This window comes from sulfur-oxidizing endosymbiont of Gigantopelta aegis (assembly GCF_016097415.1).
Lineage (GTDB): Bacteria > Pseudomonadota > Gammaproteobacteria > GRL18 > GRL18 > GRL18.
Map to the genome: position 1 here is coordinate 3,120,058 of NZ_JAEHGE010000001.1, position 55,681 is coordinate 3,175,738.

Annotated in this window: 63 protein-coding genes and 18 pseudogenes (2 of these 81 running past the window's edge); 43 read left to right on the top strand and 38 right to left on the bottom strand. The window is 39.5% G+C overall.

The features are described from left to right. Positions 1-290: the 3' portion of a transposase gene (locus JEU79_RS26630; protein WP_198263033.1), read on the top strand. The gene continues 31 nt to the left of window position 1, outside the view; 290 of the gene's 321 nt are visible here — the last part of the coding sequence; the start codon falls outside the window, past its left edge; the stop codon is at positions 288-290. Between the two features lie 30 nt (positions 291-320). Further along, positions 321-1,130: an IS3 family transposase gene (locus JEU79_RS15850; RefSeq protein ID WP_198263365.1), complete on the top strand. Its 810-nt coding sequence runs from the start codon at positions 321-323 to the stop codon at positions 1,128-1,130. 257 nt (positions 1,131-1,387) lie between these two features. Here JEU79_RS15850 and JEU79_RS15855 read toward each other — a convergent pair whose 3' ends face one another. Both JEU79_RS15855 and JEU79_RS15860 read right to left on the bottom strand, forming a co-directional pair. Continuing rightward, complete coding sequence (locus JEU79_RS15855; protein WP_198264892.1) at positions 1,388-3,814, bottom strand: serine/threonine-protein kinase; 2,427 nt, start codon at positions 3,812-3,814, stop codon at positions 1,388-1,390. Between the two features lie 10 nt (positions 3,815-3,824). Next, positions 3,825-4,655 carry a PP2C family protein-serine/threonine phosphatase gene (locus JEU79_RS15860; RefSeq protein WP_246540593.1) on the bottom strand — a complete coding sequence of 277 codons (831 nt, stop codon included), beginning with the start codon at positions 4,653-4,655 and terminating at the stop codon, positions 3,825-3,827. Between the two features lie 74 nt (positions 4,656-4,729). Between JEU79_RS15860 and JEU79_RS15865 the strand changes: the two genes are divergently transcribed. From JEU79_RS15865 to JEU79_RS15875, 3 genes and pseudogenes are all read left to right on the top strand, one after another. Then, positions 4,730-4,972 (top strand): transposase, encoded by a 243-nt coding sequence (locus JEU79_RS15865; RefSeq protein WP_198262486.1) that lies wholly within the window; start codon positions 4,730-4,732, stop codon positions 4,970-4,972. A gap of 106 nt (positions 4,973-5,078) precedes the next feature. Next, entirely contained in the window at positions 5,079-5,258 is a 180-nt protein-coding gene (locus JEU79_RS15870) for a hypothetical protein (RefSeq protein WP_198263032.1), read from the top strand. After that, a pseudogene (locus JEU79_RS15875) lies at positions 5,234-5,560 on the top strand (DDE-type integrase/transposase/recombinase); the annotation flags it as partial. The gene JEU79_RS15870 and the pseudogene JEU79_RS15875, both read left to right, overlap by 25 nt. Positions 5,561-5,850: 290 nt before the next feature. On the opposite strand, the pseudogene JEU79_RS28720 reads toward JEU79_RS15875, so the two are convergent. Beyond that, positions 5,851-6,994: pseudogene (locus JEU79_RS28720) on the bottom strand (IS3 family transposase); the annotation flags it as partial. A gap of 79 nt (positions 6,995-7,073) precedes the next feature. Here JEU79_RS28720 and JEU79_RS15895 point away from each other — a divergent pair. Beyond that, positions 7,074-7,400, top strand: a pseudogene (locus tag JEU79_RS15895) (IS3 family transposase); the annotation flags it as partial. Positions 7,401-7,830: 430 nt separating this feature from the next. On the opposite strand, the pseudogene tagF reads toward JEU79_RS15895, so the two are convergent. Continuing rightward, positions 7,831-8,447 (bottom strand): annotated as a pseudogene (tagF, locus tag JEU79_RS28725) (type VI secretion system-associated protein TagF). Between the two features lie 249 nt (positions 8,448-8,696). Here tagF and JEU79_RS15910 point away from each other — a divergent pair. After that, positions 8,697-9,692 carry an IS30 family transposase gene (locus JEU79_RS15910; protein WP_198263143.1) on the top strand — a complete coding sequence of 332 codons (996 nt, stop codon included), beginning with the start codon at positions 8,697-8,699 and terminating at the stop codon, positions 9,690-9,692. A 76-nt stretch (positions 9,693-9,768) separates the two neighbouring features. Here JEU79_RS15910 and tssM read toward each other — a convergent pair whose 3' ends face one another. Genes tssM through tssK form a run of 3 tightly spaced genes read right to left on the bottom strand, consistent with a single transcriptional unit; the run spans position 9,769 to position 15,645 of the window. Then, positions 9,769-13,329, bottom strand: a complete 3,561-nt coding sequence (gene tssM / locus JEU79_RS15915) for a type VI secretion system membrane subunit TssM (protein WP_198264899.1) — start codon at positions 13,327-13,329, stop codon at positions 9,769-9,771. Continuing rightward, complete coding sequence (icmH, locus tag JEU79_RS15920) at positions 13,326-14,459, bottom strand: type IVB secretion system protein IcmH/DotU (protein ID WP_198264900.1); 1,134 nt, start codon at positions 14,457-14,459, stop codon at positions 13,326-13,328. Before icmH ends, tssM begins: the two co-directional genes overlap by 4 nt. Positions 14,460-14,496: 37 nt before the next feature. Continuing rightward, a complete protein-coding gene (gene tssK / locus JEU79_RS15925; RefSeq protein WP_198264901.1) occupies positions 14,497-15,645 on the bottom strand; it encodes a type VI secretion system baseplate subunit TssK in 1,149 nt (382 codons plus the stop codon). On the opposite strand from tssK, the pseudogene JEU79_RS15930 reads away from it, so the two are divergent. Then, positions 15,632-16,127 (top strand): annotated as a pseudogene (locus JEU79_RS15930) (IS3 family transposase); the annotation flags it as partial. The gene tssK and the pseudogene JEU79_RS15930 overlap by 14 nt on opposite strands. Before the next feature lie 288 nt (positions 16,128-16,415). Here the strand turns inward: JEU79_RS15930 and JEU79_RS15935 are convergent. The 3 genes from JEU79_RS15935 to JEU79_RS15945 form a co-directional block, all read right to left on the bottom strand. Beyond that, positions 16,416-16,592 carry a hypothetical protein gene (locus JEU79_RS15935; RefSeq protein ID WP_198264903.1) on the bottom strand — a complete coding sequence of 59 codons (177 nt, stop codon included), beginning with the start codon at positions 16,590-16,592 and terminating at the stop codon, positions 16,416-16,418. Positions 16,593-17,260: 668 nt separating this feature from the next. Further along, a complete protein-coding gene (locus tag JEU79_RS28730; protein WP_198266037.1) occupies positions 17,261-17,395 on the bottom strand; it encodes a GNVR domain-containing protein in 135 nt (44 codons plus the stop codon). Further along, positions 17,374-17,559 carry a hypothetical protein gene (locus JEU79_RS15945; RefSeq protein WP_198264904.1) on the bottom strand — a complete coding sequence of 62 codons (186 nt, stop codon included), beginning with the start codon at positions 17,557-17,559 and terminating at the stop codon, positions 17,374-17,376. Before JEU79_RS15945 ends, JEU79_RS28730 begins: the two co-directional genes overlap by 22 nt. 54 nt (positions 17,560-17,613) lie before the next feature. Between JEU79_RS15945 and tnpA (JEU79_RS15950) the strand changes: the two genes are divergently transcribed. From tnpA (JEU79_RS15950) to JEU79_RS15960, 3 genes are all read left to right on the top strand, one after another. After that, positions 17,614-17,943, top strand: coding sequence for an IS66 family insertion sequence element accessory protein TnpA (gene tnpA / locus JEU79_RS15950; RefSeq protein ID WP_198262442.1), 330 nt, complete (start codon positions 17,614-17,616; stop codon positions 17,941-17,943). Further along, entirely contained in the window at positions 17,940-18,308 is a 369-nt protein-coding gene (tnpB, locus tag JEU79_RS15955) for an IS66 family insertion sequence element accessory protein TnpB (protein WP_198264905.1), read from the top strand. Before tnpA (JEU79_RS15950) ends, tnpB (JEU79_RS15955) begins: the two co-directional genes overlap by 4 nt. Positions 18,309-18,412: 104 nt before the next feature. Further along, on the top strand, positions 18,413-18,676 hold the full coding sequence (locus tag JEU79_RS15960; protein ID WP_198264906.1) for a transposase: 264 nt from the start codon (positions 18,413-18,415) through the stop codon (positions 18,674-18,676). A gap of 26 nt (positions 18,677-18,702) precedes the next feature. On the opposite strand, the gene JEU79_RS27535 is transcribed toward JEU79_RS15960, so the two are convergent. Further along, positions 18,703-18,828, bottom strand: a complete 126-nt coding sequence (locus JEU79_RS27535) for a hypothetical protein (protein WP_281400931.1) — start codon at positions 18,826-18,828, stop codon at positions 18,703-18,705. Between JEU79_RS27535 and JEU79_RS15965 the strand changes: the two genes are divergently transcribed. After that, the gene (locus tag JEU79_RS15965) at positions 18,827-19,456 is read left to right on the top strand and encodes an IS66 family transposase (RefSeq protein WP_198264907.1); all 630 of its coding nucleotides are present in this window, start codon (positions 18,827-18,829) and stop codon (positions 19,454-19,456) included. The two genes, JEU79_RS27535 and JEU79_RS15965, sit on opposite strands and share 2 nt — an antisense overlap. Before the next feature lie 69 nt (positions 19,457-19,525). Here JEU79_RS15965 and JEU79_RS15970 read toward each other — a convergent pair. Beyond that, positions 19,526-20,234, bottom strand: a pseudogene (locus tag JEU79_RS15970) (IS3 family transposase); the annotation flags it as partial. Positions 20,235-20,373: 139 nt separating this feature from the next. Here JEU79_RS15970 and JEU79_RS15975 point away from each other — a divergent pair. From JEU79_RS15975 to JEU79_RS16005, 7 genes are all read left to right on the top strand, one after another. Then, positions 20,374-20,730: an IS66 family transposase gene (locus tag JEU79_RS15975; RefSeq protein WP_198266039.1), complete on the top strand. Its 357-nt coding sequence runs from the start codon at positions 20,374-20,376 to the stop codon at positions 20,728-20,730. An 80-nt stretch (positions 20,731-20,810) separates the two neighbouring features. Beyond that, positions 20,811-21,140, top strand: coding sequence for an IS66 family insertion sequence element accessory protein TnpA (gene tnpA, locus JEU79_RS15980; RefSeq protein WP_198263024.1), 330 nt, complete (start codon positions 20,811-20,813; stop codon positions 21,138-21,140). Beyond that, a complete protein-coding gene (gene tnpB / locus JEU79_RS15985) occupies positions 21,137-21,394 on the top strand; it encodes an IS66 family insertion sequence element accessory protein TnpB (RefSeq protein WP_198264908.1) in 258 nt (85 codons plus the stop codon). Before tnpA (JEU79_RS15980) ends, tnpB (JEU79_RS15985) begins: the two co-directional genes overlap by 4 nt. Positions 21,395-21,404: 10 nt before the next feature. Continuing rightward, entirely contained in the window at positions 21,405-21,503 is a 99-nt protein-coding gene (locus JEU79_RS15990; RefSeq protein ID WP_198262440.1) for an IS66 family insertion sequence element accessory protein TnpB, read from the top strand. Between the two features lie 106 nt (positions 21,504-21,609). Continuing rightward, positions 21,610-22,014 (top strand): IS66 family transposase, encoded by a 405-nt coding sequence (locus JEU79_RS15995; RefSeq protein ID WP_198264909.1) that lies wholly within the window; start codon positions 21,610-21,612, stop codon positions 22,012-22,014. Beyond that, a complete protein-coding gene (locus JEU79_RS16000) occupies positions 21,951-22,610 on the top strand; it encodes an IS66 family transposase (RefSeq protein ID WP_246540595.1) in 660 nt (219 codons plus the stop codon). The genes JEU79_RS15995 and JEU79_RS16000 overlap by 64 nt, the downstream gene beginning before the upstream one ends. 98 nt (positions 22,611-22,708) lie before the next feature. Beyond that, on the top strand, positions 22,709-22,843 hold the full coding sequence (locus JEU79_RS16005; protein ID WP_425511183.1) for a transposase domain-containing protein: 135 nt from the start codon (positions 22,709-22,711) through the stop codon (positions 22,841-22,843). 4 nt (positions 22,844-22,847) lie between these two features. On the opposite strand, the gene JEU79_RS16010 is transcribed toward JEU79_RS16005, so the two are convergent. From JEU79_RS16010 to JEU79_RS26640, 9 genes and pseudogenes are all read right to left on the bottom strand, one after another. Beyond that, positions 22,848-23,195, bottom strand: coding sequence for a Uma2 family endonuclease (locus JEU79_RS16010; RefSeq protein ID WP_281400932.1), 348 nt, complete (start codon positions 23,193-23,195; stop codon positions 22,848-22,850). A 50-nt stretch (positions 23,196-23,245) separates the two neighbouring features. Next, a pseudogene (locus JEU79_RS28070) lies at positions 23,246-23,452 on the bottom strand (Uma2 family endonuclease); the annotation flags it as partial. A 66-nt stretch (positions 23,453-23,518) separates the two neighbouring features. Continuing rightward, positions 23,519-24,434, bottom strand: a pseudogene (locus JEU79_RS28735) (Rpn family recombination-promoting nuclease/putative transposase). Positions 24,435-24,621: 187 nt separating this feature from the next. Next, entirely contained in the window at positions 24,622-25,032 is a 411-nt protein-coding gene (locus tag JEU79_RS27545) for a PD-(D/E)XK nuclease family transposase (protein ID WP_281400933.1), read from the bottom strand. A 49-nt stretch (positions 25,033-25,081) separates the two neighbouring features. Then, positions 25,082-25,345, bottom strand: coding sequence for a PD-(D/E)XK nuclease family transposase (locus JEU79_RS27550; protein ID WP_343075013.1), 264 nt, complete (start codon positions 25,343-25,345; stop codon positions 25,082-25,084). Positions 25,346-25,375: 30 nt separating this feature from the next. After that, a pseudogene (locus JEU79_RS16025) lies at positions 25,376-25,632 on the bottom strand (PD-(D/E)XK nuclease family transposase). Then, positions 25,608-25,708: pseudogene (locus JEU79_RS28740) on the bottom strand (PD-(D/E)XK nuclease family transposase); the annotation flags it as partial. The pseudogenes JEU79_RS28740 and JEU79_RS16025, both read right to left, overlap by 25 nt. A 209-nt stretch (positions 25,709-25,917) precedes the next feature. Further along, positions 25,918-26,133, bottom strand: a complete 216-nt coding sequence (locus JEU79_RS26635; RefSeq protein WP_246540336.1) for an Rpn family recombination-promoting nuclease/putative transposase — start codon at positions 26,131-26,133, stop codon at positions 25,918-25,920. Beyond that, positions 26,094-26,669: an Rpn family recombination-promoting nuclease/putative transposase gene (locus JEU79_RS26640; RefSeq protein WP_343075014.1), complete on the bottom strand. Its 576-nt coding sequence runs from the start codon at positions 26,667-26,669 to the stop codon at positions 26,094-26,096. The genes JEU79_RS26635 and JEU79_RS26640 overlap by 40 nt, the downstream gene beginning before the upstream one ends. Before the next feature lie 216 nt (positions 26,670-26,885). Here JEU79_RS26640 and JEU79_RS16035 point away from each other — a divergent pair, with 216 nt between their 5' ends. Both JEU79_RS16035 and tnpA (JEU79_RS28745) read left to right on the top strand, forming a co-directional pair. Then, positions 26,886-27,137 (top strand): PD-(D/E)XK nuclease family transposase, encoded by a 252-nt coding sequence (locus tag JEU79_RS16035; RefSeq protein WP_198264911.1) that lies wholly within the window; start codon positions 26,886-26,888, stop codon positions 27,135-27,137. 63 nt (positions 27,138-27,200) lie between these two features. Further along, positions 27,201-27,311, top strand: a complete 111-nt coding sequence (gene tnpA, locus JEU79_RS28745; protein WP_425511150.1) for an IS66 family insertion sequence element accessory protein TnpA — start codon at positions 27,201-27,203, stop codon at positions 27,309-27,311. Between the two features lie 162 nt (positions 27,312-27,473). On the opposite strand, the gene JEU79_RS27555 is transcribed toward tnpA (JEU79_RS28745), so the two are convergent. Continuing rightward, positions 27,474-27,602, bottom strand: a complete 129-nt coding sequence (locus JEU79_RS27555) for a hypothetical protein (protein ID WP_281400858.1) — start codon at positions 27,600-27,602, stop codon at positions 27,474-27,476. Here JEU79_RS27555 and JEU79_RS16040 point away from each other — a divergent pair. The 3 genes and pseudogenes from JEU79_RS16040 (at position 27,601) to JEU79_RS27565 (ending at position 28,234) form a co-directional block, all read left to right on the top strand. Continuing rightward, positions 27,601-27,762, top strand: coding sequence for a transposase (locus tag JEU79_RS16040; RefSeq protein ID WP_214660601.1), 162 nt, complete (start codon positions 27,601-27,603; stop codon positions 27,760-27,762). The two genes, JEU79_RS27555 and JEU79_RS16040, sit on opposite strands and share 2 nt — an antisense overlap. A gap of 61 nt (positions 27,763-27,823) precedes the next feature. Continuing rightward, a pseudogene (locus tag JEU79_RS27560) lies at positions 27,824-28,057 on the top strand (IS66 family transposase); the annotation flags it as partial. Positions 28,058-28,093: 36 nt separating this feature from the next. Beyond that, a complete protein-coding gene (locus JEU79_RS27565) occupies positions 28,094-28,234 on the top strand; it encodes a transposase domain-containing protein (RefSeq protein WP_281401073.1) in 141 nt (46 codons plus the stop codon). A 21-nt stretch (positions 28,235-28,255) separates the two neighbouring features. On the opposite strand, the gene JEU79_RS16050 is transcribed toward JEU79_RS27565, so the two are convergent. The 3 genes and pseudogenes from JEU79_RS16050 to JEU79_RS16060 form a co-directional block, all read right to left on the bottom strand. Beyond that, positions 28,256-28,597, bottom strand: a complete 342-nt coding sequence (locus tag JEU79_RS16050) for an AAA family ATPase (protein WP_198264914.1) — start codon at positions 28,595-28,597, stop codon at positions 28,256-28,258. Between the two features lie 319 nt (positions 28,598-28,916). Next, a pseudogene (locus tag JEU79_RS16055) lies at positions 28,917-29,412 on the bottom strand (IS3 family transposase); the annotation flags it as partial. Between the two features lie 268 nt (positions 29,413-29,680). Then, positions 29,681-29,938: pseudogene (locus tag JEU79_RS16060) on the bottom strand (helix-turn-helix domain-containing protein); the annotation flags it as partial. Between the two features lie 141 nt (positions 29,939-30,079). Between JEU79_RS16060 and JEU79_RS16065 the strand changes: the two are divergent. The 6 genes from JEU79_RS16065 to JEU79_RS16090 all read left to right on the top strand — a co-directional run bounded on the left by JEU79_RS16065 (position 30,080) and on the right by JEU79_RS16090 (position 32,454). Beyond that, complete coding sequence (locus tag JEU79_RS16065) at positions 30,080-30,340, top strand: type II toxin-antitoxin system Phd/YefM family antitoxin (protein ID WP_198264915.1); 261 nt, start codon at positions 30,080-30,082, stop codon at positions 30,338-30,340. Next, on the top strand, positions 30,340-30,648 hold the full coding sequence (locus tag JEU79_RS16070) for a type II toxin-antitoxin system RelE/ParE family toxin (protein WP_198264916.1): 309 nt from the start codon (positions 30,340-30,342) through the stop codon (positions 30,646-30,648). The genes JEU79_RS16065 and JEU79_RS16070 overlap by 1 nt, the downstream gene beginning before the upstream one ends. Before the next feature lie 137 nt (positions 30,649-30,785). Continuing rightward, the gene (locus JEU79_RS16075; RefSeq protein ID WP_246540599.1) at positions 30,786-31,064 is read left to right on the top strand and encodes a PAAR domain-containing protein; all 279 of its coding nucleotides are present in this window, start codon (positions 30,786-30,788) and stop codon (positions 31,062-31,064) included. A 251-nt stretch (positions 31,065-31,315) separates the two neighbouring features. Further along, positions 31,316-31,660 carry a transposase gene (locus JEU79_RS16080; protein ID WP_214660602.1) on the top strand — a complete coding sequence of 115 codons (345 nt, stop codon included), beginning with the start codon at positions 31,316-31,318 and terminating at the stop codon, positions 31,658-31,660. Positions 31,661-31,817: 157 nt separating this feature from the next. Further along, positions 31,818-32,048 (top strand): type II toxin-antitoxin system Phd/YefM family antitoxin, encoded by a 231-nt coding sequence (locus JEU79_RS16085; protein ID WP_198264918.1) that lies wholly within the window; start codon positions 31,818-31,820, stop codon positions 32,046-32,048. Positions 32,049-32,061: 13 nt separating this feature from the next. Continuing rightward, positions 32,062-32,454: a type II toxin-antitoxin system VapC family toxin gene (locus JEU79_RS16090; protein WP_198264919.1), complete on the top strand. Its 393-nt coding sequence runs from the start codon at positions 32,062-32,064 to the stop codon at positions 32,452-32,454. Positions 32,455-32,634: 180 nt separating this feature from the next. Here JEU79_RS16090 and tnpC read toward each other — a convergent pair. The 3 genes and pseudogenes from tnpC to tnpA (JEU79_RS16105) all read right to left on the bottom strand — a co-directional run bounded on the left by tnpC (position 32,635) and on the right by tnpA (JEU79_RS16105) (position 34,861). After that, a pseudogene (tnpC, locus tag JEU79_RS16095) lies at positions 32,635-34,111 on the bottom strand (IS66 family transposase). Between the two features lie 74 nt (positions 34,112-34,185). Then, positions 34,186-34,541 (bottom strand): annotated as a pseudogene (gene tnpB / locus JEU79_RS28750) (IS66 family insertion sequence element accessory protein TnpB). Beyond that, positions 34,538-34,861 (bottom strand): IS66 family insertion sequence element accessory protein TnpA, encoded by a 324-nt coding sequence (gene tnpA / locus JEU79_RS16105; protein WP_198262602.1) that lies wholly within the window; start codon positions 34,859-34,861, stop codon positions 34,538-34,540. Before tnpA (JEU79_RS16105) ends, tnpB (JEU79_RS28750) begins: the two are co-directional and overlap by 4 nt. A gap of 299 nt (positions 34,862-35,160) precedes the next feature. Between tnpA (JEU79_RS16105) and JEU79_RS16110 the strand changes: the two genes are divergently transcribed. Next, positions 35,161-35,619: a DUF302 domain-containing protein gene (locus JEU79_RS16110; RefSeq protein ID WP_198266043.1), complete on the top strand. Its 459-nt coding sequence runs from the start codon at positions 35,161-35,163 to the stop codon at positions 35,617-35,619. A 118-nt stretch (positions 35,620-35,737) separates the two neighbouring features. Here the strand turns inward: JEU79_RS16110 and JEU79_RS16115 are convergent, their stop codons facing one another. After that, positions 35,738-36,409, bottom strand: a complete 672-nt coding sequence (locus JEU79_RS16115) for a ferritin family protein (protein ID WP_198264920.1) — start codon at positions 36,407-36,409, stop codon at positions 35,738-35,740. Between the two features lie 53 nt (positions 36,410-36,462). Next, a complete protein-coding gene (gene oxyR, locus JEU79_RS16120; RefSeq protein ID WP_198264921.1) occupies positions 36,463-37,362 on the bottom strand; it encodes a DNA-binding transcriptional regulator OxyR in 900 nt (299 codons plus the stop codon). Positions 37,363-37,640: 278 nt separating this feature from the next. On the opposite strand from oxyR, the gene gorA reads away from it, so the two are divergent. Next, positions 37,641-39,059, top strand: coding sequence for a glutathione-disulfide reductase (gorA, locus tag JEU79_RS16125; RefSeq protein WP_198264922.1), 1,419 nt, complete (start codon positions 37,641-37,643; stop codon positions 39,057-39,059). A 110-nt stretch (positions 39,060-39,169) separates the two neighbouring features. On the opposite strand, the gene JEU79_RS16130 is transcribed toward gorA, so the two are convergent. The 3 genes from JEU79_RS16130 to JEU79_RS16140 form a co-directional block, all read right to left on the bottom strand. Further along, positions 39,170-39,478 (bottom strand): hypothetical protein, encoded by a 309-nt coding sequence (locus JEU79_RS16130; protein ID WP_198264923.1) that lies wholly within the window; start codon positions 39,476-39,478, stop codon positions 39,170-39,172. A gap of 330 nt (positions 39,479-39,808) precedes the next feature. Next, the gene (locus JEU79_RS16135; RefSeq protein WP_246540600.1) at positions 39,809-42,331 is read right to left on the bottom strand and encodes an ABC transporter permease; all 2,523 of its coding nucleotides are present in this window, start codon (positions 42,329-42,331) and stop codon (positions 39,809-39,811) included. Between the two features lie 15 nt (positions 42,332-42,346). Further along, positions 42,347-43,015 (bottom strand): ABC transporter ATP-binding protein, encoded by a 669-nt coding sequence (locus JEU79_RS16140; protein WP_425511151.1) that lies wholly within the window; start codon positions 43,013-43,015, stop codon positions 42,347-42,349. Between the two features lie 55 nt (positions 43,016-43,070). Here JEU79_RS16140 and JEU79_RS16145 point away from each other — a divergent pair, with 55 nt between their 5' ends. Both JEU79_RS16145 and JEU79_RS16150 read left to right on the top strand, forming a co-directional pair. Further along, entirely contained in the window at positions 43,071-43,742 is a 672-nt protein-coding gene (locus JEU79_RS16145) for an arylesterase (RefSeq protein WP_246540337.1), read from the top strand. Between the two features lie 363 nt (positions 43,743-44,105). Continuing rightward, positions 44,106-44,684 (top strand): sulfur globule family protein, encoded by a 579-nt coding sequence (locus tag JEU79_RS16150; RefSeq protein ID WP_198264925.1) that lies wholly within the window; start codon positions 44,106-44,108, stop codon positions 44,682-44,684. Positions 44,685-44,796: 112 nt separating this feature from the next. On the opposite strand, the gene JEU79_RS16155 is transcribed toward JEU79_RS16150, so the two are convergent. Next, positions 44,797-45,675 carry a GGDEF domain-containing response regulator gene (locus JEU79_RS16155; protein ID WP_198264926.1) on the bottom strand — a complete coding sequence of 293 codons (879 nt, stop codon included), beginning with the start codon at positions 45,673-45,675 and terminating at the stop codon, positions 44,797-44,799. 360 nt (positions 45,676-46,035) lie between these two features. Here JEU79_RS16155 and JEU79_RS16160 point away from each other — a divergent pair, with 360 nt between their 5' ends. The 4 genes and pseudogenes from JEU79_RS16160 (at position 46,036) to JEU79_RS16195 (ending at position 48,506) form a co-directional block, all read left to right on the top strand. Continuing rightward, the gene (locus tag JEU79_RS16160) at positions 46,036-46,263 is read left to right on the top strand and encodes a response regulator (protein WP_198264927.1); all 228 of its coding nucleotides are present in this window, start codon (positions 46,036-46,038) and stop codon (positions 46,261-46,263) included. 31 nt (positions 46,264-46,294) lie between these two features. Beyond that, positions 46,295-47,434: pseudogene (locus JEU79_RS28755) on the top strand (IS3 family transposase). A 503-nt stretch (positions 47,435-47,937) separates the two neighbouring features. Further along, on the top strand, positions 47,938-48,090 hold the full coding sequence (locus tag JEU79_RS16190; RefSeq protein WP_198264933.1) for a hypothetical protein: 153 nt from the start codon (positions 47,938-47,940) through the stop codon (positions 48,088-48,090). Positions 48,091-48,101: 11 nt separating this feature from the next. Then, the gene (locus tag JEU79_RS16195; RefSeq protein ID WP_198264934.1) at positions 48,102-48,506 is read left to right on the top strand and encodes a diguanylate cyclase domain-containing protein; all 405 of its coding nucleotides are present in this window, start codon (positions 48,102-48,104) and stop codon (positions 48,504-48,506) included. 491 nt (positions 48,507-48,997) lie between these two features. Here JEU79_RS16195 and JEU79_RS16200 read toward each other — a convergent pair whose 3' ends face one another. The 3 genes and pseudogenes from JEU79_RS16200 to JEU79_RS16210 form a co-directional block, all read right to left on the bottom strand. Then, complete coding sequence (locus tag JEU79_RS16200) at positions 48,998-49,699, bottom strand: IS3 family transposase (RefSeq protein ID WP_198266046.1); 702 nt, start codon at positions 49,697-49,699, stop codon at positions 48,998-49,000. Then, on the bottom strand, positions 49,657-49,857 hold the full coding sequence (locus JEU79_RS16205; protein WP_198264935.1) for a hypothetical protein: 201 nt from the start codon (positions 49,855-49,857) through the stop codon (positions 49,657-49,659). Before JEU79_RS16205 ends, JEU79_RS16200 begins: the two co-directional genes overlap by 43 nt. 39 nt (positions 49,858-49,896) lie before the next feature. Further along, a pseudogene (locus tag JEU79_RS16210) lies at positions 49,897-50,067 on the bottom strand (transposase); the annotation flags it as partial. Between the two features lie 181 nt (positions 50,068-50,248). Here JEU79_RS16210 and JEU79_RS16215 point away from each other — a divergent pair. The 5 genes and pseudogenes from JEU79_RS16215 (at position 50,249) to JEU79_RS27585 (ending at position 55,566) form a co-directional block, all read left to right on the top strand. After that, on the top strand, positions 50,249-51,274 hold the full coding sequence (locus JEU79_RS16215; RefSeq protein WP_214660603.1) for an efflux RND transporter periplasmic adaptor subunit: 1,026 nt from the start codon (positions 50,249-50,251) through the stop codon (positions 51,272-51,274). A 19-nt stretch (positions 51,275-51,293) separates the two neighbouring features. Further along, positions 51,294-52,244: an efflux RND transporter permease subunit gene (locus JEU79_RS16220; RefSeq protein ID WP_198264937.1), complete on the top strand. Its 951-nt coding sequence runs from the start codon at positions 51,294-51,296 to the stop codon at positions 52,242-52,244. An 84-nt stretch (positions 52,245-52,328) separates the two neighbouring features. Beyond that, positions 52,329-53,275 (top strand): annotated as a pseudogene (locus JEU79_RS16225) (IS1595 family transposase). 12 nt (positions 53,276-53,287) lie between these two features. After that, positions 53,288-54,721: an efflux RND transporter permease subunit gene (locus tag JEU79_RS27580; RefSeq protein WP_198264938.1), complete on the top strand. Its 1,434-nt coding sequence runs from the start codon at positions 53,288-53,290 to the stop codon at positions 54,719-54,721. A gap of 5 nt (positions 54,722-54,726) precedes the next feature. Next, the gene (locus JEU79_RS27585) at positions 54,727-55,566 is read left to right on the top strand and encodes an efflux RND transporter permease subunit (RefSeq protein ID WP_198264939.1); all 840 of its coding nucleotides are present in this window, start codon (positions 54,727-54,729) and stop codon (positions 55,564-55,566) included. Between the two features lie 82 nt (positions 55,567-55,648). Here the strand turns inward: JEU79_RS27585 and JEU79_RS16240 are convergent, their stop codons facing one another. Next, positions 55,649-55,681 carry the 3' portion of a hypothetical protein gene (locus tag JEU79_RS16240; RefSeq protein WP_198264940.1) on the bottom strand. 261 nt of this gene lie beyond the right edge of the window, so only the last 33 of its 294 coding nucleotides appear in the window; the start codon falls outside the window, past its right edge — the gene reads right to left on this strand; its stop codon occupies positions 55,649-55,651.

Consider the following 55,681-nt stretch of genomic DNA (forward strand, 5'->3'; position numbering starts at 1 on the left):
GCTATACATCAGAATTTAAAGAATCAGCTGTCAAATTAGCTAATGAGACGGATCAACCCGTTTCTCAGACTGCCAGGGAGCTAGGTGTTAATGTAAATACTCTACATACCTGGATCAGTAAATATTCCAAACCGGTGAAGACGGTAGCCAATAGAAGTGATGAACACATTTATGATGAAGTAAAACGTCTGAAAAAAGAATTGGCAAAAGTGATTCAGGAGCGTGATTTATTAAAAAGGCCACAGCGTACTTTGCAAGGGAAACTTTGTGAAGTACGCATGGATAACTGATCAGGCTAAAGATTACCCGGTAACGATTCTGTGCCGTTTTATGGATGTTTCCGTAGTTGCTATTATGATTGGGTTAGCTCTCCTAAAACGGATAGAGAGAAAGAAAATGAAGCGCTTACTGAGCAGCTAAAAAACTGTTTGAAGACAGTCGCAAGACTTATGGAACCCGTCGTCTTAAAAAGAAAACTGGCTGAAAAAGGCGTTCATATAAGCCGCCGGAGAATTGGTCGATTAATGAAAAAAGCCGGTTTGTTTTGTAAAACGAAGAGACGCTTTAAAGCGACGACTAATTCCAAGCATAATAAGCGTATATCTCCAAATTTACTGGAAAGAGAGTTTACTGTCTCTCAACCTGATCGCTACTATGTGGGTGATATTACCTATATTGCCACCAAGGAAGGCTGGTTATATTTAGCGGTTGTCATTGACTTATTCTCTAGGCAAATTGTTGGCTGGTCGATGGATGAGCGAATGAAAGCCAAGCTAGTCAATGATGCTTTACTGATGGCCATATGGAAGCGTAAACCAATGGATGGATTGCTTTGGCATACTGACCGAGGTAGCCAATATGCCTCTGATAGTCATAGAAAAATATTGTCGGATCATAACATAATTCAGTCTATGAGCCGCAAAGGAAATTGCTGGGACAATGCTGTATCAGAGAGCTTCTTTCATAGTTTGAAAACTGAATTGACGCACCATTGTCGATTCAAAACCAGAGTAGAAGCAAAGCAGGCAATATTTGAATATATTGAGGTATTTTATAATCGGGAGCGACTTCATTCGGCTAATGATTATTTGTCACCAGTCGATTATGAAATACAGCAGGAAATAGCTTAAATCGATTGATTGAAGAGGGGTAAAAGGCGACATAAATGCCGCCCATTACCGTTGACGGCCATCGGCTCCTCAGCCTGTGCCGTGAAGATATTGTAACAGGATCATTACCGTTGTGAAAATACCTTGGGTGAATGGAACGGCTCTATCGTTCCAGAGGGCAAAGCCCTTTCTCTTCATCTGTTTAAAGTTAACATGAGAAACTAAAATGATAGGAAATACAAAATGACAAAAATCACTTGAAACAGCCAAAAAAATATTTAGAAAACTGTCCGGAAAAGTGTTGACACATCAACTTGCATTTCCTGCGCTTTAAGCTGGGTCGTTAAGGATGTTTTCAAACCTGCAATTTTTGCCAGACGTTGTTTTGCCTTATGTTTAACCCTAACAATATTTTCTAAGGCCAATAGAATGGCTTCTTCATCTTCAATACCAAAGATACTACTATTATATTGTTTTGCTTTTTCCAGAAAACGCCGAGCTTCAATTAAACGTTCCTTATCACGCATGATTACTGACTGTTGCATATATAAAGAAGCCAGGGTTTGTTTCTTCTCATTCAACCAGGTAGACCTTTTACCTAACTTGCTATTAAGTTGGGTGTAAATTTGTGTCACGTCAGCATCCCATTCATCACTTAAATCAGACTCTTCCAAGCGTTTAACTAATTTCTGTTTAAGATTTGAAATACTGAACGAACTCAATTTATTTTTGACTTTATTATCGAATGCATGTCCATCATTATTTAATAGCTTATTATCATTTGATAGTTCCAGGGACTTCGATTTATCCACTAAGTTTTGTAGTAATATCTCATCAGGAAATATTAATTCAGCTTTAACTAGCAAGCTATTAGCTTCTTCAAGATTATACTCATTTAACAAACGTTCTATATTGCTTTGATAAACCAATAACAAACGCTGATCTTTAACTAATGGGTGTGTTTCTTCTATGCCTTTAACCGCATTAATTATTTTAAATATTTCAGCTTGCTCACTACTTTGACTGCTTAATTCAGACACTTGTAAGTTTTCTAATAACTCATTAAATTGACTATTAAGGCGATTTATTTCAACAAATTTTTGTTTTTCAAAGCTTTCAAATAGTCGGGCAACTCTGGCAGAATCTGGATAGTAAGTCTGTGTCATTTTCAACAAAATAGAGTCATGTTCAAAGTATTCATTATAATGATTACCTTTGAGTAAAGCCTCGATCCTATTTTCTACTAAGCTTAACCAATGTGATTTTATATTTTCTAACACATATTCTTTAGTCTTCACATCCAATGAAATAATATGTTCATTGATAGATAAAAATTCATTTTGTTGTGAATCTACTTGTAGTGATTGCACCATAGCAATAAAGTGTGCCTGCTGCTTAAAATAGTATTCTTCTTGAATCTTGGGATAAAAAATGATACCTAAAATAATAACCAAGGCTAATACAGAAACAATAAAAGGGGTTTTACTTTTTTTCTTATAATTATACGCTTGAATAAATAGCTCTAAATTATCAAAACGATCTTTTCCAGAAATTTCTAATGCTTTTAGTATTGCTTTATTTTTCTCTTTATGAAAAGATTTTCGTAGTGCAGCTATTTTTTTTATCCGCAGTGATTTATTAGCAATTTTATCTTTTGCTTTATCCGCTGGCATCCTCTGATAAGGATGTTCTCCTGTTAATAATTCATAAAACACACAGGCAATAGAATAGATATCATCATGTGGTTCTGGTGCTTCACCTTGTAACATTTCCAAACTGGCATAGGTTGGTGTCAATGCTCCCAATTCGGTCGGGTCAAATAGTGTTTTATCACGTGTATGCGTGCTATCAATTTGTTCCTGAGATATTTTACAGGCTCTTGCTATACCAAAATCAAATATTTTTGCTTTGTTATCATCGGTAATAAAGATATTACTTGGTTTTAAGTCTGAGTGAACAATAGCATGTTGATGTGCATATAATACTGCATTGGCAATCGCGTTAATAATGGGTGTGGCTTGTTCTTCTGTCATGCCATGCGGATAATCATTGGCAATGACCTCATCCAGCGAACGCCCTTGCAGTAGTTCCATGGTCATATAAACAACATCACCATCTCGATCAAAATCATGCACATTGACAATATTAGGATGTGATAATTGCTGTGATTTTCTCGCCTCACGTTGTAAGGCAATCAATGATTCGGGGTGTTCTCGAAATTCGTCATTTAAGACTTTAATGGCAATATACGGGTTCTTATCACGTGCTTCTTTTTTTCTTAGGTCAACCGCCTTATAAACCTTACCCATACCACCAACGCCCAAGACCTCTTCTAGGACAAAACGATTATTGATAATACTGCCAGTGGTGAGTTTTGTTGCATCACTGGCACGATTTTTTTTCCCTGACATGATGCGTGTCGAATTATCGCTGGATGTCGATTTTTTTAATATTCTGGTTTTGTCCGCAAGCTCTTGCTTTAATTTTACTGCATCGACCGCTTCAGGTTTAACGATAATCGTTCTATCCTGATTTTCATATTGGTTTTTATGTTTTGCTTTAAGACGGGTTTTATCACGCTGTTGTGATAGTTTTTTTGCGGTAGAGGAAACACCGGCTGATTTAACTTGAATGATGGTTAAACTATCATCCAAACTCTCACCTAAGCTATTAGATTCATCTGTTTTACGGCTATTATTTTTCATAAATGATCAATCACTGCTTCTCTACAACAATAATGGAGACATTATCCGAAGCTTCACGTAATAATACTTCACCTAAGAGTTTATTAGCAATATGATCCGTTTTATCTTCCTGTAAACTGGCAACGATAATTTCACTGGTGAGCTCATTGTATAAACCATCACTGCATAATAGTAATTTATCGCCCTTTTGAATTGTAAATTGATTAATATCTATTTTTAAATGCTCTTCTACACCGATAGCACGTGTAATAACATTGGATTGTGGATGTAAAACGGCTTCGTCTTGTGTCAATTCACCATTATCCAACATCTCTTGTACCAGAGAGTGATCTTTTGTTATTTGATATAACTTGTCATTTCTATAGATATAGAGCCGACTATCCCCTACCCATAAGCAACTACACAAATCATCAACAATGTAAGCAATAACAACCGTACTACCAGCAACTCTAATTTGTTGTTGTTCTTCTCCTTCGGTCTCTTTGTTAGCATCTGATTTCTTTTTTAAGGGATTTTTAAGCAGTTTTAAACTGCTGAGTTTATTATGTTTTAATTTATATTTTTTAGGTTTATTAGTCTCAAATAAACGTCCTGAATGAATATTATCATTGGCTTTAAGCAATGCAGCTTCAATTTGATCCAGTGAGCACTGTAAGTCTTTTTCTTCTAATTGTAATTGTAATAGTTCTTCAACGATTGACTGGCTGGCCAAATCACCCGCAGAATGTCCTCCCATACCATCGGCTACGACAAACATATTATAGTCAGGATGGCATAAAATAGAGTCTTCGTTTTGTTTGCGAATATAACCACGATGCGTTCTTTGTGCGCTACTAATCATAATCAAACTAATGTGGCTATACTTAACCGGACACACAACTTAAAATAACTAAAAGATAAAAAGTGTGACCTAAAATGAATGATCAAACAAAAAAACCGAACAAAAGCTATACATCAGAATTTAAAGAATCAGCTGTCAAATTAGCTAATGAGACGGATCAACCCGTTTCTCAGACTGCCAGGGAGCTAGGTGTTAATGTAAATACTCTACATACCTGGATCAGTAAATATTCCAAACCGGTGAAGACGGTAGCCAATAGAAGTGATGAACACATTTATGATGAAGTAAAACGTCTGAAAAAGAATTGGCAAAAGTGATTCAGGAGCGTGATTTATTAAAAGGCCACAGCGTACTTTGCAAGGGAAACTTTGTGAAGTACGCATGGATAACTGATCAGGCTAAAGATTACCCGGTAACGATTCTGTGCCGTTTTATGGATGTTTCCGTAGTTGCTATTATGATTGGGTTAGCTCTCCTAAAACGGATAGAGAGAAAGAAAATGAAGCGCTTACTGAGCAGCTAAAAAACTGTTTGAAGACAGTCGCAAGACTTATGGAACCCGTCGTCTTAAAAGAAAACTGGCTGAAAAAGGCGTTCATATAAGCCGCCGGAGAATTGGTCGATTAATGAAAAAAGCCGGTTTGTTTTGTAAAACGAAGAGACGCTTTAAAGCGACGACTAATTCCAAGCATAATAAGCGTATATCTCCAAATTTACTGGAAAGAGAGTTTACTGTCTCTCAACCTGATCGCTACTATGTGGGTGATATTACCTATATTGCCACCAAGGAAGGCTGGTTATATTTAGCGGTTGTCATTGACTTATTCTCTAGGCAAATTGTTGGCTGGTCGATGGATGAGCGAATGAAAGCCAAGCTAGTCAATGATGCTTTACTGATGGCCATATGATGTGTCAACACTTTTCCGGACAGTTTTCTAAATATTTTTTGGCTGTTTCAAGTGATTTTTGTCATTTTGTATTTCCTATCATTTTAGTTTCTCATGTTAACTTTAAATAGATGAAGAGAAAGGGCTTTGCCCTCTGGAACGATAGAGCCGTTCCATTCACCCAAGGTATTTTCACAACGGTAATGATCCTGTTACAATATCTTCACGGCACAGGCTGAGGAGCCGATGGCCGTCAACGGTAATGGGCGGCATTTATGTCGCCTTTTACCCCTCTTCAATCAATCGATTTAAGCTATTTCCTGCTGTATTTCATAATCGACTGGTGACAAATAATCATTAGCCGAATGAAGTCGCTCCCGATTATAAAATACCTCAATATATTCAAATATTGCCTGCTTTGCTTCTACTCTGGTTTTGAATCGACAATGGTGCGTCAATTCAGTTTTCAAACTATGAAAGAAGCTCTCTGATACAGCATTGTCCCAGCAATTTCCTTTGCGGCTCATAGACTGAATTATGTTATGATCCGACAATATTTTTCTATGACTATCAGAGGCATATTGGCTACCTCGGTCAGTATGCCAAAGCAATCCATCCATTGGTTTACGCTTCCATATGGCCATCAGTAAAGCATCATTGACTAGCTTGGCTTTCATTCGCTCATCCATCGACCAGCCAACAATTTGCCTAGAGAATAAGTCAATGACAACCGCTAAATATAACCAGCCTTCCTTGGTGGCAATATAGGTAATATCACCCACATAGTAGCGATCAGGTTGAGAGACAGTAAACTCTCTTTCCAGTAAATTTGGAGATATACGCTTATTATGCTTGGAATTAGTCGTCGCTTTAAAGCGTCTCTTCGTTTTACAAAACAAACCGGCTTTTTTCATTAATCGACCAATTCTCCGGCGGCTTATATGAACGCCTTTTCAGCCAGTTTTCTTTTAAGACGACGGGTTCCATAAGTCTTGCGACTGTCTTCAAACAGTTTTTTAGCTGCTCAGTAAGCGCTTCATTTTCTTTCTCTCTATCCGTTTTAGGAGAGCTAACCCAATCATAATAGCAACTACGGAAACATCCATAAAACGGCACAGAATCGTTACCGGGTAATCTTTAGCCTGATCAGTTATCCATGCGTACTTCACAAAGTTTCCCTTGCAAAGTACGCTGTGGCCTTTTAATAAATCACGCTCCTGAATCACTTTTGCCAATTCTTTTTCAGACGTTTTACTTCATCATAAATGTGTTCATCACTTCTATTGGCTACCGTCTTCACCGGTTTGGAATATTTACTGATCAGGTATGTAGAGTATTTACATTAACACCTAGCTCCCTGGCAGTCTGAGAAACAGGTTGATCCGTCTCATTAGCTAATTTGACAGCTGATTCTTTAAATTCTGATGTATAGCTTTTATTCGGTTTTTTGTTTGATCATTCATTTTAGGTCACACTTTTTATCTTTTAGTTATTTTAAGTTGTGTGTCCGGTTAAGTATAGCCCATTAATATGGAAGCGTAAACCAATGGATGGATTGCTTTGGCATACTGACCGAGGTAGCCAATATGCCTCTGATAGTCATAGAAAAATATTGTCGGATCATAACATAATTCAGTCTATGAGCCGCAAAGGAAATTGCTGGGACAATGCTGTATCAGAGAGCTTCTTTCATAGTTTGAAAACTGAATTGACGCACCATTGTCGATTCAAAACCAGAGTAGAAGCAAAGCAGGCAATATTTGAATATATTGAGGTATTTTATAATCGGGAGCGACTTCATTCGGCTAATGATTATTTGTCACCAGTCGATTATGAAATACAGCAGGAAATAGCTTAAATCGATTGATTGAAGAGGGGTAAAAGGCGACATAAATGCCGCCCATTACCGTTGACGGCCATCGGCTCCTCAGCCTGTGCCGTGAAGATATTGTAACAGGATCATTACCGTTGTGAAAATACCTTGGGTGAATGGAACGGCTCTATCGTTCCAGAGGGCAAAGCCCTTTCTCTTCATCTGTTTAAAGTTAACATGAGAAACTAAAATGATAGGAAATACAAAATGACAAAAATCACTTGAAACAGCCAAAAAATATTTAGAAAACTGTCCGGAAAAGTGTTGACACATCAAACACCTATTAAGGCAGGTGTATCACCCACAACGAATAATGATTTAATGTTATGCCAAACCTCTCGATCCCAGTCACCATCTAGAAATGATGCAAAGCCATCACGCTCTGGTAAACCTTCACAAACTAAAAATGAGGGTTTTATTTCTTCAGAACCTGATGTCCACCAGAAACTATAGGTGGGAAAGGCTTGTTCGATAAAAAATGACTAATGGCAGGGAATGAACTGAGTGGGTTTGAATTCACCGGATCCATTAGAAAATGGCCTTGAAACCGCTTTTCTTTATGGATTTCATTGATTGCTTCATTGGGATTAATCCGACTCACAACCGGCTCACCTAATGCAGCAAGACTTTGCTCCAGATCCTCTAATTGAAAATCATCTTCCAGTGTTGATAAGGCAATTTCTTCAGCTTGCTCCAACCAATGATGACATTCATCAATCAAAGCAACGGGCTTTACCGCTTCGGTGATATGCGATGCAATCGTTAAGGGGAAATAGCGTCCCACGCGATCAACACTGGGAATAATGACTCCGACCCAAGCACTTTCCCGCAATTACCATCAGAAAGTATAAACTTCCAAACCGGAGCAACCATAAAATAATCCAGCCATTGCTCACCGAGTTGTTCCTGACTCGCGGCCATTGCAGTTTGCAGCCAATTATCCCAGGGATCAATAAATGTTCTTGGGAGATTTCTTGAAAGAAAGTCGCCATGAGTAGGTAACTTGCCATAAAATCCATTTAATTTACTCATAAGAGTTTTAAACCTCTTAGATTCAACTCATAAGTGCAACACTATTTGGTTGTATTTGTGATATTTGCTGGTTTATCGCTGGCTCATGAAATTCCGGGGTGGCCGAGCGTAGCGATGGCCACCGAATTTCATGAGCCACGACGCCTGACGGCGCTACTAAAAAATCATAAGTACAGCAATGATTTGCTCGAAAAAATGGCCAATTGCTTGTAAAATCGGCCATTTTCTCCTGCAAGAGTAAAGTGACTTATGAGAACTTACAAGCAATTGACACAAGAACAAAGATACTACATTTCGACTGAGATTAAAAATGGCATTTCCCAGTCTAAAATTGCTCAGGCGATTGAGGTGAGTAAATCTACTATATGCCGTGAAATTAAACGCAACGCTGGTTTACGTGGCTATCGATTTAAGCAAGCTCAAGAAAAAGCCGTTAAGCGTCGCTACAATGCTTCTAAAGCAATTAAAATGACGGATGACATGATTGCCCTTATTGATGAAAAGCTTTCACAGCACCAGTGGAGTCCTGAACAGATATCAGGTTGGTTACTGAATGACAAAATGCTACTTCTTAGCCATGAACGTATTTATCAACACATATGGGATGATAAGAAGCAAGGTGGTGATTTACATCAGTATTTAAGGCGTCAGGGAAAGAAATACCAAAAGCGTGGTAGTAACGGTAAAAGCAGTCGAGGACAAATAATTAATCGAATTTCCATTGATGACCGTCCTAAGATTGTTGATGATAAACGTCGTGTTGGTGACTGGGAAATTGATACAGTGATCGGTAAAGGACACAGTGGTGCTCTGGTCACGATTGTAGAAAGAAAAACGCTTTACACATTAGTAGCAAGAGTGAATGGCAAACAGGCTGATTGGGTGACACAAGCAACAATACAATTGCTTAAACCCTTTAAAGACAGGCTTCATAGTATTACCGCAGACAATGGTAAAGAGTTTGCTTATCATGAGCAGGTAAGCAAAGCTCTTGATACAGCATTTTATTTTGCCCACCCTTATTCTTCATGGGAGCGAGGGTTAAATGAAAATACTAATGGACTGATTAGACAATATTTTCCTAAAGATACAGACTTTAAAGAAGTGACTGATAAAGAGGTTTACAACATGATGGAAAAACTTAATAATAGACCTAGAAAGGCACTCGGCTTTCAAACACCATTCCAGGCAATGAAAAAATCATTTGCAAGAACTGGAATTTCCTGCGTTGCACTTCAGAGTTGAATCCGCGCCTTATATCCGTATCAATTTGGGTCAGTTAAAAAATATTATTTTAGCGGTTTGTTAGTTCAATGACTTGTTAATTCAATGAATTGGGCGCTCTATAACGTTTTAGTAAATTATTACTAAAAGGATTTTTCACACTATTAGCAATTAGTTCAAATTTTGCTTTTTTACCTTCTAATACATAATCAACAATAAAATGATCATTTAATTTAGTATTTTGCAGTTCATAATTATCCATTATCCTAAAAAATGCCCACGGACCTTGTTCTTTATAAGCCACTCGATCACCATGTAAATCTTCAAAGATAATTTTTGCTTCACTATAATCTGTATTACCCGGCCAGGTCATTTTGCTCGGGATTAGGGGGCCATGTTGATAGGTGACTTTTTGATCACCTTGACGCAATTCAAACCGAGCAATATTAGAATCCAGATACATTGGCCGAAGTGAATAATTAATAGTGGGAAAGTCCTTATCATTTTTGAAGAAAACTTTACGGATATTTTCTGCTCGTTCAAATTGTCGCAGGGCTTTATTGCTCACACTAAGAGTAAAACCCTCAACTCGTTTCAAGGTCCATGGCTTCCTTCGAGTATTAACAAAATCTTTTAAATAGGTGTTAAAGAAAGTAGACTCTATGCCATCGGGTTTAAAATATTCAGTGAAATCTGCCAATGATGCTTCATTAGTTGCCTTAGAATGCAAGGGATAACGATCTTTCATGCTGCGTTTATAAAAGGGTATCACACTAGCCTGGTATACAGTATTTAAGTATTTATTAGAATCTTTTAATACCAACCCCCAAGAGTTTCGGGAAATATCTTTGAGCCATTTTTTCAGTGGTTCAGGTGAACGAGAAGCTAACAATTTAAGTTTACCTACCGGATCTTGCGCTCCCCCCTTCAATCTATCCTTAGCTAAACGATAGGCGGTTTCGCCATCATCCATCGTGCTGGCGAGATTATTCAAATAACCTTGTAATTCAGCCAATGCCATCATTATTTCACTCAAATGTGCCGGACGATTATTTTTTTGCTCTATGGTTTTATTCAGATCAAAAAATTGTTTTTCAACAATATCCGTAGGCTGATCAGGTAGGTTAATTAAATTTCGATCAGAAGCACGTCTTACCATACGTAATACTGAACCCGTTCGACCAGTCACTTTACGACTTAACTCACTCGCCATTGATTTATTTTTTTCTAGCATCTCTGTATCAACAGGCAACTGGCTTAAGCGGGTATTTTCAGCGACATTTTCTATCACTCCTCTAAAAGGCGAATAAGGTCCGGTTATTTGTGTTAATGCCGTAATAGCCTGATTGACATTGGAGAAATTATTAACCGTCAAATCATTGAGGGCATTATTCCAATAACGCGCATAGTCTTCCAGATAGAGTGATTTAACTTTATCATTAAAAAGAGCAATATCAGCTGAGGTAAAATCACCTTTTTGAGTGCCTAGCACCCAGTTCTCTTGTGCTATTTCTTTAACATAAAGATGACTGTCTTTTTTGAAGATATTTTTATAACCATTATAAGTGTATAAATAAGGTATCGAACTAGTGGTACCAGAAAATACCATATTCATTTCCGGGCCGACTTGTGCCGAAAAGGTAAAGGCTTCATCATTGGCATTTTTTGCTTCGGTCTTAATACGATTATAAATTTGTTGATGCAAGGGGACTTTGCGTAACACCAATCGTGCTTTTTCTACCAAGGCCTGATTAATGCGAATGGCTGCAAAATCTGAAGACAACAAAACATCTAAATGTGCCTTCAAGTCATCTTGCAGCGTTGCTTCACCAGCAAGGTTAGTGCTCCAGTCAAGTTCCATCCATTGATCGATAAATTCTTTTTCAAAACGTTTCGGCAGACTCATCATTAAATATGCTTTTAAGGCTTCAAATAAATAATCAGGATGACCAATACTTAAACGTATCTGCTCTTCAAGACGATGCTTGAGCGCTGGCATAAAGAGTTGATTTAACTGTTCTATATAGGCAACATTCATGAGTTCATGAAAATTTTCACCTTGATACAAACCTAGCTTCATTGTTGTTGGTATTGAGTCATCCTTTGGAAAAATGGCATCAGCAGCATTTAAGCGTTCTAATTGTGCATTGACATCATTGAAGTTAGTTCGCTTTAATCCTATTAAATTCTCATTATATTGAGCCAGTTGCTCATCAACTTCCTTAATGTTTCTTTCATTGAGTGTAAAACTGGTAGACCAGGCTAAGGCACTTGCCGTCGCAGCTATAATTGCCGTGGCATAAGAGGCACGTTGTAACCAAAGAATTTTGTTTTCAAAACGACGATTAACGCAGACTAAGTTGGCTTCTGTAAAAATAACTTGTTGTAAAAGGGTTTTTATAAAATAGCTCTTCCCTTGCGATTGCATGACCGGCAAGGCCTGGCGATCGATATCAAATGAATCAATTAAATTACCCATTATGCGATCAATTGGTGTCCCTTCTTGAGTACCACTGGTTAAGTATACACCGCGTAAATTAGGCCGTTCATGAAAACGAGAAGAAGAAAAAGTTTGTTCAATAAAACTATTCAGTGAGGCTTTTATTGCTTCCAATTGCACTGGAAATTCAACAATTTTTCCTCTGCGTTGTGGATCACGTTCATAGTTTAATCGCCACAACAGTCTATCATTGACATTTTTAAGTAATAGGTCGAATTGTTCATTGAACAAATAGCCCGGCGCTTGTTCAGCATCACCATTAGGGCTATAATTTTCTGGGAATGTCATTCCCCAAACCTGTTCTCTTTCATCACGCCCTAAATCATCAAAAAATTCCGAAAATCCAGCAATCATATCGCCTTTCGTGATCAGGAGATAAACAGGAAATTGTATATTCAACTGATTTTGTAATTCTAAAAGTCGGCTTCTTATGGCATGAACATGAGCGGTTCTTTCTTGTTCCGTCTGAGTAAGAATATCTTGAATGCTAATCGCCACCATAACCCCATTGATTGGGCGACGCTTACGATGCTTTTTCAGTAGTTTGAGAAAACCGCCCCAGGCCGCAGAATCATTTGCCGCATGACTATCCTGAGTCGTGTAACGACCCGCAGTATCAATTAGTACAGCTTCATCAGTAAACCACCAATCACAGTTGCGAGTACCACCAACGCCCTTAACAGCCTCATGGCCATATTTTTCAGCTAATGGAAAACGTAAACCTGAATTGATTAGCGCAGTAGTCTTACCTGATCCCGGTGGGCCAATAATGACATACCAGGGTAAATCGTAAATATATTGCTTGCCATTGGTATTTTTTGATGAATGTTTTAAAACATGCATTGCATCATCAAAACGTTCACCAAGAATTTTTACTTCTTCATCAGAAGCATCTTCATCAACATGACTATCTTCTTTAAGACCTTCAATTAATTCTTCATTATTCTTCTTTGCTTGCGCTTGAATGCGCAGGTTATTTAAGCCCCATAATAATAATAGGATCATAATAGTGACCAGGCGTACCGTTTCTGAGGCCAGTGGTATTTTTCCTGCTATAGCCACAAGGGGGCCAACAAACCAGATTAGAATAGATAGTGCAATAACACCTAATAGTGTTACCAACCATTTTTTGGTAAAGATTGCTTTTAATGTTTTCATACATTAGCCCCTAAAAACAATCCATCATTTAGCATAGTCGATTGTGTTGAACGTTGTGGTGGTCTTACTAAACGCTCTTTTTTTAGCTCAGATTTTGATTCAGGATGCTTGTCATCAAGTAGAGGCTCATTAGTCTCCAATTCAAGCTGAAGTTCTTCTGGTCCTAGCTTAATAATCTCATTCAAAACAGGGGTTGATGATTGATCCAGCATATAGGTAAAACTGGAAAACATAGCCAACAAAATAACACCCGATAAAGCACCAACAACCCATAAAGGGACATAACGAATCAAAGCACCACGTCGGTCAGAAACCCCACGCCAATTAGAAGACAACTCTTTATTGAAATCATTTCTTAAACTGCGCAATTGTCGATAAAGGTCTTCTCTTAACTGCTCTACCTGACCATGGCCATTATCAATGACTCGATACTTGCCCTGGAAACCAATGCTGATACAGATATACATTAATTCCAATATATCTAGATTTTTTGCTGGCTCTTTTAATAAACGTTCTAATAACAAATAAAATTTCTCACCACCCCAGGTTTCCCCATGAAAAAGACTGAGTAAACTTTGCTGACTCCAATTGCTTTCCTGCCCCCAAGGCGTACTGGCAACAATTTCATCCATTGAAGTACAGATAATATAGCGGGCTTGAAGAATTTTATCGTTGACGATGCCCGCACGACTACAATTTATCTCAAACTGTTTAATTTCATCTTGCAGTTTAAATTTAAGCTGTTGCACATCATTGTGCATAATTGAATTTGATAGTTTGATCATTAATGACAGTAAAGTAGAAGCACAATGAACCAACTCATTTAAACTACTTAAATGTGAATATTGCTCAGACGATTCAGGTGAATTATTACCATAATCCTGGCGACTATAATCCTTACTACCATATCCATCAGACTTTGGCATTTGACGATAATCAGCCATGACATCGCGTGATGAAGGTGAATAATTCACGGGCGCAGCGGAATTATTCTGCTGTCTATTCTTAAAATTAATTTGCGTTTTATTTGAATCCGTTTCAGAATTAACGCTTGACTGTCTTTTGCCGCCAGGCCTAGGCCTAACCACAGTATTATCGTTGGGAAAACGAATGACTGTTTTATCATCCATAATAATTATTATCCATGCTCTTGATTAGTGAAAGTCATCAGTGCTTAATAGCCCAAAATTCCATATCCAAGTCAGGGAAATTACCGCTGACATGAATTGCAAAGCCACCTGAATTAGCCAATTGTGACCAGGTTTCAGATTGACTATCCAATTGAAAATACGTATAGCCAGAGTGATAAGGTATTTGTCGTGGTGCAATTGGTAGCACTTGTATTTTGACACCGGGTAATTGTAAATTAACCAGATCTCGTATATGTTCGACTGGACCAATTTTGACCTGTGTTGGAAAGCTGCTACGTACTACTTCATTGGCAATGCTTGCTTTAACCGCAATCACAAAATGTGCTGTTTTAAGCAGATTTTTATCATTAATTGCCGCCACACTGATGCCATAATTTCTATCCTGAAGCGGTATTTGGATAGCATTTTGTTCCAGCACCATACTCAATGACTGACGTATCCCTGACATGATTTTTGCATAGCAATCCGTTAATGCTTCATGCGTATAAGGTGCGTAAAATTCAGGGCGTCTTGATGAAACAGTAAAGGTCGATAATTCACCATAGAGGGATACTAAATTTTGATATAAATACTCAGGGTGTAAAATTTCTTTATCTAATAAGTGCCGAAAAAGTGCCTCGTTTTTATTAACTAATTGTAAGAGTAAAAAATCAGTAATATCAGAGGTGCCACCCTTGCCTGTTGCAGTAATGCGACCAGCAACTGATTCTGCACGATGAGATAATAGACTAATGACTTCTTTATGGTAGTTAGTAATATTGGTCGAAGCGCTACTGTCCAAGGTGGTTGGAATGAAATCATCATCCAGGATAATGCTTTTGTCTGATCTGGATTCGACAATTTTGCAAAGGCTCAGAGCAATAAAATCACCTTTTAAATCATTTTCGGTTAATACGTCAAACTTGAGATAACCCAGATCAACTCGAGCAATAGAATCATTGCCAACATTATTGTCACGCACATCATGTTCTTCAATAAGAAAACGGGTATTATTTTTTTCCTTGGCCGATTTTTTTTGCGCCTCAGGAGTCCCCTGTGAACTCACAGGAAGTACAAGATAAACCACCTCATCTTTAATTTGCTCTTCGATATCCAGGATTAGGGGTAACTCATCAGTATTTTTAACAGAAAAAACAGTACCATAATGTGGAAGTGATGAACACATTTATGATGAAGTAAAACGTCTGAAAAAAGAATTGGCAAAAGTGATTCAGGAGCGTGATTTATTAAAAAGGCCACAGCGTACTTTGCAAGGGAAACTTTGTGAAGTACGCATGGATAACTGATCAGGCTAAAGATTACCCGGTAACGATTCTGTGCCGTTTTATGGATGTTTCCCGTAGTTGCTATTATGATTGGGTTAGCTCTCCTAAAACGGATAGAGAGAAAGAAAATGAAGCGCTTACTGAGCAGCTAAAAAACTGTTTGAAGACAGTCGCAAGACTTATGGAACCCGTCGTCTTAAAAAGAAAACTGGCTGAAAAAGGCGTTCATATAAGCCGCCGGAGAATTGGTCGATTAATGAAAAAAGCCGGTTTGTTTTGTAAAACGAAGAGACGCTTTAAAGCGACGACTAATTCCAAGCATAATAAGCGTATATCTCCAAATTTACTGGAAAGAGAGTTTACTGTCTCTCAACCTGATCGCTAGTTGACACATCAGTCATATAGATCAAGATTATCAAAGATAATAAAAAATAACAGACAATGATAAATGTTTTTTTTTCATAACAATCAAACAATTCAATCCAGTTTAATAAAGATCGATTCGGGATGCATAACAATATGTATTATGTTTTTTTTGAGTCATCTACAATTAACATTACTTGTTTATTCAAAGCCATTGCTATTTGTGCCTGATCTAATTGTCTAAATGCAATATCCTTATTACCATAGGTTCCATCACAACTAAAAGACACCCAATTTGCTGGACAATTTAATCCCGAAACTGCAGGTGCTTTGTCCAACAACACCATACAACCACCAAAAAAGAAACATTATCAATTAATATTCTTTTAATAGTCACGTTATCAATTATTGAACGTGCAGAAACCGCCACCTGAGAAACACCCAAAACAGCCACTGCAACCAAACCCATTATTAATTTTTTCATTGTATCACTCCAAAACTTTAAAATTAGAACATTTGTTTGATACTGCTATGAGCGAGTACCGCTTATTGTGTCTATCCGTTTACTTACCGCTTCGCCCACTTATGATGTAAATGGGAGTAGAAAATGAATATTGAGAAATTTTCTCGTTTATGACCACCCTAGATGGCCATCGAATAACGAATCAAATTAACTTCGTTATTCGGTTAATCATTGAAGTTATAGATAATATCATGAACAAGTACTGTTTTATAAGTATTGGTTCTCAGTTTTATCTCTAACTTAGGTACTACTTTAATACGATAAAACGCTAAATTCTGAGAAGTAATTCAAATTATGATTTATAAATATCAACAAAGCGTCTAAAGTGAGACATAATCGTGGAAATAACATAAATATGTCACTTAATGACATGGTTTTACTCAGATTTTGACTTCAATTGAATGTATTTTCTCTTAAAAATCAATGTTGATGAAAAATATTGTTTAAAATACCCCGTTTTTTAAACTTAAAGTCAAAAATACGATGACTCAACTCAAAAGTCATGGTTGCTAACTTTGTTTAGCTTTATGTGTTTCTTTCTGTTCAGTTTATAAAGTATAGCTGTATTTTCATATTGATCAACCAGGTTTAATCTGTGCAAGCATTGTCAATATTTTTGGTTATTAGCATTAAATGGTATCAGTTTTGGTTTTGTTCATAATATTTCTGATAAATGCTATCAATATGCCAAAGATTAGTCCCAAAAACAAACCTAAAATGACGATTAATGCCCGCTTGGGCTTTATCTTCTTATCCGGGGAAATGCCGCTTGGTCTAAATGGGCGACTCTTACCGTTTCTGGATCAATGCTTATGCTTTCAAGATAGGCGAGCTTCTTTTCTTTTTCTCTCAGCTCTTTTACGAAAGGAGTATCATCCGTTCTATTTTTTAATTGTTCGTAAGCGCTTAACCATCTAGCGTTATTCAAAAAATATCTCCCCTGCCTCATAATCAATCCATCGATTAATTATGAGGCACATCAATGAAACCAGAAACCCAAGCCAACTCAAAACAATTTTGGCAAGACCACGTTAATCAATGGAATGAAAACAGTATCAGCCAGGCATCCTATTGTCAGGAACATGGGCTACCCATCAAACGTTTTGGCTATTACAAGCGTAAGTTGCTGGGTGCAACAACGCAAACCAGTGCGATGACAAAGGGGAATGGTTTTATTCAACTATCTTCCCCGACACACTATTCAGCCCGCACCTCAGCATTAATTGTAGAATTACCCAATCAGCTACGCATTGAAGGGGTGACTGCCGATAATGTACAGCTGGTAAAACAATTAGCAGGATTGTTCCAATGAAGTCAGCCATACTTCCATCACTCAGCCTGCCACAGGTGTATCTCTATCTGAAGCCTGTTGATTTTCGTAAAAGTTTTATTGGCCTCAGTGCCATTGTTGAATGTGAATTAGGTCATAATCCTTTTGCAGGCCATCTGTATGCCTTTACCAATCGTCAGCGTAATAAAATTAAATGCCTCTTCTGGGATAATACCGGTTTTGTACTCTATTACAAAAGTCTCTCAGAAGAAAAGTTCAAATGGCCAAAAAAGGGTGAAGATGACCTGATGAATATCACCGGACAACAAATCAACTGGCTATTAGACGGCTATGATATCAGTGTCATGAAACCGCATAAGAAATTGCATTATGAGTCTGTATTTTAAGTACTTTTAGTATTTTTTGTTATAATAAAGCCATGCAAAACAAGGCTGAATCCACAAAAAACGACTCTATATTTTCCGCTTTTTCACACGCGGACAAGAATGAATTGTTGAGTGTCATTGAACAGAAAAACCACCGTATAAAAATACTGGAAGAAGCCCTTCGTCTGGCTCGTAGTAAACGCTTTGCACCCAGCAGTGAAAAAAGTGATGGTCAGGAACGCTTATTTGATGAAGCTGAGCAGGCGGCTGACGATGAGGGGCTCCCTGAACCTAAAACCACTTCGCCTAAGAAGAAAGAAAAAAACAGGCAGGAAGCCTTTCTCAAAGACTATTCCAAGAGTCCCTGTCTTCATCGATCTGACAGATGAAGAAAAAGCCGGTGCCATTGAGGTTTTTACACTAAAGTCAGAGAAGAGCTGGATATCATTCCAGCTAAAGTCCAAATACTGGAATACTTCCAGGAAAAAGCCGTCTTTGCAGGCACCAATGACACAGACAGTCGTTCAATAGCTGCGGTCATGCCAAAACATCCATTACCTAAATCAATGGGCAGTATTCACCTGATGGCACACATCATTATCTCAAAATATGCCGATGGTTTGCCTCTGTATCGAATGGAAGGCATATTATCACGCTATGGCGGCGATATAACCCGAGCCACCATGGCCAATTGGGCTATTAAACTGGCTCATCAGTTCCAGCCGCTCATCAACCTCATGCGAGAACATCAACTGTCGGGTGACATCATCCAAATGGATGAAACGGTGCTCAAAGTATTAAAAGAGCCGGGACTCAGTGCTCATTCGAACAAATACATGTGGGTCAGTCGTGGCGGGCCACCTGGACAACCCAGTGTGCTGTTTGAATACGATCCTTCTCGTAAGAAGGAAGTACCACTGCGCCTGCTTGATGGCTTTAGCGGCTATCTGCAAACCGAACACTTTTCCGGACAGTTTTCTAAATATTTTTTGGCTGTTTCAAGTGATTTTTGTCATTTTGTATTTCCTATCATTTTAGTTTCTCATGTTAACTTTAAACAGATGAAGAGAAAGGGCTTTGCCCTCTGGAACGATAGAGCCGTTCCATTCACCCAAGGTATTTTCACAACGGTAATGATCCTGTTACAATATCTTCACGGCACAGGCTGAGGAGCCGATGGCCGTCAACGGTAATGGGCGGCATTTATGTCGCCTTTTACCCCTCTTCAATCAATCGATTTAAGCTATTTCCTGCTGTATTTCATAATCGACTGGTGACAAATAATCATTAGCCGAATGAAGTCGCTCCCGATTATAAAATACCTCAATATATTCAAATATTGCCTGCTTTGCTTCTACTCTGGTTTTGAATCGACAATGGTGCGTCAATTCAGTTTTCAAACTATGAAAGAAGCTCTCTGATACAGCATTGTCCCAGCAATTTCCTTTGCGGCTCATAGACTGAATTATGTTATGATCCGACAATATTTTTCTATGACTATCAGAGGCATATTGGCTACCTCGGTCAGTATGCCAAAGCAATCCATCCATTGGTTTACGCTTCCATATGGCCATCAGTAAAGCATCATTGACTAGCTTGGCTTTCATTCGCTCATCCATCGACCAGCCAACAATTTGCCTAGAGAATAAGTCAATGACAACCGCTAAATATAACCAGCCTTCCTTGGTGGCAATATAGGTAATATCACCCACATAGTAGCGATCAGGTTGAGAGACAGTAAACTCTCTTTCCAGTAAATTTGGAGATATACGCTTATTATGCTTGGAATTAGTCGTCGCTTTAAAGCGTCTCTTCGTTTTACAAAACAAACCGGCTTTTTTCATTAATCGACCAATTCTCCGGCGGCTTATATGAACGCCTTTTTCAGCCAGTTTTCTTTTTTAGACGACGGGTTCCATAAGTCTTGCGACTGTCTTCAAACAGTTTTTTAGCTGCTCTTTGACAGCTGATTCTTTAAATTCTGATGTATAGCTTTTATTCGGTTTTTTTTGTTTGATCATTCATTTTAGGTCACACTTTTTATCTTTTAGTTGTTTTAAGTTGTGTGTCCGGTTAAGTATACCACATTAGGGATCACACTCGCCGTAAATTCAAAGATTCTCAGACGGCACAACCAAAGAAAAAGAGCAATCAAAAGCCTACAAAAGCCGATGTGGCACTGGCCCATATCAATAAGCTGTATTTAATTGAGCGTGAGATAAAAGAAGCCAGTGTTAATGAAAAATTTAAGGTTCGTCAGAAACAGAGCCTGCCGCTTCTTGAGAAAATAAGAACATGGGTCGATAACACCCTGGGCAAAGTGCCGAACGACAGCTTGACAGGAAAAGCACTCACCTATATTAATAATCAATGGCCTAAGCTGACTGTTTATTGTGAAGATGGTCGGTTGAATATCAGTAATGTGCTGGCAGAAAATGCGTAAGCGCTTAACCATCTAGCGTTATTCAAAAAATATCTCCCCTGCCTCATAATCAATCCATCGATTAATTATGAGGCACATCAATGAAACCAGAAACCCAAGCCAACTCAAAACAATTTTGGCAAGACCACGTTAATCAATGGAATGAAAACAGTATCAGCCAGGCATCCTATTGTCAGGAACATGGGCTACCCATCAAACGTTTTGGCTATTACAAGCGTAAGTTGCTGGGTGCAACAACGCAAACCAGTGCGATGACAAAGGGGAATGGTTTTATTCAACTATCCTCCCCGAAACACTATTCAGCCCGCACCTCAGCATTAATTGTAGAATTACCCAATCAGCTACGCATTGAAGGGGTGACTGCCGATAATGTACAGCTGGTAAAACAATTAGCAGGACTGTTCCAATGAAGTCAGCCATACGTCCATCACTCAGCCTGCCACAGGTGTATCTCTATCTGAAGCCTGTTGATTTTCGTAAAAGTTTTATTGGCCTCAGTGCCATTGTTGAATGTGAATTAGGTCATAATCCTTTTGCAGGCCATCTGTATGCCTTTACCAATCGTCAGCGTAATAAAATTAAATGCCTCTTCTGGGATAATACCGGTTTTGTACTCTATTACAAAAGTCTCTCAGAAGAAAAGTTCAAATGGCCAAAAGGGTGAAGATGACCTGATGAATATCACCGGACAACAAATCAACTGGCTATTAGACGGCTATGATATCAGTGTCATGAAACCGCATAAGAAATTGCATTATGAGTCTGTATTTTAAGTACTTTTAGTCTATTTTTTGTTATAATAAAGCCATGCAAAACAAGGCTGAATCCACAAAAAACGACTCTATATTTTCCGCTTTTTCACACGCGGACAAGAATGAATTGTTGAGTGTCATTGAACAGAAAAACCACCGTATAAAAATACTGGAAGAAGCCCTTCGTCTGGCTCGTAGTAAACGCTTTGCACCCAGCAGTGAAAAAAGTGATGGTCAGGAACGCTTATTTGATGAAGCTGAGCAGGCGGCTGACGATGAGGGGCTCCCTGAACCTAAAACCACTTCGCCTAAGAAGAAAGAAAAAACAGGCAGGAAGCCTTTCTCAAAGACTATTCCAAGAGTCCCTGTCTTCATCGATCTGACAGATGAAGAAAAAGCCGGTGCCATTGAGGTTTTTACACTAAAGTCAGAGAAGAGCTGGATATCATTCCAGCTAAAGTCCAAATACTGGAATACTTCCAGGAAAAAGCCGTCTTTGCAGGCACCAATGACACAGACAGTCGTTCAATGAAAGCTGCGGTCATGCCAAAACATCCATTACCTAAATCAATGGGCAGTATTCACCTGATGGCACACATCATTATCTCAAAATATGCCGATGGTTTGCCTCTGTATCGAATGGAAGGCATATTATCACGCTATGGCGGCGATATAACCCGAGCCACCATGGCCAATTGGGCTATTAAACTGGCTCATCAGTTCCAGCCGCTCATCAACCTCATGCGAGAACATCAACTGTCGGGTGACATCATCCAAATGGATGAAACGGTGCTCAAAGTATTAAAAGAGCCGGGACTCAGTGCTCATTCGAACAAATACATGTGGGTCAGTCGTGGCGGGCCACCTGGACAACCCAGTGTGCTGTTTGAATACGATCCTTCTCGTAAGAAGGAAGTACCACTGCGCCTGCTTGATGGCTTTAGCGGCTATCTGCAAACCGATGGCTATGCCGGTTACAATGCCGTGTGTGCACAAAATAATGCCACATCGGTCGGCTGCTGGGATCACACTCGCCGTAAATTCAAAAGATTCTCAGACGGCACAACCAAAGAAAAAGAGCAATCAAAAGCCTACAAAAGCCGATGTGGCACTGGCCCATATCAATAAGCTGTATTTAATTGAGCGTGAGATAAAAAGAAGCCAGTGTTAATGAAAAATTTAAGGTTCGTCAGAAACAGAGCCTGCCGCTTCCTAAGGCCAATGATATTGAGCCATATACGTATATGGTCTATGTATTAACCCAATTACCTTATGCGGATACGGTTGAAAAGCTGGAAGCATTGCTTCCCTGGAATTTTAAAAAAGCAGAATTGGAAAAGGTAAAGAACGCTGTTCGTTAAGCGCTTACGGATAAGGGGAGGGGATGTATTTGACGTCAACTACTTTGTCCGGTCGATAGAGAACGTGTTTAAAACCATATTTTTTGAATTCAAAGTCAAAAATGCAATTATCCAGCTCAAAAGTCACGGTTTCACTATTGACTTCATTTAGCTTTATGTATTTTCCTTTGTCCAGCTTATAAACTATAGCGGTATTCTCATATTGGTCAACAAGGATGTAAAACTTTACACCTTCGGCTTCGTACAAATGGAACTTGGTGGTGCGGTCTTTATGCGCAGTAGATTTTGAGAGCACTTCAAAAATAATGTCTGGCGCTTTACTAAGGTATTGCTCGTTATCGGTTGATGGCAAATAACCATATTGTCAGGCTGCACAACAGTATCATCGGTAATTTTCCAATCGACTGGCAATAACGCAAAACATTGTTCGCAATTGGACAATTGTTCTTCTAATATCTGCGCTATTCGACTGCTGATCTGTTGGTGTTTTATGCTAGGTGCTGGCGACATGGCATAGGGCAAGCCACTGATAATTTCCCATCGACCTTCCCACAAAATATAGTCATCATAGCTATAATGTGGTAAATCATCGGGCTGTAGCTTATACATTTTCAAATTACCCTTGTCAGTATCCACGTTTTTATAAAATTATAGCACAAACGTAAATAAGCTATTTTAATGTTTTATTAAGGCTTTGATTTCGTCATGGGTCAGTCCGCTTACCTCAGCAATGAAATTGATGTCAGCTCCAGCTTGATGCATTTTTAGCACGGTTTGTTCTAACCCTAATGCAATTCCTTCTTCTCTGCCTTCTTCTCTGCCTTCTTCTCTGCCTTCTTCTCTGCCTTCTTCTCTGCCTTCTTCTTTACCGTCATCATAAGCTGTATCAATAACATTCTTTGAATCACGATAATGCTTCAGGCTTTCTTCATATTGCTGATTTTCTAGTGGGTTGAATTGAGCGATTTCTGCTTGCTCAAACAATTGGTTAAATATTTTTCCTGAAGCTTTTGAGGTCTGGAAGTAAAATTTTCCAGATTTTTTAGAATATAGAGCCATTTTTCAAAGTGGGTTTCCAGTTCTGCCTCGGTTTTCTTAAATTTGGGCATTTCCAGATAAATGTAGGTCAGTTTGTCAAAGAAAACTTTACCTGTTTTGGTGTCAACCATTTTAACTTCATGATGAAAAACATCGTTATCCATTTTGTCTTCTGCAAAAATAAAGTCCAGTATGCCGATGGTATAAACGGCTTTAAGTTTGAAGTTCAATTGCCCTTTTCGGCTTGTTGCTGGATAGGAAAGGTGGAATAGTAAACGCTGCGGTCTTTAAAGTAGTTTTGTTTGGCTTTTTGCATTTCAACTATGAATTTTTCGCCCCGTTCATTTTCACAGTAAATATCGAAAATCGCTTTACGGTCATCATCACAATGAGGGAACTGTTCGGTTGATAGGTATTGCAGTGCGACAATTTGGCCTGTTTCTGAGCCTATAACTTCATTGAGAAAGTCGATGAGCAGCGGCTTATTGAACTCGGTACCAAAGAGTTTTTTAAAACCAAAGTCAGTAAAAGGATTGATGTATTTGTCTTTCATGCACTTATATTAAGGGAGTTGGATGCTAAGTTCAATATTTAACCTCAGTCTTGGCGATAAAAACCATCTGGCGCTTATTCGGCTACTGATTTAATTAATGCTTTGATTTCGTCATGGGTCAGCCCGCTTACCTCAGCAATGAAGTTGATGTCAGCTCCCGTTTGATGCATTTTTAGCACGATTTTTTCTACCCTAAGGCAATCCCTTCTTCCCTACCCTCTTCTCTTCCTTCCTCCCTACCCTCTTCTCTGCCTTCTTCTTTACCATCATCATAAGCTGTATCAATAACATTCTTTGAATCACGATAATGCTTCAGGCTTTCTTCATATTGCTGATTTTCTAGTGGGTTGAATTGAGCGATTTCTGCTTGCTCAAACAATTGGTTAAATATTTTTTCCTGAAGTTTTTGAGGTCTGGAAGTAAAATTTTCCAGATTTTTTAGAATATAGAGCCATTTTTCAAAGTGGGTTTCCAGTTCTGCCTCAGTTTTCTTAAATTTGGGCATTTCCAGATAAATGTAGGTTAGTTTGTCAAAAAAGACTTTGCCTGTTTTAGTATCAACCATTTTAACTTCATGATGAAAAACATCATTATCCATTTTGTCTTCGGCAAAAATAAAGTCCAGTATGCCGATGGTATAAACGGCTTTAAGTTTGAAGTTCAATTACCTTTTTCGGCTTGTTGCTGGATAGGAAAGGTGGAATAGTAAACACTGCGGTCTTTAAAGTAGTTTTGTTTGGCTTTTTGCATTCGACTATGAATTTTTCGCCCTGTTCGTTTTCGCAGTAAATATCGAAAATCGCTTTGCGATCGTCATTGCAATGAGGGAGTTGTTCGGTTGATAGGTATTGCAGTGCGATAATTGGGCCTGTTTCTGAGCCTATTACTTCATTGAGAAAGTCGATGAGCAGCGGTTTGTTGAACTCGGTACCAAAGAGTTTTTATTTTTCTTTCAAATCCAAAGTCAGTAAATGGATAGGAAAGGTGGAATAGTAAACGCTGCGGTCTTTAAAGTAGTTTTGTTTGGCTTTTTGCATTTCAACTATGAATTTTTCGCCCCGTTCATTTTCACAGTAAATATCGAAAATCGCTTTACGGTCATCATCACAATGAGGAACTGTTCGGTTGATAGGTATTGCAGTGCGACAATTTGGCCTGTTTCTGAGCCTATTACTTCATTGAGAAAGTCGATGAGCAGCGACTTATTGAACTCGGTACCAAAGAGTTTTTTTAAAACCAAAGTCAGTAAAAGGATTGATGTATTTGTCTTTCATGCACTTATATTAAGGGAGTTGGATGCTAAGTTCAATATTTAACCTCAGTCTTGGCGATAAAAACCATCTGGCGCTTATTCGGCTACTGCTCTTTTAAGGTTTTAATTAGTACTTTGACTTCGTCACAAGTCAGACCAGTCACCTCGGCTATAAAATGGAGTTCAGCCCCAGCCTGATGCATGTTTAGAACGATTTGCTTTTCTTTTTTTCTACCCTAAGGCAATTCCTTCTTCCCTACCCTCTTCTCTTCCTTCTTCCCTACCCTCTTCTCTTCCTTCCTCCCTACCCTCTTCTCTGCCTTCTTCTTTACCATCATCATAAGCTGTATCAATAACATTCTTTGAATCACGATAATGTTTCAGGCTTTCTTCATATTGCTGACTTTCTAGTGGATTAAATTGAGCAATCTCTGCTTGCTCAAACAATTGATTAAATATTTTTTTTCTTGAAGTTTTTGAGGTCTGGAAGTAAAATTTTCCAGATTTTTTAGGATATAGAGCCATTTTTCAAAGTGGTTTTCCAGTTCTGCCTCGGTTTTCTTAAATTTGGGCATTTCCAGATAAATGTAGGTCAGTTTGTCAAAAAGACTTTTGCCTGTTTTGGTATCAACCATTTTAACTTCATGATGAAAAACATCATTATCCATTTTGTCTTCTGCAAAAATAAAGTCCAGTATGCCGATGGTATAAACGGCTTTAAGTTTGAAGTTCCAATTACCTTTTTCGGCTTGTTGCTGGATGGGAAAGGTGGAATAGTAAACACTGCGGTCTTTAAAGTAGTTTTGTTTGGCTTTTTGCATTTCAACTATGAATTTTTCGCCCTGTTCGTTTTCACAGTAAATATCGAAAATTGCTTTGCGATCGTCATTACAATGAGGGAACTGTTCGGTTGATAGGTATTGTAGTGCGACAATTTGGCCTGTTTCTGAGCCTATTACTTCATTGAGAAAGTCGATGAGCAGCGGTTTATTGAACTCGGTACCAAAGAGTTTTTAAAACCAAAATCAGTAAAAGGATTGATGTATTTTTCTTTCATGCACTTATATTAAGGGAGTTGGATGCTAAGTTCAATATTTAACCTCGGCTATAAACAATAATAGCTTTCCAGTTGATATTTGTACAATTATATTTTATAGTTTGTTTGCCGTACTTTTATCAAATAAGGATATTTATGAAACATGCTATTGACCCAACGATTGATTGTGTTTTTTAAGGCGATTCTCGGTTCTAATAAACATATTAATTTATTACTCAATTTTTTGAATGCCACCTGCAAAGATGATCTCGATGCCCCCATCATTGGTTTAACCATTCTCAACCCCTATAGTGAAAAAGAGTTTCTAAGCGATAAATTGAGTATCGTTGATATTAAGGCGAATGATAAGGCTGGGAATACTTTTCAGATCGAAAGTAAGCGCTTAACCATCTAGCGTTATTCAAAAATATCTCCCCTGCCTCATAATCAATCCATCGATTAATTATGAGGCACATCAATGAAACCAGAAACCCAAGCCAACTCAAAACAATTTTGGCAAGACCACGTTAATCAATGGAATGAAAACAGTATCAGCCAGGCATCCTATTGTCAGGAAACGCTTATTTGATGAAGCTGAGCAGGCGGCTGACGATGAGGGCTCCCTGAACCTAAAACCACTTCGCCTAAGAAGAAAGAAAAAACAGGCAGGAAGCCTTTCTCAAAGACTATTCAAGAGTCCCTGTCTTCATCGATCTGACAGATGAAGAAAAAGCCAGTGCCATTGAGGTTTTTACACTAAAGTCAGAGAAGAGCTGGATATCATTCCAGCTAAAGTCCAAATACTGGAATACTTCCAGGAAAAAGCCGTCTTTGCAGGCACCAATGACACAGACAGTCGTTCAATGAAAGCTGCGGTCATGCCAAAACATCCATTTGCCGTGTGTGCACAAAATAATGCCACATCGGTCGGCTGCTGGGATCACACTCGCCGTAAATTCAAAAGATTCTCAGACGGCACAACCAAAGAAAAAGAGCAAAAAGCCTACAAAAGCCGATGTGGCACTGGCCCATATCAATAAGCTGTATTTAATTGAGCGTGAGATAAAAAGAAGCCAGTGTTAATGAAAATTTAAGGTTCGTCAGAAACAGAGCCTGCCGCTTCTTGAGAAAATAAGAACATGGGTCGATAACACCCTGGGCAAAGTGCCGAACGACAGCTTGACAGGAAAAGCACTCACCTATATTGATAATCAATGGCCTAAGCTGACTGTTTATTGTGAAGATGGTCGGTTGAATATCAGTAATGTGCTGGCAGAAAATGCTATCCGTCCATTCTGCGTGGGTAGAAAGGCCTGGTTATTTTCAGATACGCCAAAGGGTGCACATGCCAGTGCAGTTCATTATAGTTTTATTGAAACCGCTAAGGCCAATGATATTGAGCCATATGCGTATATGGTCTATGTATTAACCCAATTACCTTATGCGGATACGGTTGAAAAGCTGGAAGCATTGCTTCCCTGGAATTTTTTAAATCAGAATTGGAAAAGGTAAAGAACGCTGTTCGTTAAGCGCTTACCCTTTAACAATTTCTGGTGAACTTGAACCGGTAATTATAAAGCGCCCTTTTCGCTTTCTATTGGAGTCTATAACCCCGCGTAATACTTTAAAAAGTTCAGGGTATTGCTGAGCTTCATCAATGATGATGTGTTCTTCATTCATAGAAAAAAAAGCAAGCGGATCACTGGTAATAAGTTGGTAATCATCAGGCTGTTCCAGATCATAGTATTTCCAATCCGGCCTCATTTTTTTTGCCAGGGTTGATTTACCACTTTGGCGCGCACCAATAATTGTGACAACGGGAAAGAATACCAGCAATTGGTTGATTTTATCTTCTAGAAACCTATTTTTATCCATGATTCTTTAACTATACTCATAAAATTCATGGCTAACAAGTTTTTTATGAAACATGTTATCGACAAAATAGCTTCTTTAATCGGGTAGCCCGTGGACATGTGGAATATGAGGATAAGACTCATAACAAATATCCCCATTAGGGGGCCAATGGAAGCCCCCCAAAAAAAAATGACAAGCTTAGAGTTCTCACCAAGAACGATCAGTTCCAACTTCTGAAAAACTGCATTGCTCACAACAGTTTTCTAAATTTTTTGGCTGTTTCAAGATCATTTTGTATTTCTATCATTTTAGTTTCTCATGTTAACTTTAAACAGATTACAGCATTGTCCCAGCAATTTCCTTTGCGGCTCATAGACTGAATTATGTTATGATCCGACAATATTTTTCTATGACTATCAGAGGCATATTGGCTACCTCGGTCAGTATGCCAAAGCAATCCATCCATTGGTTTACGCTTCCATATGGCCATCAGTAAAGCATCATTGACTAGCTTGGCTTTCATTCGCTCATCCATCGACCAGCCAACAATTTGCCTAGAGAATAAGTCAATGACAACCGCTAAATATAACCAGCCTTCCTTGGTGGCAATATAGGTAATATCACCCACATAGTAGCGATCAGGTTGAGAGACAGTAAACTCTCTTTCCAGTAAATTTGGAGATATACGCTTATTATGCTTGGAATTAGTCGTCGCTTTAAAGCGTCTCTTCGTTTACAAAACAAACCGGCTTTTTCATTAATCGACCAATTCTCCGGCGGCTTATATGAACGCCTTTTTCAGCCAGTTTTCTTTTAAGACGACGGGTTCCATAAGTCAATATTTACTGATCATTTCAGCTCCCTGGCAGTCTGAGAAAGCTCATAAATTTGATTATCTAAATCCTCATCATCCTCAAATTCAAACGTAAGCTCATACTCCCAACCCTTTTTATCTAATTTTTTTGCGTTATAGTTTGAGAGGCAGTAGTCTTCAATATGCCTTCGTGACTTACCTTTTTTCCCCCGAACAAACTTGCTGTTATTTTCAACGCATAACCAGAGTATTATTTTTGTGGTTTTTATTTGCGGTGGTGAACTGAACTGTTTAACTGCATTCAACGCTCGGTAGATTGTTGCTTCTCCTAAGCTAAATTCTTTTGCCAATTGACCAATAGTGGTTCCTGAGAGTCGCCTTGAGTAAATTTCGTGTTTTTTGGTTTCAGTTAATTTCACAGGCCTGCCAAACTTAACACCATTCTCATGAGCTTTAGCAATTCCTTCAGCCTGTCGTTCGGTGCGTAGATCATTTTCAAACTCAGCAATTGAGGCGAACATATTAAACATAAGTCGGCCCGTGGAACTGACTCGGGCGTACCCAATTCTTGGCATTTTCTATCATATCTCTTAAAAGGTTTTGATTGAGCACTTATGATAGTCGTTTTGACTTGATTGGCATGATTCGATTACAATGAGCGAATCGAACGATATGGTGAGGATACAAAAATGGATGCTCTTTCTGCCAATGAAGCCAAAACACAATTTGGCGATCTATTGTTAAAAGCACAGCGTGCACCGGTGCAGATCAACAAAAATGGAAAACCCGTTGTTGTTGTCATGTCGATGGATGAATACGAAAATATTGAAGCACTCAAACTTCGGTATTTACAATCAAGAGCAGCTCAGGCCAAAGTGGATATTGAAGCAGGCAACCTCACCAATGGAGATGTTTTTTTTGATGCTTTAGAAAAAGGTCAATTTGATTAGTGACTCACTTTCGTTTAATACCTGATGCCGAATCAGATCTCATAGAAATACGTCGTTTTACCATACAGCAATGGGACAATACACAATCAAACAAATACCTATCAGAACTTCGACAAATCTTATGTTTATTGGCCGAAACACCCTCTATGGGTAAGTCAAGGACAGATATTGGAGTGGGTGTACTGAGTTTTCCCTATGTGAGCCATGTTATTTATTATGTGCTGCATGAGCAAGAGCTGATTGTCTTTGGTGTATTGCATAAACGAATGGTTCCACTGAACCACCTGGAAGATCGAGATGTTTTTTAATTATGTTACGGTGTAACTTATTGTGCTTTGCATATTTTGGAACTAAGCAATAGAATAGAAGCATTCAGTCATATTGCATGGAGCAATAAAAACTGAGCTTTAAATGGAATTCAATACAAGACAAGACAGGAGTCAGTATACCTAAAGCCGCTCGTGTAGGTGATCCCCTTGCACCCCATGGATGCGGTAATTGTTCACCTCATGGCCGTACTATTGCATCAGGTTCCAGTACCGTTTTTATTAATGGTGTTCCTGCTACCAGACTGGGTGATGCTATCAGTTGCGGTGGTGTCATTATTGCGGGTTCAGGTGATGTCATCATTGGTGATGGTGGAGGTTCTGGTTCTTCAGGCGGTGCAAGTTTTTTTGATACCGCAGTTACGATGATGTCAGCAATGACATTCAGTTTATCATGAATGCCTATATCCTAAAATAATCAGTTGAATCGTAGCGAGAGCGACTTAGGTGCTGAAGATTAAGGGTTTTACAGGTTATTTTGGCTTTATTCGTAGTCACCCTACGGGTGAAGTCAAAATGTTCTGGAAAATCCTTAAGATTCAGTGCATAAGGCGGTCGCAGTAGGTTCAACTGATTTTTTTAGGATTATCCTGACTTAAAAATCTGCGATGATCTTGGGCTTACGATCCCCAAAAGCATGACTAAATACTTGAAGCGAAAGCCTACTGATATTCATATTGACCCGTATTTATTTGAGTTTTTTGTTTACCAAAAAATCCATCATGAAATAGACCGTAGCAGGTTATATTGTAATGACAGCGTGTCCTATTGCGATCAACATCTTGATGAAGCACTTCAAGAGCTTAGTGATACTTGGGCTAAAACGACTGGAAATATTATTGATGAGTTCACCCGGATATCACCCATTGTCTGGACACACACTTTGTTTACAGGGCGTTACAGCTTCAAAACAAGCAAGGGTAATATTGATGTTGAGGAGATGGCCAAGATACTTGAGACTCATGTGAAACAGCATTTCTGGAGTGAGGAATAAACAGTTTTAAGGCTAACTTGTCATTTTTTTTTTGGGGGGGGGGCTGCCATTGAACCCCCATTAATGAATTGCTTTATAAATAGTGTGATTAGCATTTATTTTAACTTTTCACAATGCTATACTTTTTGCTTAATAATTAAACAAGGATGGTTAAATTATGATCATAGTCAATTCTCATGAAGCTAAAATCAATTTTTCCCGACTAATGACCCAAATTGCCAATGGTCAAGAAATCATTATCACCCGTTCCGGCCAAGATTTTGCTAAAGTCGTACCGATTAAAAAAATCAATCATAAGCGAACCCCTGGTCAGGATAAAGATTCTGCTTGGGTAGCCGATGATTTTGATGCAGCATTGCCCGATGAACTGCAGAAATATTTTGTCTAAGAAGGAAGATCACATGGATAAACAATACCTTTTAGACACGCAATGCTGGCTTTATTGGAATATTAGTCCAGACAAACTCAGTGATGAGCAATATAGCATTATTGAAGATGGCGAGAATGACATTTATTTTTCGACTGTGAGTGCATGGGAAATCATGATCAAACACAAACTAAAAAAAATTAAGTTACCCGCCTTACCTTTTCGCTATATTCCTGATCGCATCAATAAAGATAAGCTGAAAGTACTCCCTTTTTCCTTGGAAAACTCGCTACGCATCGAGAACTTACCCGACCATCATGCCGATCCCTTCGATCGCTTTCTAATCACTCAGGCGCAAACCAGTGACATGATTATTATCACTACCGATCCTATTTTTGAGCTTTATGATGTCAAAATAATACGTTAATGTTGTCAATTAATAGCAAGTCATATTTATTGATATTTGTACGGTTATGACCTATAGTTTATTTACTGTACTTTTATCGAATAAGGCACAGATCAAACCTTGTTTACACTTCAGGTGTAGGATGTGGTGAGTGCAACGAACCGCATCAATGTATACGTCAAAACTTCCCACGTTGACGTATCATTCCACTTTATTTAAAGGCTGAATTTTTTCAGTCAAATTCCATGGCAACAATTGCTCTAAAGCCTCATCATCATAATGCCTGCCCAGCTTAGGTAACTCAGTCAGAATGTGTGTTAAAAAGGCAAAGGGCTCTAGGTTGTTTGCTTTCGCTGTTTGCACGATTGAATATAAAATAGCACTGGCCTCAGCACCACGAGGATTTTGGTTCATGACCCAGTTTTTGCGCCCAATCACAAAGGGTTTGATCCGCCGCTCTGCCATATTATTATCAATCTGGAGGTTGCCCTCTTCAAGATAGACAGTCAGATACTTCCATTGATTGATCACATAACGAATAGCGACACCCAACTTACTGTCTTTTGTTGTTTTAGTCACTTTATCATCACACCACTTTTTAAAGTCATCCAGTAGTGGTTTGCTTTTTTCCTGACGGATCAGGTAACGTTGTTCAGCATTGAGCGGTTTGATTTGTTTTCAATCGCATACAATTTAGCAATTTTACTGATCGCCATTTGTACCATGCCAGGCTTTTCTGACTGTTCTTGGGTAATGCTTTTAAGGCATCATGGAACTTGCGACGAGCATGTATATGATAACCGGGAAAGCCATCCGTTTGCAGGTAACCTGAAAACCCCGTTAAAAAGGTTTTGGCATGTTGGCCTGCACGAGTAGGCTGATACTCATACAAAACAATGGGACACTTGGAATGATAGCCGCCACTTTGATAGAGCCACATATAAGATTTAGGGCAATTCTCACGTCCATCATGGATCACTCGCATCGTTGTTTCATCGGCCTGGATGATTTTCTGCCTAATGAGATAATACAACAACCGATTATAAAAGGGTTTGAGTAATTCAGCTGATTTAAGCACCCAGTTGGACATACTGGCTCTGGAAAGTGTTATCTTATAGCGTTTAAATATCGCTTCCTGTCGATAGAGAGGCAAGCTGTCTAGGAATTTAGAAACAATATAGGCCAGCAGGCTGGGTGATGCAAAACTTCTAGGAATGGGCTGTGCAGGCTTAGGAGCAGTTTTAACGCCTTCCTCACAAGCACGACAGGCATATTTAACCTGAACATGTTCTACAACATATACCTGAGCAGGAACAATTTCCAGTTGCTCTGAGGTCTCTTCACCAATTTCATGCAAGTGATGACCGCAGTCACAGACTTGTTCTGCTTCAGATAACTCATGACGAACAACTTTACGAGGTAGGTCTTTAGGTAAAGGCTTACCGGGCTTTTTACGCTCATAAGTAATGGTTTCACGGACTTCCGGTGCTTCTTCGGCGAACGTTTCTGCCTCATTAAAGAAGTCGGGGTGGGCTTCTTTTTCACTGGAAGTACCAAACCGTTTGTGTTGCAATAGACGAAATTGTTCCTCATACCAGTCCACTTTTGACTGGAGTTCAAGCACCCTGTTTTTGAGCGTTGGTATCTCTTCTGGTAGTATTTTGTCTGTTGAACTCATGCGTTATATTATACTAAAAATGAGCGTTAAATGCTTGTATTTATTCTGTTTAATGCGCATCTAAAGGGACTTTTTTAGTTGTTTTCCAGACCATGAATTTCAGGGTGAGCATGGTGTTGTGTGCAAGATAAACCATCCAGTAACCACTGTAATTCTCTCAGTGTTAACGAAAGAGTGGGTTGTTCTTTTTCCATCGGCCACTGGAATTTCCCTTTTTCAAGTGTACGATAGTAAAGCCAGAAACCATTACGCTCCCAGTACAGTATTTTAAGTTTATCTCGCTGACGATTACAAAAACAAAGACACTGCCATCAAAGGGATTGTGTTCCAATTGCTCTGAGACAATCAGTGATAGCCCATTGGTTGCTTTTCTCATATCGGTAACACCAGAAACCAGATAAACCTGATTGACTGTGATGCCCGTTATCATGAAACAGTCCTGAGCAAATCCAGAATGGACTTGAGCTGATTCAGGTTCGTATCAGAATTGATTTCCAAACTGAAACCATTGGTATGGCTTACTTTAATTGCATTGCTTGTGGGGGAATTGGCCAGTAAATTAATGGGAATGAGTTGATTGTTGGTGTTGACCTGTTTTGATGAGCTAACATAACCCAACTTCTTTCGATAATAGCTAAAAATATGAGAGGGTATCTTATGTTGTTGACAATAAACTGCCTGGCTTAAGTTACTGGCTTGGCAGGCCTCTATGTGTTGCTTCATCGAAGCATCTTTTGAATGGTTGCTCATTTGTATCTCCAAATTACGAATTGAAGATCATAGTTTGAGCTAACTGAAGCTTATTGTGAACGTGGGTTTTAATTGACGTTTACGCATCAATGGTTTAAATGTACGTCCTTGATGCGGTTCGTTCCTCACCACATCCTACCAATGTAGGATAAATTGGCTTGTTTGATCTGTCCCCAAATAAACACACAATCCCTTACTTGTTTTGTAACTAATGTCACTTTTAAAGCTCCCGAATATATGACATGATGGCTACTCGTTGATGGATTTAAAAAATTTAATAAGGATCACTAATGAAAATAATAAAAAAACTGCTTATACTGCTTGCTCTAATACTGGCATTAACACCCATTGCACAGGCTGATGATAAAGGGATGATCAGCAAGAAAAGTCAATATTCGGTCAAGGTGACACTTGATCGTCTTGAAGAAGTACTAACAAAGAAAGGAATTACGATTGTCACTCGTTGGAGTCATTCTGATGGTGCAAAGAAAGTGGGAATTCCTCTGCGTGACACAGAATTATTGATTTTTGGCAATCCTAAATTAGGCAGTCACTTTTTTACCAGTAGTCAAACTGCCGGTATTGATTTGCCGATGAAAGCACTGGCTTGGAAGGATGCGAAAGGCCAGGTTTGGCTAACGTATAACGATCCTCAATACATGGCTGATCGCCATGGTATCAATGATCGTCCAGAGATTGTGAAGAAAATGACCGGTGCTTTAAATAAATTATCGAATGTTGCCACCGGTAACAAATAAGCACATTTAATTATAAACCGCTATTAACGCCTACCCTGTCCCAGAATTTTATATTCATACTTTCAGCGTGGGCAGATAAAGCCATGCCCACACTAGGTTTTAACTGTTTTGGCTTGCACTATTTTTGTGCATTAAAGCGTGATTGATATTCTTGAGGGTGGTAACACACTGGACACACTTTCAGGGCTTTTTTACCATAATGAATATGCCCGCAGACTTCACAAATCCAAGCTTCATTCTCATCATCACTGACAAATTCAGCACCCGCTTCAAGGCGTTCAAGGAGCATTTTATACATATTCTCATGCTCTACTTCAATTTTCCCAATGCCGGTAAATAGGCGTTCTGCTTCAGCATGTCCTTCAGCCTTGGCCACGGCGGCAAAATCCGGATACATGGTCAGGTTTTCATAGCTTTCACCGGCAATCGCCATTTGTAAGTTTTCATTGGTCTTAGCAAAGCTATTATCAAAATTATTCGCATCACCACTGCTCATACGATTATGCAAAGCCAATTCTAGCTTAGCATGTGTTTTCTCATTATTGGCAGCACGCTGAAAATGCTCGGCAATGTCCCGGAAGCCTTCTTTTTGTGCCACTTTAGCGAAGTACTCATACTTATTTCTGGCCATGGATTCACCGGCAAAGGCTTTCATCAAGTTGACTAGGGTCAAGTCCTCTGTTGACATTGCCATCGCTTCGCCACAGCAGGTCAATGTGCCACCGCCCACCGTTTGTACTTCAACAACATTGCCACAATGTTTACAGGTATAAGTTTCGTATTGTCTCATCATTCACTCCGCGCAAATCTTTCTTAATAAGTTTAACTTTATCACAGTATAGATTATTTTCGTTGTGATAGGTCAAGATTTTTAATCACCTGAGCTATCTGTTGATAGCTGGCTTCTCGATAGCTTCCTTTGCGATGTAACATGCCAATACGACGACTGGGCTTAGGCTCACTAAAAGGAATATACTGAATCGAATCATCGGCACTACGTTTTTTTGGCACGGCTAACGCTGGCAACAAGGTCATACCGATACCTTCACTCACCATGTGGCGTAAAGTTTCTAAGCTAGTGGCTCGAAAAGCATTATTTTCCCTAGCTCCGGCACTAAAACAAACATCCAGCGCCTGCCCGCGCAGACAATGCCCTTCTTCGAGCAAAAACATTTCCTGTTGATTCAAATCCATGAGTTGGATGTCTTTCTTTTTACTGAGGTGTTCATTATTGGGTGCCGCCAACCAAAAAGCCTCCGAAAACAGGTCGATTTCAGCAAATTCATCGGTATTAACTGGCAAGGCAAGTATTAATAAATCCAGCTCAGCATTTTTGAGTTTTTCCAACAAAATAGATGTCTGATATTCATGCAGCCATAGGGTCAAATGAGGGAAGTTGGTTTTTAACGGGCTTATAATTTCCGGCAATAAATAAGGCGCCAAGGTTGGGATTAGCCCTAGGTTCAGTTCACCTGCCATGGGATCGGAAAAACTTTGAGTAATTTCCTTTATCGCTTTGACCTCTTTTAAGATATGCCGTGCCTGTTGCGCCACGGCAGTCCCCACATCAGTCATAGCAACATGACGGGTGCTACGTTCAATCAATAACACGCCCAGTTCTTCTTCGAGTTTTTTCAACTGCCCGCTCAGGGTTGGCTGGCTGACAAAGCAACGCTCTGCAGCACGATTGAAGTGCTGCTCTTCATCGACAGCCACTAAATATTCTAATTCCCGTAAATTCATCGTGTATTACCTCCTCTAAACAGAGCAAATAAGCCCATTTATTCTTCATTGGTAGGATGTGGTGAGGAACGAACCGCATCAAATAGGCATCTTTGATGCGGTTCGTTCCTCACCACATCCTACGGTGCGAAGCGTATTTATAATAAAAATCAAAAATAAATAGATAATAGCTATTAGTATAGTAGAAATAAACGATTTCAACAATTAGTTCAATTCATAGATACTAGCTTCATCTTAAAAACAAGCAAACATTTTTATACCAACGAGTGGAGACAGCCATGATAAAGCAGATAAACGTAAAACAATTTGATTTAATTACTATTGGTGGTGGGAGTGGCGGTTTAGCCGTCGCAGAAACAGCGGCACAACTTGGCAAGCGTGTCGCCATTGTTGAAGCCTCTTTTATGGGTGGTACTTGTGTCAATCAAGGCTGTGTGCCGAAAAAAGTCATGTGGTATGCGGCCCATCTTAGCCATGCTAATCACGATGCTCAGGGCTTTGGTATTCAGGTCAAGCATGAGGGTGTGGACTGGTCAAAATTAGTTCAGGGACGGAACCAATATGTGAACGATATCGTCAGCTATTGGGATAATTATGTTGATGAAAGTGGCATAGAGCATATCAATGGCTATGGCCACATGCTGGAGTCCATAGAAGGTCAACATCGAGTTGAGGTTAATGGTGAAATTTATAGTGCTGAACACGTTGTCATTGCCACGGGAGGTCAGCCTATGGTGCCACCGATTCCCGGTGTAGAATTAGGCATGACATCCGATGACTTCTTTAAACTTGAGCAGCACCCCAAGCGTATTGCCTTAATTGGCGGCGGCTTTATCGGCGTAGAGTTGAGTGGTGTGATGAATACTCTAGAGTCTGATGTCAGCCTTTACGCCCGTGAAGCGCGTTTATTGGAACATTTTGATCCCATGATAGGTAAAGTTTTGATGCAAGAAATGACTCGTCAGGGCGTTGATTTGAATATGCAGGCCAATATTTCTGCCTTGCGGAAAACCGATCAGGGCATTGAAATCATCAATGGCGATGAGAGCAAAACCTTTGATGTGGTCATTTGGGCAATTGGTCGTGCGCCGAATACCCGCACCTTGAATCTGTCAGTGGCAGACGTTGAAGTACAAGCCAATGGAATGATTCCCGTTGATGCCTATGAAAACACCAATATTAACGGTATTTATGCCATCGGTGATATTACTGGTCGTCCGGCACTGACACCTGTGGCAGTGGATGCGGGTCGTAAATTAGCAGCTCGCTTATTCAATGAGCAACATGATGCCAAAGTGGATTATGATAAAATTCCCAGTGTGGTTTTCAGTCATCCACCGATTGCCACCATGGGTATGACTGAGTGCAAAGCACGACAGGCATTTGCTGATGATGTGAGCATTTATCAGTCCAGTTTTACGCCAATGCGCTATGCCTTGTCAGACAACAAGAGCACCACTGCAATGAAACTTGTCTGCGTTGGCAGTGATGAAAAAGTCGTGGGTATTCACCTGATTGGTGATGGTGTGGATGAAATGTTACAGGGCTTTGCGGTAGCAATCACCATGGGTGCAACCAAGGCCGATTTTGATGCTACGATGGCCATTCACCCGACCAGTAGTGAGGAATTGGTTACGATGAAGCATCCTGTGGCTGACATTGAGGCTGAATGTATGCCGGTACAGGTGGCCTGTTAGGGTTCATCGTGAATAGGGTTCTTCGCGCTTTCAGCGTGGGCACAAAAAACGTGCCCACCCTACTCCTGCATTTTTTATGAGAAGGGGGTAGAGAAAGAGGAAAGCTAAATTTAGTCAGAGTTATCAACAAAAAGTTGATCAAAAAATAAACGTTCTTCTTTGGTCAGTAACTCACTGCTATAATCATCTTTGCTGTTTTTGCTCTGGTTAAGGCTTTTGGCGTTTTGAAAGACTTGTCGCCTTTCACCAGTACGCCGCAGTGATTCACGGCGATCATTTTTTGGCCATGCCACATAGTTTTCTTTGACATAGGCTATCCATTCGGAGCTGCCGAAGTCTAAACCAGCCTGACGTCTGTCTTCAAGACGACGTTCCGGTTTTTTACGATCATTTTTTCTATTTTGTGTCTGCATATTCATATTATATTCTTATTATTAAATATGAGTTGATTAATGTCCTTTGCGATTAAAAATCCTTGCACTTCCAAGAGTCACGGGTATACCTTTTCACTTTAAAAATAATGACGAAATAGCGTCATAAAAAGAATAAGGTGAAGCTATTATAACCAATTTTGACCACTATCACAAAAAAACCCATTGACGACATATTATCCTAAAATAATCAGTTGAATCAACATGAAAAATTTACAACAAATACAAGCCTTACAGCAAAAACTGGAACAATGTACTCTTTGCCCAAAGATGTTTGGCCCGGCAGCGCATGGTTTAGCCGTTGATTCCAAGGTCATGTTAATCACTAAACTGCTTAAGCAGAGCATCGGCAGGCTGGGTAAAGAGTTTATTGACGACGAACATTCCCAAGCCGCACACCAGTAGTAATGAAATCAAACTGATACCAAGCCATATTTCAGGATGCAATGAAAAGGCAATATCAAAGATACGTTGATACAAAACATAAGCCGCCACTTCGGAGAGTAAAATAGCAATAAAAGCACTGAGCAAGGCAACAACAATAAACTCCACCAACAAGTAACGTCTAAGTTGTTTGGCACTGGCACCCAGGGTGCGAATCACAGCATTTTCATACATCCTTGTTGCTAAAGTTGATGTGAGTGATGAGCTCAGGATCAACGCACCCGCAATGATAATGAAGATAAAAATAAGTTCAATCGCATCGGACACGCGTTCAATAATGAGCTGTATTTCTTTGAGCAATTCATCTACTTCAATAATCGTAATGCCGGGAAATGCTTGCATTAGTTGGTTTAACTTAATTTTATCCTCGGTGGATAAATAAAAACTAGAGATCCAGGTCATGGGATATTGCTCAATCAAACCCGGTGAAAAAATCACATAAAAATTAGGCTGAAATGAATCCCAATTCACTGTGCGAAGTTCTGTGACTTGTCCGGCAATCTGTCTTGAACCGACGTTAAACCCCAGCCTATCGCCTATTTGTATATTCAGTGCTTTGGCCAGACCTTTTTCGATTGAAATCTCAGCTTTATCCTTGAACGATTTGCTTGTCAAGTCAGGCATAAAACTTAAATTAAGCTCTCGATGCAAGGCATTATGCTCACGTGATTTTTCCGACACTGCATCATTGATTGGGATGTCATTCAAACGACTTAAACGCCCTCTCACCATAGGATAAATCCCCTGAGTGATAATGTCATGTTGTTGTAGATAAGCTTCAAATTCTGGTCTTTCATTCGTTTGTAAATTGATCACAAAATGATTAGGCGTTTGTTCTGGAAATTGCTGTTGCCAATTTTGTAACAATTCTGTACGTACTAAAAAAATAACGATAAGCAATGAAAATATCAGGCTAAAAGTCGTGATCTGTAATAATACACCCTGCTTATGACGCTGTAAATTAAGCAGTGTCAGACGATTGATTAATTGTAAGTGACGGCCAAAATATAAAATGCCTGACAGGATTAATTGGGCTATAAAATATAAAATGATGCTACTGAGCATAAAAGCCAGATAAAAATTCAGCGTAATTTTTACATTGCCGGTATACCAAATTGAGAGCAGAATTAAGCCCACAAGACTGAGTAAATAAAAGAATTTATTTTGCTGTTTATCCACCAGAAAATCTTTTCTCAATAGTCCCATAGGTGAAATGCTACGTAAGCGGGAAAGATTGGCCATTGAAAGTGTCAAGAGTAAAAACAGACCACAGCAGAGTCCCACCCAGGCCGGTAGCAGATAAAATGCAAGCGCCTGACTGGACTCAGTGACCGAGTCAATCTGTAAAAAATCATCGATAACGGACAGCATGCCAAGGTAAGCAACATAACCCAGAACAATGCCAATGAGACTGCCTATCAGCCCTAAAATAAATAACTTGGCCAGCTCTATGCAGATAATACGTTTTTCACTGCAACCTAAGCAAAGCATAATCGCACTGCTTTTATATTGCTGCTGACCATAGCGATGACTATTGATAGCAATTGCTATGGCAGATAATAATACCGTTAAAATTGCCGCCAGCGATAAAAAGTCACCCGCTTTGTTCAAGCTCGCATTGACTGACTTCAGATCTTCTACACCCGTTTTCAGGGTCTGTCCTGTTTGTAGCTTGCTTTGCAGCCATTGTTGATACTGATCTAAAGCTTCACTGCTACCATCGAGCGTAGAGAAAAAATACAGATAATCGACGCGACTGCCTGCCTGAACAGTGCCTGTTTCGGCGAGATCGGAGAGGTTAATCATCGCCGTCGGGGCAATACTGATAAATGATTTTGACTGGCCTGGCACACGCTCTAAAATAGCCGTCGAGTGAAATTCAGACTCACCCAGTTCAAGTTTTTGTGCTGCTTTTTGTTGTAAAGATGAGGATAAATTAAATTGCACTGCCAGACGTTTATCTAGCCAAATTTCACCCGGCGGTGGCGCTTTGCTCACCACGGAACGAATTTTATGATTAGCCTCATCCAGTAACTGAACTTTCAGTTCCCCTTGCAAGGGAAAATTAGCGGATACGGCTTTGATCTGTGCCAGTTTAAACTCATCATTTACCACCAGCATACTGGGAAAAACCTGCATTTGTGCCTGTGCTATTTTTAGGCTTGCAGCTTTTTCCAGCCATTGGGGCGGGACAGCGCGTGATGATTTCAAGATCAATTGCGCCCCATTTAATTGGTTCGCATGACTGCTCATCGATACATCGACCCGCTTAATCAAGAAGCCGACACTGGTCAAACTACCTGTAGCGATAATTAAAGCCAATAATAGCAAGGTCAATTCACCGTGTCGAAATTCACGCAGGAAAAACTTCCAGGATAATTGTAAGGTTTGTGTCATCAATTTAAGTCGTATCTACTGGTTGATTTCTAATAGCTGACCATGATCCAATTGAAAATGGCGTTGGCAGGCTTTAGCCAATGATTGATCGTGGGTAACTAAAACCAGTGTTGTGCCTTGTTCCTGATTGAGTTGAAAGAGTAATTCAATGATTTTTTCACCACTGTCCTGATCTAAATTACCCGTTGGTTCATCAGCAAAAAGAATTTCTGGTTGTCCCGCAAAGGCTCTGGCGATAGCAACCCGTTGTTGTTCACCACCGGATAATTGCAACGGTTTATGTTCACAGCGCTCAGACAAACCCACTCGTTGTAGTAATTGTAAGGCTTGCTCTTGAGGATTTTTTACACCTTTTAGTTCTAGGGGCAACATCACATTGTCCAGTGCGTTTAAGGCTGAAATCAAATGAAAAGACTGAAATACGAAACCGATTTTATTTTGTCTCAATAATGCACGGCCTTCTTCATCCAGTGTATTCAAGGCTTGTCCAGCAATTGATACCTGGCCTGAACTGGGAGTATCCAACCCCGCAAGCAAGGATAATAAGGTTGACTTCCCTGAACCCGAAGCGCCGGTAATGGCCATGGATTCACCGGCTTGAATATGAAAATTTATATTACTTAATATATCGAGTCGGGCATTGGGTGTTATGATATGCTTTGCTAAACTGTTCACTACTAACAAAATACAACCTCTTGGAGGATAGCAGCAATACAATAGTTCTATAACTGCTGTTATTATGGATGTTGAAAAACTTAAAATGAAACAATTACATTTATCAGCCTTATTTCAGACCACTTTTTTTCTGATTGGTTGCATCATAACGCTTACTTACAGCAATGTCAGCGCAGCCGAAACGGCTCCGCAAAAAACATTATTAATTTTGGGTGATAGTTTAAGCGCTGGCTATGGTATTACACAAGGAAAAAACTGGACTGATTTATTACAAACCACGCTGCAACAAAAGGGCAAAAAAATTCATTTGGTCAATGCCAGCATCAGTGGTGACACCACCGCCAATGGTTTAAACCGTCTGCCTCGGGCGTTGAAAACTTATAATCCCAACATGGTTTTAATTGAGTTGGGCGCCAATGATGGCCTACGCGGTTTACCTCCTAAACTGATCCGAAAAAATCTGCAAGCACTGATCGAAAGTAGCTTGCAAGCCAAGGTAAAAGTCTATCTCATGGAGATTATCATTCCCCCCAATTATGGCAAACGCTATACGGATACTTTTCGCCAGATTTATCATGATCTAGCTGAGCAATATGATTTGCCCTTACTGCCCTTCTTGCTGGAAAACATTGCCCTGAAGCCAGAGCTGATGCAAGCCGATGGCCTACATCCTAATGAACGAGCGCAGGAAAAAATCAGCGCACAGATGTGGCAGACTTTAGAGCCTTTGCTTTAACTAGTGCCCATCCGTCAATAGGGTTCTTTATGTACAAAATCGTAGGGTGGGCATGGCTTTATCTGCCCACGCTGACTCAAGCGCTTATTATGCACACTTTCAGCGTGGGCACAAAAAAAAGCGTGCCCACCCTACGGTCACTTTGCTTTAGCCAGAACAAATAAGCCCCGAGAATAACCTGGGGGTAACCCTGAGGCTACACATGCTATTACTTACATTGAAGTAATTGGGCAAAAAAAACGCCTCTTTTTTTAATATTAACACTTGCTAATATTACAATTCAAATATATACTTGATTCATAAATTTGAGAGACAAAAAATTTAACACACATTAAAAATTTCAATATTACTGGAGAGTATATTATGAACAAATTACTTATCGCTGTAGCAATTGCTGCAACTACTGCTTCAATGTCAGTTTCTGCTTCTTCTTGGAGCCCTATGGGTGACGGAAACAGCAACTCTAACTTCAATGGCAATGGCTATAACAACATGAACAACAATGCTTATGGCAATGGCTATGGTAATGGTTGGGGCGACGGCAGCATGGACAGCGACATGGACGGTGATGTTGAAATCACTATTAAAGCGCGTGGCCGTGGCCGTGGTAAAGGCAACACTCGTGGTTCAGCTTATGGAAATGGTAACAGCAACTATGCTGGTAACAACAACATGAACAGCCGTTTCAATGGTTATAACAACTATGCAAACACACCTTATGGCTACCCACAGCAAGCACCTATGATGCAAGCGCCTCAGATGCAAGCGCCTGTTGCTAACCCAGCAGCTAAGGCTCAGTTTGAAGCACAACAGAAGCGTATGCAAGCAATGCAAAAGCAACAGCAAGCCCAAATGGAAGCTGCTCGTAAAGCTTATGAAGAAAGAATGAAGCAATGGTCAGCTCAAGCGCCAGTTGCTCCAGCAGCACCTGCTGCTAAGTAATTAAAAAACTTAGCACTAGAAGTTAGTACCAAAAGGCCGTCACAGGAAACTGTGACGGCCTTTTTATTTAAACGTCTTTTATTTAAATGCCTTTGATTTAAACCGCTAGGCACTAAACACCAATCACCTGATTTCGTCCAGTTTCTTTAGCACAATAAAGCGCTGAGTCTGCACGGGCAATCATATCATCTAAATTTGAGTCTTTTTGTTCCAATTGCACCACCCCGAAACTCATGGTCACAATTAAACCTTCCGGTTCCAATTGTTCAATCATATTACGTAATTTTTCTGCTTTTTTATTTGCATGAGTCAAATCTGAGTGCTCAAACAGAATGATAAACTCTTCACCACCAAAACGAGCCACAATGTCTTCTTCTCGGCACTGGCTACCCAGCAATTGTGCAATGGCCTGTAATACAGCATCACCGGTAGGATGACCATGTTGATCGTTAATGACTTTAAAATAATCAACATCCATCATGGCCAGACTCAAAGGTAATTGATGACGAACCGCATAGGCAATTTTCTTGCCACCACCATGAAATAAATAATGGCGATTATACAAGCCTGTTAGTTGATCATGGGTAGCCAAAGCGAGTAGTTGGTCATGCTGTTGTTTCAGAGTAATATGCGTGTTTACTCTGGCGGCAACGATTAAGGGGCGTAAGGGTTTGGTGATATAATCAACAGCGCCTAGTAGTAAACCTTTTTCTTCATCAGCCTCACGATCGTTTGCGGTCACAAAAATCACTGGAATATTCATTGTTAATGAATTGTTTTTTAATTGTTTACACACTTCATAACCATTCATGCCCGGCATTTCTATATCAAGCAAGATAAGATCCGGTTGGGGGCTAGTAATGGCAATATCCAGACAAGCTTGTCCATCTCTGGCAATTGTCATCTCATACTTGCCTTTTAAGCAAGCAGCTAAGATCTTACTATTCACTTCCACATCATCAACAATCAAAACCCGAGGTTTATCACTCATTCCGTTTCCTTATTTCTATCCTTTATCAATTATGAGTATATAGGGCATATTTTTAGCAGTTTGTATCAAACTAAGCTTACACTCCATATTAGCCCAGATTAATGCATTTGTCCTAGGATTTGCTTAAAAAGTGTTTTGTAGGATAATCTGTCTATATCCATGATACTTGGAAATGCAGCGAGGCCTTTTGACTAAGAGCCGATTGATTGTATAAAAGTACTACATGATTGAGGCTTTTAGTTAAAAGAACGAAGTCTGCATTTCCAAGTGTCATGGGTATATTCTTTTTTTCACTATATAAAGTACCCTAGATAGCTGTTAAAATATTTCTATTCTAATTAACTGATCATTGAGGGAAAAATGATACGTGATTCTTTAAGCATTCTGGTTGTTGACGATATGAAATTCAGTTGTGAATTCATTCGCCGGGCATTAAAAAAAGAAGGTTATACTTCTGTTGATGTCGTCAACAATGCCCCTGAAGCCTTGCTACGCCTGCAAAAAAAATCAGTCGATGTTGTTTTAGCAGATTGGCTGATGCCGGAAATGGATGTAATGTGGCTATACTTAACCGGACACACAACTTAAAATAACTAAAAGATAAAAAGTGTGACCTAAAATGAATGATCAAACAAAAAAACCGAATAAAAGCTATACATCAGAATTTAAAGAATCAGCTGTCAAATTAGCTAATGAGACGGATCAACCCGTTTCTCAGACTGCCAGGGAGCTAGGTGTTAATGTAAATACTCTACATACCTGGATCAGTAAATATTCAAACCGGTGAAGACGGTAGCCAATAGAAGTGATGAACACATTTATGATGAAGTAAAACGTCTGAAAAGAATTGGCAAAGTGATTCAGGAGCGTGATTTATTAAAAGGCCACAGCGTACTTTGCAAGGGAAACTTTGTGAAGTACGCATGGATCTGATCAGGCTAAAGATTACCCGGTAACGATTCTGTGCCGTTTATGGATGTTTCCGTAGTTGCTATTATGATTGGGTTAGCTCTCCTAAAACGGATAGAGAGAAAGAAAATGAAGCGCTTACTGAGCAGCTAAAAAACTGTTTGAAGACAGTCGCAAGACTTATGGAACCCGTCGTCTTAAAGACTGGCTGAAAAGGCGTTCATATAAGCCGCCGGAGAATTGGTCGATTAATGAAAAAGCCGGTTTGTTTTGTAAAACGAAGAGACGCTTTAAAGCGACGACTAATTCCAAGCATAATAAGCGTATATCTCCAAATTTACTGGAAAGAGAGTTTACTGTCTCTCAACCTGATCGCTACTATGTGGGTGATATTACCTATATTGCCACCAAGGAAGGCTGGTTATATTAGCGGTTGTCATTGACTTATTCTCTAGGCAAATTGTTGGCTGGTCGATGGATGAGCGAATGAAAGCCAAGCTAGTCAATGATGCTTTACTGATGGCCATAGGAAGCGTAAACCAATGGATGGATTGCTTTGGCATACTGACCGAGGTAGCCAATATGCCTCTGATAGTCATAGAAAATATTGTCGGATCATAACAAATTCAGTCTATGAGCCGCAAAGGAAATTGCTGGGACAATGCTGTATCAGAAGCTTCTTTCATAGTTTGAAAACTGAATTGACGCACCATTGTCGATTCAAAACCAGAGTAAAGCAAAGCAGGCAATATTTGAATATATTGAGGTATTTTATAATCGGGAGCGACTTCATTCGGCTAATGATTATTTGTCACCAGTCGATTATGAAATACAGCAGGAAATAGCTTAAATCGATTGATTGAAGAGGGTAAAGGCGACATAAATGCCGCCCATTACCGTTGACGGCCATCGGCTCCTCAGCCTGTGCCGTGAAGATATTGTAACAGGATCATTACCGTTGTGAAAATACCTTGGGTGAATGGAACGGCTCTATCGTTCCAGAGGGCAAAGCCCTTTCTCTTCATCTGTTTAAAGTTAACATGAGAAACTAAAATGATAGGAAATACAAAATGACAAAAATCACTTGAAACAGCCAAAAAATATTTAGAAAACTGTCCGGAAAAGTGTTGACACATCAATGGCCTTGAACTGACAAAAAATTCGCCAGTTAGACGAAGAGCGTTATCACTATACCGGTATTGTCTTACTCACAGCAAAAGATGATATTGCTTCGATTCGCACCGCCTTTGAAGAGGGTGTCGATGACTACATTGTCAAACCCCAAACAAAGTCGAATTAGCCGCTCGCATATACTCTGCTGGCCGAGTGGCCACTATGCAGAATGATTTGTTAATGAGTACTCAAACATTACACAAAATGTTTGAAATGAAATGCACGGTGGATCGAATCACCGGACTAGGGCGTCTCAATGATACTCAAAATCGATTAGAAGCCTTATTGAAGCAAACCTATGCTCGCGGGGTGCAACCTGTTGTGCTATTTTAAAAGTAACCGGGATGGATGAAATCACCCAAAAATATGGCCAGCAAGTGCATGAACAGTTGCTCAGTAGTGTCGCAACACGTATTTGCCGCCATGTACGTCCGATTGATTTGGTCGGCCATACTCAACAGGATGAATTTCTCATTGCCATGTATAATGACAACAAGGATGATGTCCGCTGCCGTAACTTCAAACGAATATTACATGACTTAAATCATCGCTCTTATAAAACCAATGCCGGTTTTATCAGCATTCGCTGTGCCATGTCGATGACTGTGGCTGTGAAGAATGATGGCGAGAAAGATGTCGAAGCACTGATTGCGGCAACACGAAAAAATTACACAAATCAATTGAAATGGGTTTTGAAGAAGTCGCCAGTTAAGCCCCGTTTTTATGATGTAGCCATTATTACACTTTAGGATGTGGTGAGGAACGAACCGCATCAATGGAGACAGTTTGAAGTCATTGATGCGGTTCGTTCCTCACCACATCCTACATAGATTAGATTAGATTAGCTTATTTTATCTGCCCCTGAACACTTATTTAACATCTATGGATCACTCATGATAGCCAAGCGTTCTCATCTGTTTATACTTCTTTTAGTCATGCAGTGCTGCAGTCTGATGTGTCAACACTTTTCCGGACAGTTTTCTAAATATTTTTTGGCTGTTTCAAGTGATTTTTGTCATTTTGTATTTCCTATCATTTTAGTTTCTCATGTTAACTTTAAACAGATGAAGAGAAAGGGCTTTGCCCTCTGGAACGATAGAGCCGTTCCATTCACCCAAGGTATTTTCACAACGGTAATGATCCTGTTACAATATCTTCACGGCACAGGCTGAGGAGCCGATGGCCGTCAACGGTAATGGGCGGCATTTATGTCGCCTTTTACCCTCTTCAATCAATCGATTTAAGCTATTTCCTGCTGTATTTCATAATCGACTGGTGACAAATAATCATTAGCCGAATGAAGTCGCTCCCGATTATAAAATACCTCAATATATTCAAATATTGCCTGCTTTGCTTCTACTCTGGTTTTGAATCGACAATGGTGCGTCAATTCAGTTTTCAAACTATGAAAGAAGCTCTCTGATACAGCATTGTCCCAGCAATTTCCTTTGCGGCTCATAGACTGAATTATGTTATGATCCGACAATATTTTTCTATGACTATCAGAGGCATATTGGCTACCTCGGTCAGTATGCCAAAGCAATCCATCCATTGGTTTACGCTTCCATATGGCCATCAGTAAAGCATCATTGACTAGCTTGGCTTTCATTCGCTCATCCATCGACCAGCCAACAATTTGCCTAGAGAATAAGTCAATGACAACCGCTAAATATAACCAGCCTTCCTTGGTGGCAATATAGGTAATATCACCCACATAGTAGCGATCAGGTTGAGAGACAGTAAACTCTCTTTCCAGTAAATTTGGAGATATACGCTTATTATGCTTGGAATTAGTCGTCGCTTTAAAGCGTCTCTTCGTTTTACAAAACAAACCGGCTTTTTCATTAATCGACCAATTCTCCGGCGGCTTATATGAACGCCTTTTCAGCCAGTTTTCTTTTAAGACGACGGTTCCATAAGTCTTGCGACTGTCTTCAAACAGTTTTTTAGCTGCTCAGTAAGCGCTTCATTTTCTTTCTCTCTATCCGTTTTAGGAGAGCTAACCCAATCATAATAGCAACTACGGGAAACATCCATAAAACGGCACAGAATCGTTACCGGGTAATCTTTAGCCTGATCAGTTATCCATGCGTACTTCACAAAGTTTCCTTGCAAAGTACGCTGTGGCCTTTTAATAAATCACGCTCCTGAATCACTTTGCCAATTCTTTTTCAGACGTTTTACTTCATCATAAATGTGTTCATCACTTCTATTGGCTACCGTCTTCACCGGTTTGGAATATTTACTGATCCAGGTATGTAGAGTATTTACATTAACACCTAGCTCCCTGGCAGTCTGAGAAACGGATTGATCCGTCTCATTAGCTAATTTGACAGCTGATTCTTTAAATTCTGATGTATAGCTTTTATTCGGTTTTTTGTTTGATCATTCATTTTAGGTCACACTTTTTATCTTTTAGTTATTTTAAGTTGTGTGTCCGGTTAAGTATAGCCACATTAGTCAAATTAGCCTCGCCTCACCGCTCACAAAGGTGCAAACCAGCCCCATCACTCGGGGAACATTGAATACCGAGCAAACTTTTATCGGTAGTATCCATTTCACTCAGTCATCCCTCCTAGCTTCTAAAACACAAGGCCTAGTACTTGCTGTTAATTTCGATGCCACACAAGAAATACATAAGGGTGACACTCTGGTTGAATTAGATCATGAAATTTTAGACTCAACAATTAAAGCCTTGCAAGCCTCTATAAAAGAGCTGAAACTATTAACCGAAAAATCAGCCAAGGATCTCAAGCGTTATAAGATTTTGGTCAAACAAAAAAATGTCTCACAACAAAAATACGATGAAATTTATTATGATAAAATTCGTATTGATCAAAAATTCATCTCTTCTAACGCTGAATTACAAGCCTTATTAATTGAACGCAAGCAAAATATGATTACCGCCCCATTTAGCGGCATCATCACCGAACGCCATGTGGAAATTGGTGAGTGGGTTGATAAGGGTGGCAAGATAGCCACCCTGGTTAACCCAAAAAAAATGTATGCCCTATTTGACCTGCCTGCCTCTTATGCTCTAAACATTCATCCAGGAAAAACACTGATCCTAAGCATTGGCAAAGAGACCATCAATGGCACAATTGAAGGTATCATCCTTAAAGGGGACAATAAAAGCAGAACTTTTCCCTTGCGGATAAAGCTTGACCTTAAATCAAGCAAGTACCCAAGCAATAGCACGGATACTTTCTTTTCAGGAATGGAAGCCTTGATCAAACTCCCAAGAAGCCAAAATCATGAAATGCTACTCGTCCCTCGAGATGCAGTGATAAAACGCTTTGGTCATGATGTGATATTTATTGTGCAAACTAAAGAGCAACAAGATAGCGCTAAAATGGTTGCTATCACTGTCAGCCTATTCGATGGATCAATGGCTGCGATCCAAGCAAGCGATGAAAATGAACAATTAGTAGCAGGCATGCAAGTCATCGTTAAAGGTAATGAACGAGTTTTTCCCGGTCAGGCACTTAAAATACAAAACCTGAATCAAGCTCAATGATAGTGATCAAAAGTAACTGATGGATATTATAAAATATTCCTTACATAAGCCCGTCAGTATTGTCGTGGTGGTATTATTACTGCTGATTTTTGGCATATTGGCCTTAAATAAACTCCCCCTGCAACTCACTCCAAACGTCAGTGAAGCTAAAATTTCCATCATTACTGCTTGGCCCGGGGCATCACCACGTGAGATCGAACAGGATATTATTGATGAGCAGGAACTGGTACTAAAAAATACCCCGGGACTCCTTATTTACGAGGCCAAAGCACAGGATAATTTAGCCACTATTACCCTGACATTTAAATTAGGCACACGCATTGAAAAAGCCTTGCTGGATGTTAGCAATAAGCTGTCTGAAGTCAATAACTACCCCGACAATGTAAAAAAACCTATTATCAAAGCAACCGGAGAAAGTGCTTCGCCTGTAATTTGGACAATGCTCAGAACCCTGCCTGAAAACCCCAATGATATTGATACCTATAAAACCTATCTGGATGATCATGTTCGTGAGCATATAGAACGCGTTCCCGGTGTCGCAGAACTGCTCATTCTCAGTGGCACAAAAAAGCAAATGCAAATCACACTGGATATCCATCAACTGGCAAAATACCGACTCAGTATTGATGACATTATTGAGCGGATCAGGCGTCATAATCAGGATATTTCAGCAGGTTCTATTGATATTGACCGAAGAAATTATCGCATCCGAACCACCGCTCAATTTCGTGATGCACACAGTCTGGGTGAACTGATTTTAATTGCGGACAATAATCGTCTAGTCCGATTGAGTGATATAGCAACTATCGGTTTTTCTTATGCGGTGGCAAATTCCTTTTCTGCACTCGAAGGTACTAAGGGCTTAATCATTGGTGTCAAACCAGAAAACAATACCAATATCGTTGCACTCAGTAATCAGGTTGAAGCGGTGGTCAAGCAACTGAACGCTGGCATGCTTAAAGAAACTTGATTACCCACAAAGCTCCGCCATATTTCGATAATTATACTATAATTATACTATAATTAAAGTATAGATTATGTGTGGAGTAGAATGATGTCAAAAAATAAAATTCAGTTTCAAGAAGGTTATAGTTTATTTGAGCTTTTTAATGATTATGGCACTGACAAACAGTGCCGACAAATATATTTAAATGGAAATTTCCTGATGGATTTGTTTGCCCAGAGTGTGGCAATAAGACTTATTGCACTCTAGAACATCGCCATCTTTATCAGTGCCACCATTGTCATCATCAGACATCAGCAACCTGTGGGACAATATTTGATAGTACCAAACTGCCTTTATCTAAGTGGTTTTTAGCGATTCATCTTATGACTCAATTGAAGACAGCGGTTTCAGCATTAGAATTAAAGAGACAGCTTAAGGTAAGCTACAATACAGCCTGGAGTATGAAACAAAAGATCATGCAGGTTATGAAAGAACGTGATGACAGTAAACCTTTATCAGGCATCATTCAAATTGATGATGCCTACTGGGGTGGTGAGCACAGAGGCGGCTCCAGAGGTCGTGGTTCAGAAAATAAAACACCGTTCGTTGCAGCCGTTTCTACTAATGAAGATGGACACCCGATTGCAATGAATTTAAATGTGCTTAAAGGGTTTAAATCCAGTGAAATAAAACGATGGGCACAAACTCATTTAACACCTGGAAGTACTGTTTACTCAGATGGGTTAAATTGTTTTCCTGCAGTTAAAGAAGCTGACTGTAAGCATGTTCCAATCGTCACGGGTGGTGGTGCGGCAAGTGTTGATAAAATTGAGTTTATCTGGGTTAACACTATGATAGGTAATATTAAAAACTCTATGAAGGGAAGCTATCATTCCATTAACTCAAAACATTTACCTCGGTATCTTGCTGAATTTTGTTATCGGTTTAATAGACGCTTTAACTTAAAAGACATGATGCCAAGGTTTTTATGCGTGGCGATGAAAACGCCACCTATGAATGGAAAGCTCCTAAAAATGGCGGAGCTTTATGGGTAATCAAGTAAAGAAATGGGACTGCACCTTAATTGGCTTCATGATAAACGTGCTTATATTCAAGGTGCGATTAGTTTAGTGCAGCAAAACATCTTGATTGGTGGACTGCTAGCCATTATCATTTTACTGCTATTTTTACGGGCAATATCTGCCACTGCGGTGGTGGCTTTGGCAATTCCTATATCAATTATTGCTACCTTCATCATCCTCCATCTTATGGGGCGCTCACTGAATACCATCTCATTGGCCGGCATCTCTTTTTCTGTAGGTATGTTGGTTGATTCAGCCATTGTGGTGCTGGAAAATATTGATCGTCATAAAAAAATGGGCAAGTCATTTTTTGCTGCGGCCTATGACGGCACTAGCGAAGTATGGGGAGCCTTAATCGCATCTGCACTCACAACGATAGCGGTCTTTTTGCCCATTATCTTTTTACAAAATGAAGCAGGGCAATTATTTAAAGATATTGCCATTGCGGTGACTGCTGCCGTGACATTTTCACTGTTTGTATCCATTTCAGTGATACCGATGCTATGGCATCAATTAATGACCTTGCATTCCCCTGAAACAAATACGCCCCGCCGCTTATTTTCTAATCGCCTGACACATGCAATTAATGACGCACTGGTTGCTGTCGGGCGCTGGATCAGTCATTTTATTATGCACTTAATCAGTCAAATTTTACAGACTAAGACACGCCGTTTAGTGACTATTTTTAGTTTAACATGCCTATCTGCTTTAAGTGTTTATAGCCTCTTACCAAAAATGGAGTATTTACCTCAGGGCAATCGCAATTTATATTTCAACATTCTCATTCCACCCCCAGGCTTTCCTATCAGGAAAAAAAAATCCATTGGTGACTCTATCTACCAACAATTAAAGCCCCATATCAATCAGGATTATAAGGCCTATCCTGCTATAGAACGCTTATTTTATGTGGCATCCGGTAGCTTTATGATTTTTGGTGTCATTGCCGAAGAAGATAGTCGAATAAAAGAGCTCAAGCCCTTATTAATTCCTATTGTGAATAGCTTTCCCGGTATTTTTGGCATCACTAAACAAGCTGGTGTGTTTGAACAAGGCATAGGCAAGGGCAGAACCATTGACATTGATATCAGCGGTGAAAAAATAGAACAACTTACTCTGGTGGGTGCGACCTTATTTGGTGCAATAAAAAAATCTGCACCTAAGATGCAAATCCGTCCCATTCCTTCGATTGAATTGCTCTACCCTGAAGTCTTACTCAAGCCCAAACACAGTCAATTACAACGCCTGGGTATGGATTTGTTATCACTTGGGATTTTCGCCGACGTGCTATTAGAAGGACGCAAGATTGATGACTTTAAAGTAGAAGGTGAGAAAAAAATCGATTTGATCTTACAGGCTGATAAACAAGATATTCATTCTCCGGAAGAACTGTATTATAGCCTGGTGGCCACCATCGGGTAAGTTAGTTGGTTTTAATACCCTGGCTGAGTTTGGAAGCAACCAGTGGCATCAGTGAAATTCGTCATTTTAACGGCAAAAGAACCATCACTTTAGAAGTGACGCCACCCGATGAGATGACCTTGCAAGAAGGCATGGAGCTCTTTGAACAAGAGATTATTCCCAGCTTAGAAAAACAAGGTAAGTTAAAGGGTGTGAGCATTTCTTTAAGCGGCACAACGGATAAACTCACTGAAACCGTTGATTCGATGTATCTCAATATCATCCTTGCCATTGTGATTACTTATTTATTAATGTCAGCATTATTTGCTAATTTTGTTTATCCATTGATCATTTTATTTACTTTGCCTTTAGCGGCGGCAGGTGGCTTTATTGGTCTAGCTTTTACCAATCAATTTTTAGCCCATCAGCCACTCGATGTACTTACAATGTTGGGCTTTATTATTTTAATTGGTATTGTTGTTAATAATGCTATTTTGATCGTTCATCAAGCATTGAATTTAATACGCAATGAAGCCTATGCACATAAAGAGGCGATCATTGAATCAACACGCAGTCGTTTACGCCCTATTTTTATGGGTTCTTTAACATCGTTATTTGGTATGTTGCCCTTGTTGCTATCGCCGGGGCCAGGTTCTGAGTTTTATCGAGGCTTGGGTAGTGTGATCACCGGTGGTTTGGCTTTCTCTACCATTTTTACTTTGTTTGTAATTCCATCGTTATTAATGTTTGTGATAGGGATGGAGAAGAAGCAACCCCTCAGTCCCCTTCTAAAAGAAGGGGAAGTCAAACAACGTTACAAGTACCTATCGTGCTTATTAATTACTGCTCACTTGCGCCCCGGATAAGGCAATACTTTTCATGGTATCTTCTGTTGAATCCGGCGCACTGCTAATGGCCTAAACTGTCCCATGGTTAAATCAGGAAAACTTATTGCAATTCTGAATTTACCATTAAGCATAT

Excerpts from the sequence above, each read along its gene's own strand:
- gorA (WP_198264922.1), top strand. The coding sequence starts at position 37,641 with ATGATAAAGCAGATAAACGTAAAACAATTTGATTTAATTACTATTGGT.
- JEU79_RS16050 (WP_198264914.1), bottom strand. The coding sequence starts at position 28,597 with ATGGATAAAAATAGGTTTCTAGAAGATAAAATCAACCAATTGCTGGTA.
- tnpA (WP_198263024.1), top strand. The coding sequence starts at position 20,811 with ATGAAACCAGAAACCCAAGCCAACTCAAAACAATTTTGGCAAGACCAC.
- JEU79_RS15855 (WP_198264892.1), bottom strand. The coding sequence starts at position 3,814 with ATGAAAAATAATAGCCGTAAAACAGATGAATCTAATAGCTTAGGTGAG.
- JEU79_RS27545 (WP_281400933.1), bottom strand. The coding sequence starts at position 25,032 with ATGGATAATGATGTTTTTCATCATGAAGTTAAAATGGTTGATACTAAA.
- JEU79_RS27580 (WP_198264938.1), top strand. The coding sequence starts at position 53,288 with ATGGGACTGCACCTTAATTGGCTTCATGATAAACGTGCTTATATTCAA.
- JEU79_RS16135 (WP_246540600.1), bottom strand. The coding sequence starts at position 42,331 with ATGACACAAACCTTACAATTATCCTGGAAGTTTTTCCTGCGTGAATTT.
- JEU79_RS27535 (WP_281400931.1), bottom strand. The coding sequence starts at position 18,828 with ATGACCGCAGCTATTGAACGACTGTCTGTGTCATTGGTGCCTGCAAAG.
- tssM (WP_198264899.1), bottom strand. The coding sequence starts at position 13,329 with ATGAAAACATTAAAAGCAATCTTTACCAAAAAATGGTTGGTAACACTA.
- JEU79_RS15865 (WP_198262486.1), top strand. The coding sequence starts at position 4,730 with ATGAATGATCAAACAAAAAAACCGAACAAAAGCTATACATCAGAATTT.
- JEU79_RS16065 (WP_198264915.1), top strand. The coding sequence starts at position 30,080 with ATGGATGCTCTTTCTGCCAATGAAGCCAAAACACAATTTGGCGATCTA.
- icmH (WP_198264900.1), bottom strand. The coding sequence starts at position 14,459 with ATGGATGATAAAACAGTCATTCGTTTTCCCAACGATAATACTGTGGTT.
- JEU79_RS16220 (WP_198264937.1), top strand. The coding sequence starts at position 51,294 with ATGGATATTATAAAATATTCCTTACATAAGCCCGTCAGTATTGTCGTG.
- JEU79_RS16090 (WP_198264919.1), top strand. The coding sequence starts at position 32,062 with ATGGATAAACAATACCTTTTAGACACGCAATGCTGGCTTTATTGGAAT.
- JEU79_RS16155 (WP_198264926.1), bottom strand. The coding sequence starts at position 45,675 with ATGAGTGATAAACCTCGGGTTTTGATTGTTGATGATGTGGAAGTGAAT.
- JEU79_RS16035 (WP_198264911.1), top strand. The coding sequence starts at position 26,886 with ATGCTATTGACCCAACGATTGATTGTGTTTTTTAAGGCGATTCTCGGT.
- JEU79_RS16115 (WP_198264920.1), bottom strand. The coding sequence starts at position 36,409 with ATGAGACAATACGAAACTTATACCTGTAAACATTGTGGCAATGTTGTT.
- tnpB (WP_198264908.1), top strand. The coding sequence starts at position 21,137 with ATGAAGTCAGCCATACGTCCATCACTCAGCCTGCCACAGGTGTATCTC.
- tnpA (WP_198262442.1), top strand. The coding sequence starts at position 17,614 with ATGAAACCAGAAACCCAAGCCAACTCAAAACAATTTTGGCAAGACCAC.
- JEU79_RS16195 (WP_198264934.1), top strand. The coding sequence starts at position 48,102 with ATGGATGAAATCACCCAAAAATATGGCCAGCAAGTGCATGAACAGTTG.
- tnpA (WP_198262602.1), bottom strand. The coding sequence starts at position 34,861 with ATGAGCAACCATTCAAAAGATGCTTCGATGAAGCAACACATAGAGGCC.
- tssK (WP_198264901.1), bottom strand. The coding sequence starts at position 15,645 with ATGTGTTCATCACTTCCACATTATGGTACTGTTTTTTCTGTTAAAAAT.
- JEU79_RS15935 (WP_198264903.1), bottom strand. The coding sequence starts at position 16,592 with ATGAAAAAATTAATAATGGGTTTGGTTGCAGTGGCTGTTTTGGGTGTT.
- JEU79_RS27555 (WP_281400858.1), bottom strand. The coding sequence starts at position 27,602 with ATGACCGCAGCTTTCATTGAACGACTGTCTGTGTCATTGGTGCCTGCA.
- JEU79_RS15910 (WP_198263143.1), top strand. The coding sequence starts at position 8,697 with ATGAGAACTTACAAGCAATTGACACAAGAACAAAGATACTACATTTCG.
- JEU79_RS15860 (WP_246540593.1), bottom strand. The coding sequence starts at position 4,655 with ATGATTAGTAGCGCACAAAGAACGCATCGTGGTTATATTCGCAAACAA.
- JEU79_RS15990 (WP_198262440.1), top strand. The coding sequence starts at position 21,405 with ATGAATATCACCGGACAACAAATCAACTGGCTATTAGACGGCTATGAT.
- tnpA (WP_425511150.1), top strand. The coding sequence starts at position 27,201 with ATGAAACCAGAAACCCAAGCCAACTCAAAACAATTTTGGCAAGACCAC.
- JEU79_RS16150 (WP_198264925.1), top strand. The coding sequence starts at position 44,106 with ATGAACAAATTACTTATCGCTGTAGCAATTGCTGCAACTACTGCTTCA.
- JEU79_RS16160 (WP_198264927.1), top strand. The coding sequence starts at position 46,036 with ATGATACGTGATTCTTTAAGCATTCTGGTTGTTGACGATATGAAATTC.
- JEU79_RS16085 (WP_198264918.1), top strand. The coding sequence starts at position 31,818 with ATGATCATAGTCAATTCTCATGAAGCTAAAATCAATTTTTCCCGACTA.
- JEU79_RS16040 (WP_214660601.1), top strand. The coding sequence starts at position 27,601 with ATGCCAAAACATCCATTTGCCGTGTGTGCACAAAATAATGCCACATCG.
- tnpB (WP_198264905.1), top strand. The coding sequence starts at position 17,940 with ATGAAGTCAGCCATACTTCCATCACTCAGCCTGCCACAGGTGTATCTC.
- JEU79_RS16145 (WP_246540337.1), top strand. The coding sequence starts at position 43,071 with ATGGATGTTGAAAAACTTAAAATGAAACAATTACATTTATCAGCCTTA.
- oxyR (WP_198264921.1), bottom strand. The coding sequence starts at position 37,362 with ATGAATTTACGGGAATTAGAATATTTAGTGGCTGTCGATGAAGAGCAG.
- JEU79_RS15965 (WP_198264907.1), top strand. The coding sequence starts at position 18,827 with ATGCCAAAACATCCATTACCTAAATCAATGGGCAGTATTCACCTGATG.
- JEU79_RS16130 (WP_198264923.1), bottom strand. The coding sequence starts at position 39,478 with ATGAATATGCAGACACAAAATAGAAAAAATGATCGTAAAAAACCGGAA.
- JEU79_RS16190 (WP_198264933.1), top strand. The coding sequence starts at position 47,938 with ATGAGTACTCAAACATTACACAAAATGTTTGAAATGAAATGCACGGTG.